We start from the raw sequence: 57,671 nt of genomic DNA on the forward strand, positions 1-57,671 counted from the left end.
CTGCTTTATTAGGAGGATTAATAATCACTTCTAGCTTAGATATGTTAACACTTTTTATCGGGCTTGAGTTACTTTCCATCAGTTCCTACATTTTAGTTGCTTTAAGAAAAAAATCGCTTGCATCAAGTGAGTCCGGTATGAAATATGTATTAAATGGGGGAATTGCCTCTGCGATTACATTATTCGGGTTCAGCTATTTATACGGGGTAACGGGAACGAGTAATTTGCGTGAAATGGGAGTTCAAATAGCGAAGGGTTTAGATGCAAGTTTGTTATATCTCGTTCTAATAGCATGTATTTTTGTCTTAGTTGGGTTAAGTTTTAAAATGGCCACTATCCCGTATCATATGTGGGCACCAGACGTTTATGAAGGAGCCCCAACAATCGTAACAGGGTTTTTAAGTGTCGTATCAAAAGCAGCCGGCTTCGTTTTATTTATTCGGTTAGTGTTAGTTGTTTTTCCTAGTATAGAAATAGTTGTCGGGAAACGAACATGGTCTGGGATTGAATTTTTCCAAGACATCTTCATCTTGGTAGCGATAATAACGATGTTCGTCGGAAATATAATGGCCATTCGCCAAAGAAATGTAAAGCGAATGCTCGCTTACTCGAGCATTGGTCATGCTGGCTTTCTTTTAGCTGGCTTTGCAACATTGTCAGTTACTTCTATGGAAGCGGTTTGGTTTTATTTACTAGCTTACACGTTCATGACAGTCGGTGTGTTTGCAATAATTTATGTAGTTACAGAAAAAAACTGCGATAGACAGGAGCAGGTCGGTAGTTCACCACATGTGAAAGGATCCGCCGATATTAGCCATTTTGCTGGACTTTATCGGACATCTCCATGGATGGCAGTAATGATGACGGTGTTCCTTTTGTCACTAGCGGGCATTCCCGGCACGGCTGGTTTTATTGCGAAACTGCAAATTATTATGAGTGCGCTCAATGGGGAAACGATGCAATTTTATTTAGTTGTAAGCATTATTATTGCCACCATTCTGTCATACGTCTATTATTTTAGTATAATAATTCAACTGTTTTTCCGTCCAGCGGCAACGGAGGTAAAACCAGGACCGACTACACCGTTTTCAGTAATTATCGGTTTTTGCGTATTTGCCACCATTTGGCTCGGTATTCTTCCCAATACAGCACTCGACTTTTTTACGAATACATTCCAAAGTTTGTCGTTTTTCTTGGAATAGTTTTTAGTTTAGCAGTAGTTCTATTGGGGAAAAAACAATGGACATATAAAGAATCGCCTTTGGGATAACGCTTTTCACAAAAGGACGTAAAGTCACTGGCAACATGAGCGGTACGGCAGGAAAGAACAATCACTATACGTAAGAAGTGCAGCAAAAAATTATAACAATTAAGGCAGCTCCTCGAAATAGGTTGGACGTTTAATCGGGGAGTTTATTTTTTCTGACTATCTTGTTAAAAAAGTTAGAGCACATACTGAAGGAAATATTGATTACATAGAATGGCGCAAAATTTCTGTTATCGCTATCCATTTGTAGGAGGGACATGATGCGGATGGGAATAAAGGCGAATGCGAATAATAACGCCGCGAACTTAAACACTAATGGAATGCTAAAGGGAAAACTAGTGTAAGGGAAGGATGTATTAAATAGATCGAAAGTGGTAAGTGGCGCAAAATTCTGATTCATTACAAGTATTTTCTTGTTTTTTTATAACTTTGTAAAGAATGGAAACATAATAGTTAATAAAACCACATATATTTTATGTTACAATAAAATGGTTAAAGTCCCTGTCTATTCATGTAACAATGAAAGGGACTCCATCACCTTCGACAGCCCAAAAGAAAAGGAATATCTGTGCGGAAATGGAAGTGATGGTGTAAATGTCTAGCTAGAAATGAGTCACTTTATCACTGTATCGCTGGCTTCAGACTGAATAGCTTTTTAGGTGACTAAACAAATTTCGATATCGGTTTCACACAAATTAATAGGTAAAACAATAAAACAAACTTATTATTGAAGGGGAAGGTGAAGGATAATGCTGAACGATTTCGGTATTAGCAGCCTTTTTAGTATTATTTCCCATTTAATTTTTATCGGCTTGGCATGGTGGGCATTGCAATCATTAGATTTTGAAAAATTTTTACGAAAAAACCATGTCGCCCAAGCTAGACTACTTTACATATTTATGGCGGTAGCGCTCGGTACCCTAGTAAGCAACTTTTTCCTTGACTACTTAAGGTGGGCCGACCAACTAATTTACATTTTTCAATAAACCGCATCCATGTGCACTTTCACACTTTAGCAGAGTGGGGGACTGTCCCCAAAATAGGTCAATACAATTAAACTTGTTGCATCCTCATTTTTTGTCAGACTATGACGAGTTTTACCATGTATTGAATCCTTTTATTTAACCAACAATGGTTAGTAAAGGGAGAGATGTAAAATGGGGAAAAGGAATAAAATTTTTATCCAAATAACAGTGTGTGCTGCAATATTTATTTTTATTCTTACAATTCATGGAAAAACTGTCCAAGTCACAAATCAAACAGATTTGAATAAAATGATGGCAGCAGTTGAAAAAATGAATGGGCAATTGACACAGTGGTCAATTTTTTCTAGAGAAGAATTAGAAAAAAATATGACGACGAACGAATTAGTGAATAAAGAAAAAGAGTGGAAAGAAAAATTTCCACAATTTCAATGGGAGAAACAACATATTAACAACCAATGGCAGTTAATCGGCACATACTACAATTCAAAACATCAGTATGAAGAAAACCTCAAACTAACTGCTAACCTCTATGAAAATGGTATTCAAGGCTTTGTTTTATACGAAATAAAAGGTGAAAAATGGGATTCCCACATTGCAAACTTTTTAAACGACCATCAACAAAAAATGGTGGCATCTATATCCCAAAAACATCCAATAATTTTCTCTTGTATAAGTGGAGAATTCAGTGATATGATTAGTCTCGTTGAATCAAATAAAATGGATGAAATGATCGAAACTTTTAATGGAAAAATAATTGAAAAATTGACCGAAGAAAAGTTTGTTTCCATAACAATGAATTCAAATCTTTTTGCATATGAATTACCATCTGAAAATGGTTCCTTTAATATGCAATTTTCATTACGTGAAGGCCAAATGGGTGAGAAGACAAGTTTTGTCATTGGCACACCTATTATAACTGTTGAATATTAATATAAAAGATACTGGACGCGGAGGGGAATACTCTTGGAAAAAATCATCGTCCGCGGCGGAAGAAAATTGAACGGCACTGTAAAAATTGAGGGAGCCAAAAATGCCGTTTTACCTGTAATCGCCGCATCGCTACTTGCAAGTGATGGAAGAAGCATCATTCATGAAGTACCGGCTCTTTCTGATGTTTATACAATAAATGAAGTGTTAAGATATTTAAATGCTGATGTTACTTTTGAAAACAATACGGTGGAAATTAATGCATCAAAAGAGTTAAAGAAAGAAGCACCATTTGAATATGTAAGAAAAATGCGTGCCTCTGTATTAGTGATGGGTTCATTACTGGCTCGTCTCGGAAAAGCACGTGTAGCATTGCCAGGTGGTTGTGCAATTGGCACTAGACCAATTGATCAGCACTTAAAAGGTTTTGAAGCAATGGGAGCGGTTGTTAAAGTCGGAAATGGCTTTATTGAAGCAGAAGTAGAAGGTCGCCTCCAAGGTGCGAAAATTTATCTCGATATTCCAAGTGTAGGTGCAACTGAAAACATCATGATGGCTGCAACACTTGCAGAAGGTACGACAATTATTGAAAACTGTGCAAAAGAACCAGAAATTGTTGATTTAGCAAACTACTTAACAAAAATGGGAGCGATTGTTAAAGGAGCGGGAACAGAAACTATTCGTATCGAAGGTGTGGAAAAACTCCATGGCGCTGAACATACGATTATCCCTGACCGAATTGAAGCAGGAACATTTATTACTGCAGCTGCCATTACAAAGGGCAATGTATTAATTAAAGGAATCGTTCCAGAACATATTTCTTCCCTAATTGCAAAGTTGGAAGAAATGGGTGTTATTTTTATCGAAGAAAGTGAAGGAATTCGTGTTATCGGCCCTGAACGCATTAAAGCAGTTGACATAAAAACAATGCCACATCCAGGCTTCCCAACAGATATGCAAGCGCAAATGATGGCATTACTTCTTCGTGCACACGGAACAAGTATCATTACTGAAACTGTGTTTGAAAATCGTTTCATGCACGTCGAAGAATTCCGTCGCATGAATGCAGATATTAAAATCGAAGGTCGCTCTGTAATCATTAACGGTCCATCGAAATTGCAAGGTGCCGAAGTTGGTGCTACTGATTTACGCGCAGGTGCTGCCCTCGTAATCGCTGGTCTTGCATCAGAAGGCATTACGCAAGTCACCGAACTCAAACATATCGATCGCGGCTACGTTAACTTCCACGGCAAACTCGCTGCTCTCGGAGCAAACATCGAACGCATCACCGTCGAAGAAGAAAACGACCTAACCGACCACATCATCACACCACTCGCCGCTAACATGAAATAAGGGGGACTGTCCCCATTAGTATAAAAAGCTAAGGATAATATAGTCAGCTCAAGGCTTATATTTTCTTTAGCTTTTTATTATACATATGAAGATAAGACAAAAATATTAAATATTTTACAAAAAATTTGTTGTTGTTTCCAGCACACAACCTCAATCAATCAAAAATCAGAACCCTCAAATTCATCCACCCACCCAATTAAAACAAGTCACACAGCGTCATACCCACAAATCCCAAATCCCAATCCCAATCCCAAACCACACCCAAAACCACCCCAAATCCACCAATTAAAAACTCCCACCCCCAAACCATTCAATAAAAGGACAAACTCTATTATTTATAAAATATTTTCTTAGTTTTTTAGGTATAAAAGCCTGTCTATTTCCATATGTATTTAATATAAAACATATTTTATCTTAAAAGATAAAGGTAAAAAGAGTTGCTACTCCTCTGCAACAAATACCAGAAACATTGCATGCTTTAAAAAAACTGAATAAAGAGCTTATTACACTATGGGAGGCGTTATCTTGAAAAACATCAAGCCAATTGCAGTCGTTGTCATTTTACTATCTATCGCCGTGTTATTAATTCCAACTATATTAGTTCTCCCGTTTTCACTAGAGAAGGCGAGTGGAAAATTAGTAGAGACAACCAAAAGGGAAAAAGACCTTGAAGTACTACTCGCAGAAGCTTCCCCCCTTGAAGTTACCGTTTATCGGACTGAAAAGGGCGAAGTAGAAACATTACCACTCGAACAATACGTTGCTGGTGTAGTAGCTTCCGAAATGCCCGCAGTCTTTGAAGAAGAGGCATTAAAAGCACAAAGCTTAGCAGCAAGAACGTATATTGTACGTCAACTACTCGCAAATGAAAAAACAAAATTGCCAAAAGGAGCGATCGTTGGAGATACGCAACAATACCAAGTATATAAAGATGAAGAACAACTAAAGGAACAATGGGAATCCGAAGCTAATTACAAAAAAAACATGAACAAAATTCGCCAAGCAGTATATGAAACGCGCGGTCAAATAATCATTTATCAAAACGAACCGATCACACCATCTTATTTTTCAACAAGCAATGGATTTACCGAAAACTCTGAAGCATATTGGACAAACGCATTTCCATACTTAAAAACCGTTGAAAGTCCTTGGGATCTACACTCCCCGAAGTATTTAGACAAAAAAATAATCCCAGTGAAAGAATTTGAAAAAGCATTAGGTGTAAAACTCGGTCAATCTAATAACATTGGTCAAATTACCGCTAGAACACCTGGAAATCGTGTTGCCGAAGTAAAAATAAATAACAAAACTTTCACTGGTCGGGAAATTAGGGAGAAACTAGAACTAAAATCAGCAGACTTCACATGGGAGCGAAAAGGAGAACAAATCATTATCACGACAAAAGGATACGGACACGGTGTCGGAATGAGCCAATATGGGGCAAACGGAATGGCAACAGAGGGAAAATCATACGATGAAATTATCAAATACTATTACAAAAATGTAGAAATTTCCGAAGCCAACCATTTTCTCGAAAAACAAATTGCGAAAAAATAACAAAAAGGTTTTGCGTCACAAAACAAATGTGGCTGCAAAACCTTTTTTTACGAACTCACCGCAAAATCTAGCTCCAAGTTAGAAAGTACAACAATCTCTTACTTTCCACAACACCCTACTCGGGTCGGAACCATCTTTCTACTTTAGTAAACAATCCCGATAGCTTCCCTTTTTTCAAAAAATAAGAGCGCCAAACAATCCAATAACCAACCGCCACACCTATCGCGTCTTTAACAAAATCAATAACGGTAGCCGACCGGTAAGGTACAAATGCCTGATGTATCTCATCTATTAAACCCCATAAACAAGAAAGGATTGCAACTATTAAATTGGCTCGCCTCGTTAACTTCCCATCTACTAATAAAAATAACACAAATAATAAATAAAGAATTCCAAACTCTACTAAATGGAGCGACTCCTTTATAAATGAATCGTGAACATGAAAATTCACAATCGCATCAGCCGGTCTGCTAGACAAAAACCAAATAAATCCCATATAAGTAAATGGTAATACGCGCACGATCCACCGCAAAGTAATCAAATTCAAAAACCTCCTATTCCCATAAAAAATAACTGAAAATGGAACTAAAGAAAATTTTATCATGAAAAAACCTACGTTCAACAGAATTATCCTCTTATTAAACCTCATCTTTGCAAATAACATAATTTTCCTGTCCATCACAAAGTTTTAATTACAATCGGACTCACACAACGGTACTGTAAAACAAGCGTCCCATCAACAATTTACAGCAAAATACACAAAAACTCGACAAATTTTTAATAAAATTTCATTAAAAAATGCATAAAACGAAAAAAATTACAAAAAATAAACAAAAAAGTGTTTTAAAGAGTATATAATTCTCGTTTTCTGTTCAAAATATGCTTGAGGTGATGAAAATGAGAGAGGAAGAAAAGAAACAATCTTCTCGCAAAATTGGCATTCAACGCTTTTTCAAAAAACAGTGGGTATATCCTGCCATCTATATTGGGGCGGCAGCAATTTTAATCGCATCTGTACTTTGGTTCCAAGGCAGAGGTAATGAAGGTGCAAATCCAGACAACTTCGGTTACGGAGAAAATCCAAATAGACAAATTGCAGAAAATGACTCCGTAGAAGTTGGCAAACCAGTAGAAAACTTCAAATGGCCGGTGGCAAATCCAGATCAAGTCGAAATTAAAACACCATTCTATGATGCAAATGCATCAGAAGAGGAACAAGAAGCGGCACTAATCTCCTATAACGACAACAGCTTCCAACCTAATACAGGGATTGCTATTGCTGCGAAAAATGGTGAAGAATTCGACGTAGTTGCTAGTATGAGCGGTACTGTTAAAGCGGTGGAAGATGATAGCTTCTTAGGAAATAAAATTGTAATTGAGCACGCTGACGGTGTCGTTACACATTACCAAGCAGTAAAAGATATTCAAGTAAAAGTTGGCGACAAAGTAAAACAAGGTCAAAAACTTGCTACTGCTAGTAAAAGCATGTTCAACGAAGAAGCAGGAGTACATGTCCATTTTGAAATTCGTAAAAATAACAAACCGTTAAACCCACTGGAGTACTTTGAAAAATCACTAGCTTCCGTCATGGCTGAAGATTCTAGTGATGCAAACAAAGAAGACGAAAAAGCAGACGAATCGGAAGAAAAAGCAGATGAATCTAACGAAAACAGTGAAGAAGATTCAAACAAGGAACAAGAAGATAAAGAAGACTCCGATGCCAATGACAATGCAAACAACGAGTCTTAAAAATTAAAATTTCCCCCTTTAGAAATAGATTTGCATGGGGCTGCCTATTTGGTGGCTCCTATTTTTTTGTAAAAATCTTAAATGTGGGCATCAATCAGTGAAATAGCAGTCATCCTCGTGGGACAAAATTTTCAAGTTTAAACCAGGAAGAAAGAAAAAACTCTAAATTTTTCTAGCATTTTTACTAACTTCAAAAATAAAATGATAGAACACCAGTCATTATATATAGTCCATTCCGTTCCTTAAAAAACACCCTTCGACAATTAAGATTAATTTCAGAAAAGAAACTACCAAATTCGACTTATTTCTCAGGAAATATGGAGAATTTTGTTGCTCCTAAAAGAAATAAAGCGAAACTAGTCAAACATTGTCAGCCACTTTAGTGTCCCTATCTTACAACAATTTTTCCAAATATAGGCTTGTCCTTATTATTCTTTTCGTGCATATTCCCTTCTTTAAGCTAATACAATGTTACAAACTCAATTTTGAGCGACTTTAAACGGTGGAATAAATGTAACTTAGAGTTAAAAAAATTTTATCAAAAAAAGGGAAAAGCGTTCCTACCTGTCCCACCAAATGAAAAAGTCAAACAATGAAAGACAGCGTAAGTACTTCCCATTCAAAAAGTCGCTAAAAAATTTTTCTAAACAGCAAGAGAATAAACAAAAGAGAGTGTTTGAGGTGAGGAATCGTATAATTTCAGCTTAGATGTACTTAAAAAACATAAGCAAATAACAGAGCTTCAGAAAGTACACGCTTTCTGCCGCATAAAGTTTTTTCAAAAAAACCTATACATAATCCGACTAAAAGGGACAAAAGGAAGTACAGAAATAAACAGAACCGTTCTTTATGCGGGAAGGAAATAGTATTTCGACAAGTGAAAGCGAGTCTCATTTCACACTTCTCACATCCAAAATACAGGAGGCGAGTGGTGTGCACGATTACATCAAAGAAAGAACGATCAAGATTGGAAAGTATATCGTGGAGACGAGAAAAACGGTTCGCGTCATAGCGAAAGAGTTTGGCGTATCCAAAAGTACTGTCCACAAAGATTTAACGGAACGACTGCCGGAAATCAACCCAGAACTTGCAACAGAAGTAAAAGAAATCCTAGACTATCACAAATCAATCCGGCATATCCGAGGAGGTGAAGCAACAAAACAAAAGTATAAGCGGGAAGAGGAGAAGGTGCTGAAATAGAACAAAATTCATTCAAATCAATTTCAAATCTTAAGTATGCGATACTTTTATTTAAAATGGCCATACCCAAGGTGAACAGTTAATTACTGTTTGCCTTGGGTTTTATTTATTTACAAAGATTATCCCATCATCGATAGAAATGAAGGAAAACGTATGAAAAGCTTTGTTTAATCCAAAATCAAAAATACTTTTTTCCAGTAGAACTATATAAAAAATGGAATGACAGAGAAAACCTATTCACATCGTTACTTAAACTTTAAAAAATACAAGAGAAATAAATCGAGCACTTACCCTAAAATTACCTTACATTTAACCTACAAATCAAATTTCAATAACACTTGTAAGAAAAAAACAAGAAATCTAGAAACAGACCATACCCTATAACAATAAAACTTGATGCATAACGAAGGAAAGCAACACTGTCTAAAAAGAAAATAATTTTTATATATATTTATTTTATGAAATTTATTTTTAATATCGCTTGATTCTAACTAGGTAAAAGATTAGAATAACAGTAAGCGCTACCACAATAGATTGGTAGTGTAAAATTTTTAAGGGAGGAGAATAATGAGAAAAAGTTGGGTAGTATTGGTGATTATTGCATTAGTGTCAAGCTTAGTACCAATTAGTAGTAATAATAACCATGCATTCGCGCAAAAGCCGTCCATTGACCAATTAACATTAGTAGATCAGTCTGGGGATACAATCAAAGTGGATGGTATTAATCAACTACAAAATAATAACAAATTAATCATGTTTAATGATCAATTTAGTTATTATACGGAGACTGCAAATGGAAGTAGTGAAGTAGTACTTGAAAAAACAGGGATAAATAAATTTAAAGTAACCAGAAAAACGAATGGCGATAGCCCGATTCCTGAAAATGGTCTGGTTCTGTCAACAGGTGTACAATCGACAACAGATATTATGGAATTCATCAATCAGCTTAAAATAGGGGAAGTTGTTACACTTCTTGAACCGCTCGTAAAAGAAGTACAAAAGAAAGCTAATGCAATTAATCCGACAAGGGAGTCGAACCCAGAAGGAGCCGTTTTCGATGGGTTTCGAGGACCAGATCAATTAATCGTTTATACTCCAGCTTTTGGGGAAACAACAAAAACAAATCCATATGGGTATGAAATTACAGTAGAAAACGGTTTTGTTACTAAATTAGGTGGAGGGAACTCAACAATTCCAGAAAATGGGTTTGTTGTAAGTGGACATGGAGTAGCATCGAACTGGATTTCTTCTAACTCTATTATTGGCGCAAAAGTAATTGTTGAAAACGAAGGAATCGTAAAAATAATTCAGGATGTGGATAGTTATCAATATCAAAGTCAACAAGCGATTAACCAAGCAAAATTATCCATTGAAAAGGCTAGCGACGAATTCCTCGACGTTGCTTTTAATAAAGCAAATGAATCATTAAGATTGGCTGAAAAGACTCTAGAAGATGCTAGAAATGCAAGTGACGTCGATTCCTTAAAATCTTTAGATTTAACTCGTCAGGCTACACAATATGCATATGACGCTTATTATTATTCACTTCCATCTAACAAAGCAGAACAAAGAGGCATATGGTATCGTCCGGAAGAAGTTTCTTTAGACGGCATTATTCAAGTGCTAGACCGTATGGAAAAGGCGGGATTTAATGCTATTTATTTAGAAACAACTTTTTGGGGATATACGATTTATCCTAGCGAAGTAATGAAAGATTATGGGCTTCCAGAACAACATCCAAGATTTGTTAATGCACACTATGGGAAATATGGAAAAGACATCCTAAAAGCCTACATTAAAGAAGGAGAAAAAAGGGGCATTACCGTTCATGCTTGGACAGATGGCTTTATGATTGGACATAGTTCACTCGGATTACCATCTCAGTTCCAAAAATACCCCGAGTGGGCAGCTATTCAAAGGTTAAATACAACTGGAACTCCACAGCCAGATACCGCTAGTCAATATTATTGGTTAGATATAGCACAACCAGAAGTACAAAACTTTATGTTGAAAATATATGAAGAAATGCAACGGAACTACCATATAAAAGGTTTAAATATTGATTATATGCGCTATCCACATCATAACTTTCATCAAAGTTATGGATTTAGCGAAACGATTAGAAATGAATATAAAAAAGAAACAGGAATTGATCCATACGAAATCAATCCAGAAGAAAGCCCAACGGAATGGGAAGAATGGCAGCTGTGGATAAGACAGCAGGAAAATTTATTTGTGGATAAATTACATGAACAATCCAAAAAAATGAACAAAAAGTTTATGCTTACTGCAACACCAGAGCCAGGACCGGAAGCGGTGTTAATAAACGATTGGAAAGATGACCTTGATGGAGTAATACCACAAGCATATGGCCATGACTTTAATAGTATCCAAAAAACTGTTCAAGATAGTAAAAAGCTAATGCCAGAAGGGACAATGTACTATACAGGTATATATTCATTTTACCATCACCTAAATGAAATGGCTGCTGTAAGTGATGTCATTTCAGCAAGATATGGTACTTCTGGAGTAAATATGTTTGCGTTCGGTCAAGCAAGTGCACCTTCTGTTGACGCACTTGGAAAAGGACCATGGAGGGAGACGGCTGTCAACCCAGGCGAAGAACCAATTTTAGCAACGCAAACGGTCTTGAAAGAAATAGAAAAGCAATTCAATAAAATATATCTTAAACAAGGCGCAGTCGAAAAGAATGAAGGGAAAATTTTAAGAAAAGCAATAAAAGACTTGCAAAAAGAAGTGAGAAAAAATCCAAGGAACAGTATAGAAATGGTAGAGGACGTAATTATGAAAGTAGAAAAATATAAACTCGCAGAAAAGTTGAATGAAAAAGTAGCGGAGCGTTTAAAGGTCCAACTAACAGAATGTAAAACTTGGGTTCAATATAGTTTAAATAGACAATAGAAAATAAACTATTAGATTTGTAAGTTAACAAATAGCAGAGGGTAAATTTATATAAATATAGACGAATTGCGCCTAAAAATGAAAATTATTTTCAAAGAGATAAAGTTATATAAAAATAATTTACAAAAACTATTGATTAGTTGTTTGACAGGCATTATAATGAAATTAGGAAAGCGCTTTACAATAATTTTTTAGGAGGAAACAACATGAAAAAGTATATGAAAAAAGTAATTGCTGGTTCAATTATTACAGCGCTATCTTTCAGTCTAGTAGCTTGCGGAAACGATAAGGCAAAAGATGATGGTGAAAAAAAATCGGGAGAACTTTCTGGCAAAGTAACCCTTTGGACAGCATCACTAGCAGGCGAACCGTTTGATTCCTATTTTAAAGATTTAGAAAAAGAGTTTGAAGATCTACATCCTGGTGTAGATGTTGTAATTCAAGATATACCTCAAAATGAAATGGAACAAAAAGTTTTAACATCCTTAACAGGTAGTGATGTTCCAGATGTAGTAAACCTTAATCCTCACTATATGTCTAACATAGCAGCACAAGGTGGTTTACTTGACCTATCTAGTGTTATTAGTGATGAAGTAAAAGCATCCTATGTAGAAGGACCACTGAAATCAGGTGAATATGATGGAAAACTGTATGCGTTACCATGGTATTTAACAACAACAGTTGGTTGGTTTAATAACGATCATTTCTCTGCAGCAGGTGTTACAGAACTTCCAACTACAACCCAAGGACTTTATGAAACTGCTAAAAAAGTAACAGACGCAACAGGAAAACCATCCTATTATCCAGTTATTAATGACGGTAACGTAATCATGGAAAAAATGGTTTCCTTAGCAAACGGAGAGCCGATTGTCAAAGAAGGGAAAGCTAACTTTGTTGATAATAGTGCGATTTTAGAGTACTTTGAGCTAACACAAAAAATGTACAGTGAAGGAATAATTCCTCAAGAAGCTGCAGAAGGTTCTATTAAAACTGGTCAAGAATTATACATGGCAGGTGGCATTTCAATCCTTGAAGGTGGAGTAACATTCCTAGGTCCAGTTGAGTCTGGAGCTCCTGACGTTTATAAAGCGTCCAAAGCAGGTCAACCATTAAATGATCCTAATGCACCTGTAAATGTAGCAGTTATGAACTTTGCAATACCTGCAAAAACGAAAAACAAAGAAGCAGCTGTAGAGCTTATCAAATTCGTTACAAATGCAGAAAATCAACTTGAATTTGCGAAAGTAGCAGGAACTGTATTACCTTCTACAAATGAGTCTCTAAAAGATGATTACTTTGCTAATCCTGGTGACTCACCTAAAGCACTTGGAATGATGGAAGCGTCCAAATCATTGGAACGTGCAAAAGTATTAATTCCACCAACAGAAAATAGTGCTGATTTACGTCTTGCTACAAAAGATATTTTCATTAAGAATTTACAAGGTAAAGTAACTCCAAAAGAAGCATTAGAAGAATTGGCAGCAGAGTGGAATAAAGCATTTGAAAAATCGGGAGAGAAAGTTACGTTTTAAGCATGAAGATGTTTCAATTTAGTATCTGTTAACTGATTCAGATACTAGTAAAAAAGAGGCTAGCTTTTTAGCATAAAGGCTAGTCTCCGTTTTTTAAGAAGGAGGAGTACGCAATGGTCCGGGAGCCCAGAGTTGAAAAGAACATAGAAATAAAAGTAAAACAGAAAAAACGAATAAAGTTTAATAAAAAATTTATTACTCCATGGCTTTTTTTACTACCATCAATAATAATTTTAGGGACCTTCTTAATTTATCCTATTTTAGAGGCGTTTAGGTGGAGTTTTCTAGATTATAAAATTATAGCTGGAACTGGAGAATTTGTCGGTCTAGCGAATTTTAAAGAAATATTTACAGATAAGCACTTTTGGAATGCTTTAGTAAATACGCTGCTATTCTTAGTAATTGTTCTACCGCTAAATGTATTTTTACCTTTGTTGTTAGCAGTACTCGTTAATCAAAAAATAAAAGGTGTCGGTTTATTCAGGGTTTTATATTATTTACCTGTTATCACACCTATGGTTGTTGCAGCCCTTATGTGGAAAATGCTCTATTCTCAAAGTGGAGTTATTTCTGAAATCCTCATGAAAATAGGAATCTTTGATTCACCAACAAACCTATTAGTACAATCCTCAACAGCCTTAGTTGCTGTCTCTGCGATTACAGTTTGGAAAGGGCTAGGATACTATATGATTATCTATTTGGCAGGGTTACAGTCCCTACCAGGAGATGTATATGAATCTGCGAGTATAGATGGTGCTTCCTTCTTTCAAAAATTCACAAAAATAACGGTTCCGATGTTAATTCCTTCTATTACTCTCGTATCGGTAATGACTATTATTGCAGGTATGAAAGTATTTGAAGAGATTGCATTAACTACAGGTGGAGGTCCATCAGGAGCAACAACTACACTAGTTATGTACATTTATTCTAAATTTAATCAACTTGACGTAAGTATTGCTTCTGCGGCTGGTCTAGTCTTACTACTGTTAGCAATTGGAGCTTCTTTATTACAAATGAAGCTAACTAGCAAAAAGGAAGAAGATTTAAGAGCGTAATGGAGGTAGAATAAAATGAATGTTAGAAAATTTAATAAGAAATTATGGCTCTATGTGCTCATGGTCTTTGTCACACTAATTACAGTTGGGCCATTTTTAATAACGCTCTTTATGGCACTCAAGTCGGCAAATGAAGGGATTTATGGGAATTTGTTACCTGAAAATCCGACGTTAACAAACTTTATCTCAGCGTTTGATAAAGCTAACTTTGGAAAGTACTTCATCAACACAGCAATCGTAACCGGTCTAGCTATACCTCTAAACTTACTTTTCTGCAGTCTTGCAGCATATCCGCTAGCAAGAATGGACTTTAGAGGTAGAAGTATCGTACTCGCCCTTATTATTTCAACTATGATGGTTCCTTTTCAACTTTATATGGCTCCATTATATCAACTTTCAGGCAAATTAGGATTGCAAAATACTCATGTTGGACTAATAGTAATTCAAGTGTCTACCGCTTTTGGGATTTACTTAATGCGTCAAGCATATTTACGAATACCAAAAGAACTCGAAGAATCTGCTTATCTAGATGGAGCAAACAAATTTAAAGTATGGTATATGGTTGTTTTACCACTTGTCAAACCGACATTAGTAACACTTGCTATCTTTACCTTTATGAACACTTGGGGAGATTATTTGTGGCCGTTAATCAATACAACTGATAGCACATTATACACCCTATCAATCGGGCTTGCTCAGCTATCCCAAAATTTTGATGGATCGAACTTAAAATTAATTAGTGCTGCCTCGATATTAACAACTATTCCGACTTTATTAATATTCATTTGGCTCCAAAAATACTTTATATCAGGTGCTACAGATGGTGCTGTTAAGGGCTAATACAGGATGTTTTACAGAAGGGGTGTTAGAAATGAAGAAAGTTTCATTTTTTGGCAAAGACATACCAGTAATTTATGAAATGGACTGTGTTGTTGTAGGGGGTGGAACAGGAGGCGTTGCAGCTGCCTTATCTGCCCTTGAAAATAATATAAAAACAGTCATAGTAGAAAAGACAATTTCTCTTGGGGGAACACAAACAAATTCCCTTGTTTCACCGATGATGCCGACAAATGTACCAAGACAATATATTAATCGGTTAATCACAGAACGATTACAACAAGAACGGATAAAAACCGATGACGGAACGACCTCGTGTAATTGGTTCAACGTTGAAGCTTTAAGTTATGTAATGGAACAATTGATTGTGGAAAGAGGCGGAGAAATCCTTTACGATGCCAATTATATTGACTGTTTAAAGGAAAATAATAAAATTACACATATTATAGTTAACACTTGTGAAGGTCTAGGAGCTATACACGGAAGAACCTTTATTGATGCTACAGCAGATGCTCTATTATCAAGAACTGCTGGAGTGAAAACGAATAGCGGGAACAATGAAGGTCATAATCAGCAAGTTACCTTTCGTTTTGAAATGGGTGGAATTGATATTGCTACCTTGAGAAAATATTTACTTTCAAAAAATGACACATATTGTAAAATAAAAGATTCTGATTTCTTTGAGATCGCCATGGTACAAGGAAAGGGCCACACTCTAGAGCCACTCTTCCAAAAAGCATTTAACAATGGAGATTTACAACAAGAAGATTTGCGATATTTTCAAGGGTTCACCCAACCAGGAAAACCAAATGTGATGTCATTTAATTGTCCACACATTCCAAATATACTCCAAACAACAAATCCTATTGCAAGATCGAAAGCGGTAGTAAAAGGTAGAGAAATGATTCGGAGGCTTGTAAATTTCTTAGTAAATTATGTTCCTGGATTTCAACATGCTTTTTTACTACGCGAAGCATCGCAACTTGGAATAAGGGAATCATGGAGAATAGTTGGACAGTATGTGTTAACAGAAGAGGACTATATAAAACGTGCAAGATTTACAGATGGAATAGCTCGTGGAGATTGGTATATTGATATTCATAGTGTGAAAAATGAAGAGATACCAAAAGTACAATTCTCTCCAGGGGAATACTATGAGATTCCTTATCGTTCTTTAATCACATTTGAGGTTGATAATCTAATAGTAGCAGGTCGTCATATTTCCAGTACCTTTTTAATGCAAGCTTCTCTACGAATTCAACCTACCATTCGGGATATCGGACAGGCTGCTGGACTAGCATGTGCACTATCCGTAAAAGAAAATATACCACTAAACCAATTGGATGGGGTTGCATTGAGAAGACAACTTCAACTAATGGAGGAGTTATAAATGGATAATATTAAAGAAGTTAGTATTTTAAACCATACTCACTGGGATCGCGAATGGTATGAAACTTTTGAAGAGTTTCGCTACAAACTTCGCAACGGAATTAGTTTTGTAATGGACTTACTGGACGAAGGTAAACTTGATAACTTTTTCCTAGATGGGCAAACGATTGTCCTCGATGATTTTAAAGAAGTGGTGGATGAAACCGAATACGAGAAGTTACTGAGTTATATAAAGCAGGGGAAAATTGAAGTAGGCCCATGGTATTTATTAGCAGATGAATTTCTCATTTCTGGTGAATCTGTAATAAAAAACCTTGAAATTGGAATGAAAGAGGCAAAGAAATTAAATGCAGTTTGTAATACCGGATATTTGCCAGACACTTTCGGACATATCAGTCAAATGCCTCAAATATTAAAAGGATTTCAAATAGATAATGCACTAATTTTCCGGGGGGCAATCTCAGATCGGTTGGAAAATGAGTGGGAGGGAGCAGACGGTACTTCTATCTTTACTATTGTTCTGCCGCTTTTTGAAGGATATTATCAAACTTTCCTTAAACATAGTGATTATGTGGAAAAAACAAAAAATTATTTAGAAGCAAATGCTCCTTATCTTACTTTCGGAAAAGCGCTAATAATGAATGGAGCAGACCATACTTTTCCAAGTGCCGATTTAGCTGAACGGATACATGAATTAAAAAAGGCATTTCCATCTATCGAATTTAAGCAACATGTCTTATCAACCTATTTCGATTTATTAAAAAATCAACAACCAGTTAGGAAAATTAAAGGGGAACAAAGAGATCCATCCAAAATATTTATCCTTCCTGGTGTGTATTCATCCCGGTCCTATTTAAAGAATCAAAATCAACTATGTGAAGACCAAGCACTTGGTGTAATGGAAGCTTTGAATGTTTGGAATAATGGAGAGAATAAAGCGGACAAATTCATTGAGTATGTATGGAAACAAATATTACAAAACCAACCTCATGATAGCATATGTGGCTGTAGTGTGGATGAAGTTCATGATGAAATGGAGACACGTACACAAAAGATTCTAAGTGCCATTCGTCAATTTTCTAAGGATACGCTAAATGAATTATATCCATTTGAATTCTTGAATAAAGAAACAGATAACAACTATCTATATTTAATCAATAATACACCAATAGCAGATATTTATCCGGTGTCAGCGGCCATTCGTATCCCAATAGAACTAGATACAGGAAATATAAAGCTATTATACAATCAAGAAGAAGTTCCCTTTGATATAGTAAATAGGGTACAACGAGAAGAATTTCTCCATAATATATTCGCAGAGCCACATTATGGAGAATATGTTACGTACAATGTGACATTTAATCTAAAATTTGATGGTGTAGAAATCAAAAAAATTCGGATAGTAAGGGATAAAGCAGAGGCAAATATAACGACAAATACAATCTGTCCATCCATTGAAAATGAGTTCTATCGAATTAATTGGGATGAAAAAGGCTTAATAATTACCGATCTTGAAACAAATATAGTATATAGAAATCAACACCAATTAATCTCTTCATTAGATGCTGGGGATACGTATAATTATTCTCCGCCTAAAAATGATTTCATTAGCACAGCAGAATTAGTAAGTGTGAGCAATATAAAAAAAGGTAACACCTTTGAATCAGTGGAACTACACTATGTCTTGAAACAGCCGGCTTCATTAAACGAAGATCGAACTGGACCTAGTGAACAGTACGTAGAGAATAGAATAAAAACAACCGTTACTCTCCATAACGGGAAAAGATTTATTTACTTTAAAACGGGGATAGATAATAAAGCCCGCGACCAAAAATTGCGAGTAGGATTTGCAGTACATGAGGCTAACGATAGCTTTGCAGATACCGCCTTTGATGTTTTACGGAGGAAGGTTATAAGGGAAAAACAGTACGATGTTCCAAGAAACAAAGAGGCAGTGATGAATCAATACCCAACTTATTCATCCGTATTTGTAAACGAACACCAACTAATTCATCGAGGTCTGCAAGAGTATGAAGTCGATAGCTTTAATAGGCAAGATTATGTATTTTTAACTATGATTAGAAGTGTTGGTTGGCTATCAAGAAGGGATTTACGGACAAGAGGAAATGGTGCTGGCCCTGGTTTTGAAACTCCAGGTGCCCAATGTCTAGGCAGTTATGAATTTGAGTACGGTTTAACATTAGGAAAAAGAAATATGTCGTTGAACAATGCCAAAATGATGAGGCAACCAATATTATACCAACAATCTTATCAAGATAAAGCAGAACGAAAATTGTTTAAGCAAACATCAACAATAATTACATTTTCTTCTTTTCGTTTAATAGAAAATGATACTTTTGAAATTAGGATGTTTAATCCTAGTGAGGAACAACAAAATACAAAAATTAATTTTGGATTTATTCCAGAGAAAATAGTAGAAGTAGATTTCACTGGAAATATCATAACACAATGTAAGGCGGATCAAGAAGTAAGCATTCATTTCGGACCAAAACAAATCAAAACCATTCGCGTAGTTAGAAAATCGTCGAATTAACGATCCGTCTCCATCCTTAGAAAATGAAGGTGATTGACAATGAGAAAATTTATTGCGTTTGATATTGGCGGAACGTTAATTAAGTATGGAGTTCTTGCCGAGGATGGAACGATAATTGAGAAATTTGAAACTCCAACGGAAGCTCAATTAGGTGGCCCTGTAATTGTCGACAAAGTCAAAAAGTTTGGGAGTGAACTGACAAAAAAATATGATATCAGCGGTATTTGTATTAGTACTGCTGGTCAAGTTGACTCCAAAAGAGGAATAATTCTTTACGCTTCCTCGTTAATCCCAGCATATACAGGAACAAACTTAAAAGAGGAATTAGAAGATTTTTTTGGCTTACCAGTAGAAGTGGAGAATGATGTTAACTGTGCGGGACTAGCTGAATCATGGATTGGAACCGGAAAAGATGCAAAGAGCCTTTTCTGTCTAACTGTAGGGACAGGAATTGGCGGAAGTTTTATTCTTGATAATAAGCTGCATACTGGTCATAGCTTTAGCGCAGGGGAAATTGGCTATATTCATATCGAAGGGGATCAATTTCAAGAGTTAGCCTCAACGAGAACGTTAGTGAGAAATGTAGCAAAACGAAAAGGAATATTAGAAGAAATTATAGATGGGAAGCAAATCTTTGAACTTGCTCAAAATGGTGATGAAATTTGTAAGGAAGAAATAAATAAGCTTCTTTGTTATTTATCGAAAGGAATAGCAACAATAGCCTACATGATGAATCCAGAAATCATTATTATCGGTGGCGGAATTACTGCTCAAAAAGATTACATTTATCCAATCATCATGAAACAACTTGAAAAGGATTTAATTCCAGCGATATTAGCGAAAACAAAAATAAAAATTGCCAAAAACTTAAACAACGCAGGTATGATTGGGGCACTTCGACATTTTTTGTTGCAAGAGTCACTACAACCTTTAAAGAGCATTACTACCATCATTGAGTCAAATAGACATAGACTAACAAAACAAGAAAAAGTTATCGCAAAATATATTATTGCCAATCTCGAATCTGTCCCAAATAAAACAATTTCAGAATTAGCAAAGCAAATTAATGTTTCAGAAGCAACTATTACTAGATTTTGTCAAAAGCTCCAATTTGGTTCATATAATAAACTACGGTTATTAGCAAAAGAAGCGATTGTTAGTACACGGATATTTGAACATCCAGAGGCAACTAGCTTAGTAGAAGTGAAAGAATCTTATTTAAATGTAATAAAAAAATTTGAAAGTCTGCATCAACTACCTGAGATTGAAAAATTGAATCAAATAATTGCTACGAAAGATCAAATCTATGTGTATGCGGAAAACCGGATGGCTAATATAGCTAAAGAAGTGAAGCTAAAGTTATTAAAACTAGGAATTCGTGCAGATGCTTTTACAGAAGCATACGAGATGGAGTTGTCTGCGAATTCCTTCTCAAGTAATTTTGCTGCTATCGGGATAAGTACCTCTGGTTATGATACAGCAGTAGTCGAGATGATGAAAAGAGTGAAAAATGCTGGTGGAGTAACAATAGGTATCACTAGTCAGACGGATTCGCCATTATCGTATGCATCTGATATTCGCTTGTTAATTCCAGCCAAGCAAGAAATAGAAGGTTCAAGTTGTTCAGTGGAGGAATTTGCGACATACTACCTGCTTGATATTATTTTAAAAGAACTTCACAATTCCGAAAAGAAGTTAAAAAAAGAAGAGAAGAGTAGCTAAAAAAGAATTTCCAAGGTGTAGTACTTATCGAAAGGACTCCCTACCCAGTACTACACCTTCTACCATTTATTTTTTTATTGGCTGGAGCTGATTTTTCATGAATCTATATGATTTTCCGTTAGACGAATTATATCAATACAAGCCGAAACTAACGAAACAACCAGATTTCCAAACATTTTGGAACAGTAAAATTAGTGAAAATAGAAAGTATCCTTTAAACTTACATGTTCAAGAATTGACCTATCCTGTTCCAGGAGTACAAGTTTTTGATGTTTACTTTGATGGTTTTCGGAACTCGAGAATCCATGGCATTTATATAAGACCAAACGATATCCGTCCGAATGTTCCTGCTGCCGTTATTTTTCATGGGTATAATTGGAATACTCTCCAACCTCATTATACATTTAAGTATATAATTCAAGGCATCCCAGTCTTGTTAGTGGAAGTAAGAGGACAAAATGTAAAGTCTTCCGATTGTAATCTATATGATAATGGTGGATCAGCTGGTTGGCTGACGAAAGGAATTTTGAATCCAGATAATTACTATTATAGTTTAGTATATATGGATTGCTACCGCAGTATTGATGTGGTTAAAGAACTTACGGAAAAAGAGAAAGTATTTGTCGAAGGAAGCAGTCAAGGAGGGGCACTTTCCATAGCTGCAACAGCTTTACATGATTCTGTTGTATTCTCTCTTTGTGATATTCCTTTTCTATCCAATTTCAATCGTTCCATAACTTTAGCATCAGATGGACCGTATAGTGAAATCTATCATTACTACAAAGTCCATGACCCTCTTCACAAGACGGAACAAATTGTCAATAATACGTTAAGTTATATTGATTGTATCAATTTGGCTAGTCTGATAACTTCACCTGTACTCGTTACAGTTGGGTTAGAAGATCCTGTTTGCCCTCCTTCAAGTAGTTTTGCTTTATATAATCATCTTCTTGGGGAAAAAGAAATAAATGTATATCCGGAATATGGACATGAAACACATCCAATGAATGAGGAAGTAAAATTAACATTTGTTGCTAAGCATTTGTAGAGTCCCCCTCTATAAGTAAAGATTGTGAAAGCGAGGGAAAATAATGAAAATTGTCTATGTGCCAATTGACGAACGGCCTTGCAATGTTACTTATGTAGAAAAAATAGCAGCATCATCTAATGAAATAGAATTACTAGTACCTTCATTAGATTTACTAGGAAAGAAGCGCAACCCTGCAAACACAGAGCGTTTATGGAAATGGATAAGTGAGGTTGCACCAAAAGCCGATGCCCTAATTCTTAGTATAGATATGATCGTCTATGGAGGGTTATTGCCTTCAAGATTACACCACTTACAAGAAGAAACACGAGAATTATGGACTAATAGATTGAGAACTTTACGTTCGAATCAACCACAATTGCCAATATATGCATCTAATTTAATCATGCGCACTCCAAGATATAGTTCTGGCGATGAAGAACCAGATTACTATGAATATTGGGGTAGAGAATTATTTTTACGTGCATACTTAATGGATAAAAAAAATCGTGAAACCCTTTCTGTCGAAGAAGATCAGCAACTTAACGATATTTGTTCCAAGTTGCCTTTAGAATATATAAACGATTATGAAACAAGAAGAAACTTTAATTTAACAATTAATTTGCGTATGCTTGAACTTGTATCGGAAGGAGTATTGGATTTTCTTTCAATCCCTCAAGATGATAGTGCAGAATACGGATATACCGCCATTGATCAAACAGCAGTAATAAAAAAGCGTGATCAACTTCTATTAGGTAGAAAGGTAATGATGTATCCAGGTGCTGATGAAGTCGGTGCTACTTTGCTTTCGAGAATATACAACCATTTGAAAAATGAACGGCCAAAAATATATCCGATTTGGAGTAGTACAATGGGGCCGCAAATTATTCCTATGTATGAGGACAGACCATTTGCTGAAAGTATGAAGGCACATATTTTGGCAGCAGGGTGTCAGTTAACCGATAATAAGGAAGAAGCGGATTTAATACTTGCATATAACACTCCTGGTCGAGTGATGCAAGAATCTTGGGATCAGCAAAAAAAAGATGTTACTTATACTAGTTTTCGAAATTTGCTAGTGTTTGTTGATGAAATAAAGGAAAATATTCAAAAAGGCAAAAAAGTAATTATTGCAGACTCCGCCTATGCAAATGGTGGGGACAGAGATTTAATTACACTACTTGATGAGGAAAAGATTCTTGATAAGCTAACTTCTTATAAAGGATGGAATACGAATTGTAATACACTTGGTACGACAATAGCTCAAGGAGTTATAGGGCTAAATGGCTGTGCAGAAAAAATTAAAGAAAATATTGTCTACCACTTATTAGATGATTATTTTTATCAAGCAGAAGTTCGGATGGAAATGGTGAATGATTTTTTACCAAAATATGATTTGAATTATTTTGATCTCAAGGATTTTGCTGACAAAGTAAATAAAGAAAGAGATGCACGACTAAGAACGAAATTTAATGCGTTAATTTGTAATAGTTTTACCGAATATGAAGTGGAATCTATTCACTCCTTTGCCTCTTGGAACCGGATGTTTGAGTGTGGTCTATCTTTTAATTTAGTAAGAAAAGAGGAATGCAAATGTTAGATCAAATAAAAAAAGGTTTAGTCGTTTCATGCCAAGCATTAGAAGATGAACCATTATATGGATCGGAAATAATGAAAAGAATGGCTGATGCGGCAAAAAGAGGTGGCGCTGTAGGAATTCGTGCAAACGGAGTAGAGGATATAAAAGCAATTAAAGAATATGTCAAATTACCTATCATTGGCATAGTCAAAAAGGAATATGAGGGTTCTGACGTCTATATTACACCAACATTAAATGAAGTGGAGGCATTAGTTAACTTAGGTGTAGACATAATTGCTTTAGATGCTACTAATCGCCTTCGCCCAAATGGTATTGATCTTGCTGCTTTTTTTAAGGAAATAAAAACGAAGTTCCCTCATCAGAAATGGATGGCCGACTGTGCCACTTTAGAAGAATGTCGCTTTGCGGAGGAATTAGGATTTGACTGTGTTGGTACAACGATGCATGGATATACAGAGGAAACTCGTGGGAAAAAATTATATGATAATGATTTTGAGTTTCTCAAACAAGTAATCAAAACCGTTTCAATTCCAGTCATTGCTGAGGGGAACATAGTTACACCTAATATGGCTGCTAAAGCTTTAAAAATCGGGGCACATGCGGTCGTTGTCGGTGGGGCAATCACACGTCCACAGCAAATAACTGAACGCTTTGTAAGTGAAATGAAATTCTAGCTTTTATGGAAACATCATCGATATATTAAAATTAAGCAATTAAGTTAAAACTTATATAAGGGGTGTCCTTTAAGTCTTTTTTCGACTTTATGGATGCCCTATTCCTACTTTAAATCATTGATCTATCAACACCCTGTTATCATAAATATTGGAGATTTCCACTGATTGGACCAGCCTTTGTTATTTTTTTATAGGATGAAAAAAGATTTCGGTTTCATAAAATAAATTATTCATCTGGAAAGGGAAATGGTTTCTCTCCAAAAATTCCACACAAAAACAAATAATTTGACAAAATTTCTCCATCTTTGAAACGATTTGTGGTACAATCTAAAATTAGGAATAAACTGCATTCGGATATGGCTAAGGAGGATAAATAAAGTATGTTTGCCAGAGATATTGGGATTGATTTAGGGACAGCGAATGTGTTAATTCACGTAAAAGGTAGAGGAATCGTATTAAATGAACCAGCTGTCGTTGCCATTGATAAAACGACAAATCGAGTACTTGCTGTTGGTGAAAATGCACGGAAAATGGTTGGCCGTACACCGGGAAACATTGTAGCGATCAGACCTTTAAAAGACGGGGTCATTGCTGATTTTGATGTGACCGAAGCAATGTTAAAATACTTTATCAACAAATTAAACGTAAAAGGATTATTTACGAAACCGAGAATTTTAATTTGCTGTCCAACTAATATTACAAGTGTGGAACAAAAAGCAATTCGTGAAGCTGCGGAAAAAAGTGGCGGGAAAAAAGTCTATTTAGAAGAAGAACCGAAAGTTGCTGCTATCGGTGCCGGAATGGATATTTTCCAACCGAGCGGGAATATGGTCGTTGATATCGGTGGCGGAACAACAGATATCGCTGTTCTCTCGATGGGCGACATCGTGACATCAGCATCGATAAAAATGGCTGGCGACAACTTCGATAGTGAAATTTTGCACTACATTAAACGTCAGTATAAATTATTAATTGGTGAACGAACGGCAGAAGATATTAAAATCAATATTGGTACCGTCTTTCCAAATGCTCGCAAAGAAGAAATGGACATTCGTGGTCGTGATATGGTTTCAGGATTACCAAGAACAATTACGATTAATTCAGATGAAATTGAAAAAGCTTTACGTGAGCCTATTTCTGTCGTTGTCCAAGCGGCAAAAAGTGTGTTAGAAAGAACACCACCAGAACTTTCAGCCGATATTATCGATCGTGGCGTTATTTTAACAGGCGGCGGCGCTCTACTCCACGGCATCGACACATTATTAGCCGAAGAATTGAAAGTTCCCGTCCTCATTGCGGAAAACCCAATGGATTGTGTAGCAATCGGTACAGGTATCATGCTGGACAACATGGACAAAATTTCCCACAGAAAATTAGGATAATTATATTCGTTTTCAATGGGAAAATTTAGTGTAATGCTTAGCTATGGGAAAAACGGCAATTACTTAGTTACTAATGGATATAATATATGATATTTTTAAAGGCTCACACGGCATGTGGGCTTTTTTGTATTTCGTGTGCCAGTAAGCAAGTATTTGCTAGATGAGCAAATTTAAAAATCAATCTAAAACTATTTACCCAAATTTTCATACAATCAAACATAATTTACGACAAAATTATTCGCATTTAGTCGGGGGAGATTACGTGTCAATGACATATGGTTATTCCAAGCAAGCACAAAATCTCTTAGGTAAATATAGGAAACAGTCAGAATGATAGAAAAAACTATGTCGAATTATGACAAAATCCTTTATAATAAGGGAAGGTATCGTTATAATACAGGAAGTACCTATCATAAAAAAACGAACGATTTTCTAAACTTCATAGAAAAAGATATTAATATAAAAGTGAGGTGACCAAGATGTTTCGAGGATTTTATACAGCTGCATCGGGAATGCTTGCTCAGCAAAGACGAACAGAAATGTTAACGAACAACTTGGCAAATATGAATACGCCTGGATTTAAAGCCGATGAGTCATCTCTTAGGGCTTTTCCAGAATTGCTACTAAGCAGATTGGATGGACAACAGCCAATAGCCAATCGAAAACTACCTCAGCCAATGGCTAGTTTAGTCGGTGGATTGAATACAGGTGTCTATGTTCAAGATATTGCGCCACTATTTCATCAAGGTGATTTACAACAAACAGAACTTTCAACAGACATTGCGCTAGTTGATTTGAATATCCCGACAACTAATGAAGGTTCACCAAGTACCGTGCTTTTTACTGTAGAAGGACCGAATGGCGGGGTTCAATATACTAGAAATGGGAACTTCACGTTGGACGGGGCAGGATATTTAACGATGGCGAACGGACAATACGTATTATCGGCCGACGGAAATCGAATCCAGCTGACGAATGATGAATTTATCGTCGACAATGACGGCTGGATTAACCAAAATGGTGCGACAGTAGCAAGATTAGGTGTTGCCTATGCTGAAAATCCATTATTACTCGCAAAAAGAGATAATGGTACATATGAACTAGATAATGGCACACTACCGTCTGCTTACGACAATGAAAATATCGCTTTTCAAACGAAACAAGGCTATATCGAGCGCTCGAATGTCGACCCGCAAAAAGCAATGACCGAACTATTAACCGCCTATCGCAGTTTTGAAGCAAACCAAAAAGTGTTACAAGCATATGATCGGAGTATGGATAAAGCGGTGAACGAAGTAGGGAGACTGTAGTAGCTTGACTGGAGTATGAACAAGTACATTTCAGGACAATGCGCATGATAAAAAGTCCTTAAAGTAACGGATTGGAAAAGTTGAAACATACCCCATAGGACAGCGCCTATGGATAAAAAAGTACAGAAAAGCAATGTGAAGATTCGAGGTGAAAAAAATGAACCGTACAATGATTACAGCCGCAAATACAATGGGTCAGTTGCAAAAGCAATTAGATGTTATAAGCAATAATATTGCAAATTCACAAACAACTGGCTACAAAAAACGTACGGCCCAGTTTTCGGAACTTATGTATCAACAATTTAACAATCAGCCTGTTCGCGGCGATGCAGTTGGCCGTTTAACACCAGCAGGAATTCGCCAAGGTGTCGGGGCGCAACTTTCTCAAATTCAAATGATCATGAATTTAGGAAGTATCGTACAAACGAACCGAATGTTGGATTTTGCCATTCGAGACGAAAAACAGTTTTTTAAAGTGCTTGTTGAACGCGATGGAGAATCAACTATTCAATATACGCGCAATGGTGCCTTTTACTTATCGCCATTAAATGACGAGGAAACAATGCTAGTTAATGGTGATGGACATCCTATTTTAGATGAAAATAACAATTCCATTATTTTTTCTGGCAATATGAAAACAGTCGGACTAGCCGATCAAGGAACACTTGTTTTTACGAATGATGCAAACGAAGAACAAACATTTCAACTTGGTATCGTCCAAATTGAAAAACCACAATTATTAGAACTAGCTGGGGACAGTATGCTAAAGCTACCGAACCATTTTGACGAACTTACATTACCAGTAGAAGAAATAGTAATGGAATTAAACGGTGCAGAACGCGGGGAAATTAACATCGCACACCAAGCATTAGAACAATCTAATGTGGATGTTGCGGAAGAAATGACGAACTTAATCCAAACACAACGCTCGTACCAATTCCAAGCGCGTTCCATTACATTAGCAGACCAAATGCAAGGTTTAATTAACGGCATTAGGTAAAAAATTCAATCAAAGAAAAATATCTTTTTAAAAATAGTTTTCTCAACTTTGATTGAAACTTAAAAAAATGTTACTGGAAATAAAAAAATGAGTGATAAGATTTTTTTCACATACAATAACTAATAATTTATTGTTAAAAATAATATAGTTCAAATAACACATAATCATGGAACTTTTTGCAATAAAGAACTTGTATAAAATGGCATATTTATCTCGAAAAAGATCCGTAGTTATAAAGGAGTTTGTAGCGGATGGAAGAAAAAATGAAAAAAATAGAAGGTCAATCACGCGAAGAACGAAGAAAGATTAAATTAGACAAACAGAAAGAGGAAGTAGCTCGGAAACCGAGAAGAATTCGTATCCGGCTTATTCCCATTTGGCTGCGGGTAATTATCGTATTAATCTTAGTTGTCACTTTCTTCATGATTGGCACCATGATCGGTTACGGGATTATCGGTGATGGCAATCCAACCGATGTGTTTAAAAAATCAACTTGGACACATATAACCGATATTGTTAATAAAAAATAACGAAGCGATGGAAGAATGCTCTTCCATTTTTTTATTTACCCACGTAAAACAAATACACTTGCAAACTTATGGAAGTATGGTACAAAATTTGCACTTGGACATAGTCTTCATTTTTTTGTAAAGTAGATGGTAAAGATAATTACTCCCATTCAGTGGTTGTATTAGAACGGGAAGCTCATAAACCCGCTTAGTTAATAACCAATCAGTTTGAAAGGGAGCACTGCTTCAGATTTTTTCCATTTATACATAAAAACGCGAGAGGAGTATTGTCATGTTAGATATTCATGAGATTAAAAAAATTATCCCGCATCGCTATCCATTTTTGTTAGTGGATAAAGTGTTGGAAGTGGAGGAAGGAAAGCGTGCGGTAGGTGTGAAAAACGTATCTGCCAATGAAGAGTTTTTTAACGGTCACTTTCCTGATTATCCAGTGATGCCTGGTGTATTAATTGTCGAAGCACTTGCACAAGTCGGTGCAGTTGCACTTTTAAAAAAGGAAGAAAATCGTGGTCGGCTCGCATTTTTTGCTGGAATTGACAATTGTCGCTTTAAACGTCAAGTCAAACCTGGTGACGTGCTCAAATTAGAAGTGGAAATTACCCGTCTGCGCGGCCCAGTAGGTAAGGGGAAAGCCGTAGCAACGGTCGATGGTGAGCTCGCTTGTGAAGCAGAAATCATGTTTGCCCTTGGAGAAAAGGCAGAGTAATTTTTAGAAATCAAATGGTAGATAGGATGACTATTCAACAATTGGACAACGAGAATGAATCTCCAGAAAATGCCATTACTATCTTTTGAGGAAATGTTCCAAGAACGTTTTTCAAGGACCGTTTCCTTTCTTTTTCACATAATGTTTGTTCCAACCTCTTTAGTGACAACTTTTAGAAGTTATTTCCAAATAAAACCACATACAATCAGAAAACCTTCATGAATGATTTTTCTCCCTCATTATGTAATAAATACCCATTTTTTAATGCAAGTTCTTTTTATTTTTGGGCAATATAACATCAGACCGCACTTAGGTCAAATTTTAACCGACAGAAAGGAGTACCAATAATGAATAAACTTTTTAAAATTATTGGGGGAACCGCATTAGCCGCTATGTTGATGACAGGTTGTGCCAACAACGATACAGACCAAAACCCACCGCCACCACAAGTGGATGATAATAACGACAATGGTGTTCTTGACGGTAATAACAATAATGGTACAAACAATGGCATTAATGGTGGCACAAATGGCAACAACGGCACGAATGGAACAAATGGAACGAACGGTACGAACAACGGTACGATGAATGACGGTAATGGAAACACGAACGATAACAACCGTATAAATGATACGAACATCCCTGGAGATGGGGACCCAGCGTTAGACAGAAACACACCAGCAGAAGATTTAATTGAAGACAGAAAAGATATGAGAGACGATGACAATAAAGACAGTTAAATAATAACTACTTAAAAACAAACCCATTTCTCCAAAACGAGAGTGGGTTTGTTATATTGCACGCAGTACGTTAAGAGCGGTTTTTTGCCTTAAAGGCCGCTAACAAATCATCACCTGATAGCCCTTTCTCGATTAAATCTGCTAAAAGTTTTTCAGAATGATGCCCACGGGAATAGGACATGTTTCCTTCCATTAAAATAGAGGCAAAGTCATCCATTTCCTCTGCAGCGACCACCTTCATACGAAAATATGCTGGCTCATTATCACGCTTCGTAATCGTTGCTCGTACAGAAAACTCATTTCCCCCAAAACTTAAGAAATGTGGCAGGAACTCCCTTTTAACAAAACATTCCATTAACCATGTGTTCGATTCATTTTCTTGATTAATAACAAGAGCATCGATAATATCAATCGTAACTTCCTCGCCCGACTGCTTTTTTAACTCCAGCCCGACTAATTTAAATGTTTTCATAAACTCACCTCATCCCGAACAATATGTAGTATTCAAATTTGATTTATATAGCAAAATATTGTGTCGAAATATTCTTTAAAAAAAATGATAAAAAGTTTAAAGGTAAAGTTTGCCCTTTTTTTAAGAATAAAAAAGACAAAATTGTATTTCAATTAGTAAAATCGGTTCTGTAAGTTATCAGATTTTTAAAATTGATTGATTTTACATAAATGTTTGTACGTATTATCATACAGATAACAACAAGGAAATACTACAAAAACGCTATGAAATTTTTGTTGATTGGAGGTAATTAATTGTTAAATCAAGTAACATTAGTTGGCAGATTAACTCGTGACCCAGAAATAAAATTTACGAATGACGGTATTCCAGTAACTCAAGTGATAATAGCAGTTAGTCGTGGATTCCGCGATAACAATGGTATCGTCCAAGCCGATTTTGTCCAATGTACACTTTGGCGCAAGGTGGCTGAAAATACGGCTCAATATTGTAAAAAAGGCTCGATCATCGGCATTACCGGTCGAATTCAGACACGCAATTATGAAAACCAAGAAGGTAGAAAAATTTATGTAACGGAAGTAGTTGCCGACAGAGTCCGCTTCCTCGGTGGCAGACCTCAAGAAGACCGCGAATTTGCTACAACCTCTGCAGATTAATTCCCACTTACGTTTCATTTTACAAATTTTCGAAAAAGGGGGTGAATGAATGGGAACATCCATTGATCATTCTCGTTTAGAACAACTTGTCCAATTGTTAATAACGATAACAGGTAAGTCCAATGCAAAAATAATCGAATTAGAACAGCGGATAGCTGAACTAGAAAAAGCAACATGAGAATAAGCCAATCGGATGATGTTCATGATAGAACAGGCAAATAAACCATTAAAGGGGGTGATGGAGAAAAAAGTAGTCTTTGTAAAAAAGGAGAAGAGTTTCCGTTCTTTCATTTAACTTACTGATTAAAAAGGAGGGATGTGAGTCATTTTTAGTCTTTTGAATTTAGGTCTTTCTACCTATTAACGAAACATGATACAACTAGGTAGTTAGTAATATCGCATATTTATGTAAAAGTTAATTCGAGTAATAAAAAGCTTTAATGTATTTATTGAATCGTGGCGGAAAACACACCGATTGGAAAATTTACAAACTATATTGGCGTAGCTGAACTTGAAAAGATCATACCCCTAGTAATGTAAAAATGGTTGAATGGAATTTTTTGGCAAGTACATTAGTGGAGTAATCAAAGTGGGAATAAAATTAAACGGATATTAACGAAAGGTAAGAGCAATTTAGTCTGAAGCTATTTGGTTTATTATCGGGGTATTCATCCCAATAAAAAGTAATGCATAGAATTCAAATGTAAGTTGGGCAATATAACATAATTAACCAGTAAATTATCAATATTTTCATAATATTCCTCTAAATACAATAGTCCTACAAACAATACGAGGGTGTTTGTAGGGCACGGTAACAAACGTTAGTATTTCTCCAACAATTTAAATCAACCAAAATACGATACAAATCCAATAATTAAACATTCCTCTAGAGAGAAAACACACCTGAATTACAAATCCCCAAAAGGCCTTTCAAAAAAAATCCCCTAACTATCCCACCAAATAACCAGTAGTAAAAAACTACTGGCTTTTTTAACGCAAAAAAGGGGACTGTCCCCAACAATTGCAAATGTTGCGAATTGTTGGGGACAGTCCCCCACCACGTTAGTCGAGTTTGAGGATATCGTATAGGTCGTTGTCGGACATGTCAGCGAGCCATTGATCGCTTTGGATAATTTCGTTGTTCAGCGATTGTTTTCGCTCCAACATCGCATCAATTTTCTCTTCCAATGTCCCTGTCGTAATAAATTTATGGACATGGACAAATTTCGTCTGGCCAATTCGATATGCCCGATCAGTTGCCTGATTTTCCACAGCAGGATTCCACCAGCGGTCATAGTGCACAACATGATTAGCCGCTGTTAAATTCAACCCAGTTCCGCCCGCCTTCAAGGACAATAACAATATCGGATACTCCCCATTTTGGAACCGATCAATCATCTCGTCTCGCTGTTGTTTCGTTGATCCCCCATTTAAGAACGGTATTTTAATTTTATACCGCTTCTCCAGAGTGAACCGAATCATTTCCCCCATTCCGAGATACTGGGTAAAAATTAACCCGTGCTCTTCTTGATCTAAAATCGAATCAAACAACTCCGCCAATTTTTCTAACTTCGTCGAACGCTCTAACAAATATTGATGTCCCGTCTCTTTCAAATATAACGCAGGGTGATTGCACAATTGTTTTAGCTTACCGAGCAGTTTTAACACTAACCCTTTCCGTTCAAACCCAGAAAGCTTCGTTATTTGCTCAAATGTAGTTTGGACTAGCTCATCATAAAGTGCCGCCTGCTCCGGTGTCAGCGGACAATACTCTTTTTGCTCTAATTTTTCCGGCAAATTGAGAGCAACTTCTTCATCCAATTTCGTCCGTCTTAATAAAAACGGGCGAATTAATTTGCGCAGCTCGTCAATTTTCACCGTATCACGCTCCCGTTCAATCGGCAACACGAATCGTTGTTGAAAATGTGTCAAGCTGCCTAAATATCCTTTATTAATAAAATCAAAAATTGACCATAATTCCGTCAAACGATTTTCCATCGGAGTACCTGTCAAAGCAATATGATGCTGACCCTTCAACTTCCGAATCGCTCGTGACTGTTTTGTAGCCGCATTTTTAATATTTTGCGCCTCATCAAGGACAATCGTTCCCCAACTTACACTCGCTAGTTCATCAAAATCAATATGGGCAAGACCGTACGTAGTAAGAACAACGTCGGCTTGATCTAAACTTGCACGCTCCTTTTCAAAAAGAACTTCACTACCACTACCACTCGCATTAACTAAGTGACCGGCATTTTCTTCCATCCCATCCTCACTAACGTCACTAGACACAACATTCGATTTAACCGCGGCCTTCTCGCTCAAAACGGGACTGCTGTCAACACTATCACGATAAACTTTCATCCTCGGATTACCCGAACTACCACGATAATCTCCACCATCTAACCAGCCTACACCGTCACCGTAATCTGCGTCATCCAAATCGCCCGAGCCATCACGATAATCCTCAACTCCAGCACTTTCCGAACTACCACGATAATCTCCACCATCCAACCTGCCTACACCGTCACCGTAATCTGCACCATCCAAACCGCCAACACCGTCATAATAATCTGCGCCATCCATTCCGCCCACGCCATCATTATAATCTCCACCATCCAAACGACCCATACGATTTCCATCATCCTGAAAACCGACCACACGGCGAAACTCATCCGCCTTTTTCCTGCTCGGGCCATAATGTAAATGCACCCGCAAATCTGGGGCAAACTTCTCCATTTCCCGCTGCCAATTCCCTAACACAGAAGTCGGGCAAATGATAAGCGCTGGTCCCCCCATAGGCTCGCGTTCTTTTACTAACAACAAATACGCAATCAGCTGGATTGTTTTTCCAAGGCCCATATCATCGGCGAGACACGCCCCAAAGCGATATTTTCGTAAAAAATATAACCAGTTCATTCCTTTCACTTGGTAAGGTCGCAGCTCCCCGTGCAAAGCTTGCGGTACTGGCTCATTCGGCAACTCTGTCAACTCAGTTAATGATTGAACAAAGGAACGCAATTTCGGGTGTAACTCAATTTGTATCCGTGAAAAAACTTCGGCATTATGATCATCATTTTCAAAAGCTTCCCGTTCATCGGCCCCATACAACAATTCTTGCTCGATAAAATCTTGAACCCGCATCCCTTTTTTCTCTGCTTTTTCCATCATCGACTTAATTTGCCTAATAAAGTCCGGATCCAATTTTACCCATTGGCCATTCACATAAATTAACCGCCGATTTTGCTCCACCAATTTTTGAAACTCTGCCTCAGAAAAATCCACGTCATTAATCGACAGCCGCCACTCGAAATCCATAATGGCATCTAAACCGACAAAGGATGGTCCAGAAGAACCGGAAGATACTTGTGCCTTCAAACGCAAATTTGCTTCCTTTATCGACTCCCACCATGCAGGTAAAAGTATCTCAAACCCGAGCATTAACAGCGCTTCACTAGTATTTGTCAAAAAACCCCACGCCTCATCCTCGGTTAGCTCGTACTTCCACTCTCCATCGAAAAATAATTCCTTCACCCGTTGCAACCGTTCCTCCACTGTATCCAAAAAAGGCTCCCATCGCTTCGGAATTTTTGCCCCACGAGTACGCCCCTTCCTGCTACCAGCATTATCATCGAAACGACTTGTATAAGGAATAACCACTTCCTGTTTCTTTTTATCCCGCAAAATCGTCTCTAACGTCCACCAATCGCCATCCTCTTCTGGCTCCTCCAACCGATATCCGACAGAAAACGGCAGCTCATCTTCTTTCAAACCGATCCACTCCATAAACATCTCATCGGAAAAAAGCTTTTCCACCGGGATGTGCCGATCGACTAAACTTTGTAAAAATGCTTGCTGTTCTGTCCAATTTTTCCCACCAACTGAATGATTTTTCAAAAATTCATGAACACCGTTATCAAATAGTTGCTGAACAAACTCCTGCTTAGTCGCAAAAACATTCTCCTGCAAAAAAGCCTCATCTGCCAATTTTTCTTCCCAAAAATTCGGTAAAAACTCATCCCACACATCTTCCGGAACTTCCCACGTCATTCTGTTGGCGGAACGGGTAAAATTTGGGCGCCACTTCAAATCAACGATGCTTTCATACATAACGGGAGCAACAGCTAACATTATTTGGGAAAAATCATCAAACTCCCAATGAACAAGTCCGTTAAACGGTTCCGTACCAAAAAGTTCTAATGCGGAAAAAGCATCCACCCGAACACCGTCCATAAGAAATTGGCTCCGTCCAATCGTCACCAATTCCGTTTGGTTGTCCAATTTCACACCGTAAAAACTTTGCTTATGCCATTGAAAAAGGAGATGACTCCAATTCCCGACAGGCACACCAAACCCGTTATCGTCGACTGCAAATATAAAAAACGACCCGTCCGTATTTAATTTTGTTCGTATCGTTAACTGCATTATTTTTAACATAAAAAAACCCTCTCTAACCTATCGTAACGACCATTTAAAAGGAGCAATACTCCATAAAAGGAAAACATGTGAATCGTTCAAACGTCGATGAAGATGTAAGCTACGTCAGAAACACGAACACGTTAATGAAGACGAAAAAACTACGTCTAAAACCCGAAACGTCACTAGTCATCCTCAATCAACTTCCCTCGGCGACACTCTTCTTGAAATGCCTTCAACCGTCTTGTCTCTCCTAACAGCCATTGGAAAAAGCGGTCCCACTCTTCTTGTTGTTTCAGCTTTTTATAAATCGTCCGCAATCGTTTTAAAAAGCGCACCGCGACCCGGTAACTTTGCCGATTTTTCCGCTCGACAAAATACTTTACCGTCTGATGATAAAAGGGCAGCAACAGTTCTGGTTGTTGTTTTTGGATCATCGTTAAAATCGGTGTTGCAATATCCACTGCCGTAATACCCGCATAAATTAAATAATTCACTAACTTATCATATTGCTCGGTATTTATATAAAAATCAATCAATTCCTCTTTACTATAGGGCAACATCGACATTATCGCCTTTTCATATAAATCTAAGTTATTTATTTTCGCCGTATAGTCAAATAAGTAGTCTTGAATATAACGGAAGTTGCGCATCCGCTCGTATGGACTTAATTGTTCCATATCTCCATCTAAATCAAAGTAATAATGGGCTAGCTTGCCGAACTCATTCCATTTCCTTTGCCTACCGTACATCTGTAGCCAATGGTATAGAAACGTCATATTTTTATCGCCAGCAAGTTTCAAAACTTCAATTGCCGAATCGACTTGATTTACTAAAAATAGTTGAATCGCATAACCAACCTTCCACGCCGAATCATGCTCACTTCTGGCAGCCATCTTTTCAGCAAAAGCAAGCTCCTCCGCCCGTAACAAGTTATTTATAAACAAATGATTCCAAAGCGACCAATAAATTGCTAAAACTTCCTGTTGCAACACACCATCAAAATATAACAACTCACGAACATCTTTTGCTAATGTTTGAATAACAGAATCGTAGTTGAACGAAACCGGCTTAGCAATCGATTGAACTGAATCATCAATTTTTCGTTGAAAATATGAAAACAACGATTGAAGTTGACTAGCGTACCCATCGCTACTATAATCAGTCTGTTTGTAAATATACTCCAATAGTAATGTCGAAAAACGCACCGTCGTTACGATCGTAAAAAACTGCTTCATAACCGGATGATTCGGAGCAACAAAGGATAACCGAGTCACCGCTTGCTCACTGTAAAAACTCGCCAAGCCTGGCATAACGGTATTTCTCCCTTTGAATATTTCAGCAAATAGCGAATCAGTAATCGCTACCCACTGCTCATAAGGTTGTTCATTCCCTTTTTTATTATCATGCTTCCTTTGAAAGTTCATCTCCATCGGAACGACTCCTTCATTTGAATAAAATAATCTCCTATAAAACTAAGCCAAAAACCTATTTTTCAAAAATAATATAATTCGCCTCAAAAAAGCCTATTCTTTTATTATATCAATATTGCCTAATAATTTTTAGTGGAAACACCTATTCCAAAAAATTCACAAAGGAAGAGAAATAATCCGCAAAGAAACATATATTTCTCCAAACGCACCCGAAAAATAAAAAATATCCCTTAACGGCTATAAAAACTATTAACCCATCTGACAAAAAAATTCTCTTTAGTTATTCCATGAAGTCATATATAATACAATTGTTATGTAGAATTATGCCGAAAGCTGTTGATAATTTACGCTGTAAAAACGTGGTAAAAAGCGGTATAATTTTATATTAAAGAATATTCTTATAATATTTTTTCCATCAATGAGATAAAAAAATTGTCTAATACTTAGGAGGACCTCATGCGCGAATATAGTTTTGTTCTATTATCTGGCGGAATTGGTAAAAGAATGCAATTAAACATTCCAAAACAATTTTTACAATTAGCAGGAAGGCCTTTATTCATTCACGTGTTGGAAAAAGTGGATACAATCCCGGAAGTGAAGGAAATCATCATCCCATGTCCAGAAGAGTTTTTACAAAAAACGGAAGACATTATTGAAGACTACGGTTTTACAACACAAATCCGCTGTATCGTTGGTGGTAGTTCTAGACAAGAATCTGTCTATAAAGCCCTACTTCAAGCAAACTATGATTATTGCATTATTCATGAAGCGGTAAGACCGTTCGTATCACGCGACATGTTCCAAGCACTCATCGATGAGGTAAATGAAAATGCTATTTACGGTTTGGATATTCCTTTCACTGTTTTACAAGGGGAAGAGTTTGTCGAAGGAATTTTACAACGGGACAAACTAGTCAATGTCCAACTGCCACATAAATACAACACGAAAAAACTATTGTATGCCCATGAATGTGCCCGCGAAGAAAAGATAGAATTTACGGAAGACGCAGGGTTATATTACTACTATTACAAATCGCAAATCAAAATTTTACAAGGATCTGAGAATAATATTAAAATAACGAAACCGATTGACCGCGTTATCGCGGAAGCAATTTATAAAGAAACGGTTTTAATGGGGGATTAATCGATGAAAACATGTATCGTTACTGGAGCAAGCCGAGGAATTGGTCGGGCGATTTCCGTCGCATTAAGTCAACAAGAAGATATTCAAAACTTTATTATATTAGCAAGAACAGAAGAAGGTCTTGTCGAAACAAAAGGCCTCATGGCAGCTGGGAAAAATATCGAACACTACCATATCGATTTAACGAATTATGAAGAAGTGCAGACATTAGTCCAAGCAATTGGGCAAAAATATGGCACGATTGACTTGCTCATTAATGTTGCTGGCTATGCCGATCCGAAATCACTTTTGGAAACGACGATCGAAAACTGGGAAACGACGTATCGAATTAACGTACATTCCATTTTCAACATTACGAAGGAAGTCGTAAAATTTATGAAACGAACAGGCGGCAAAATTTTGAATGTGGCCTCAACATCTGGTATCACACCACGTCCAGGCTGGCTTGCTTACGCATCATCCAAAGCAGCTATCATTAGTATGTCGCAAACATTATCAGAAGAACTTTCCGATTACGGAATTTTAGTCTATTGTATTTCACCGGGACGCTGTGCAACAGAACTAAGAAAAATTTTAGCACCGGATGAAGACCCAACAACGATTATGCAACCCGAAGAAGTAGGCGATGTCGTACGTCACCTATTATCCGATAGCGGCGTCTGCCTAGACGGACAAAACATCATCGTTCGCAAACAAGTAAAAAAACAAACCGCTAGTGTGAAAGTGGAAGTGGCGCCAGCGGGTGTAGTGAAGTAAAACGGTAGCAAATTGGCGCGGCGATTTAGGAAAAATAATGATAGATCACGCGCCAAACCTGCTTCGTAAAAGTATCGCAGAAAATCGCTGATGACGGAAACGTATAAACGGTGTCAATAATACGAAAAATCAATTTACTAGTTTTCAACAACTTAATATTTTCACATGAGGGAGTAAAAAATGTCGAGTTATCAATTAGAAATTTTACAGCTAGTCATCTTACTCATAATTTTATATTTAGTAATACAACCGAAATTCAAACGTATCGCCCTCCTTACCCGGCGAGCATTCAGTATTACCGTCTATAACTTTTCCAAACTCATTCCAAAACAAAAGAACTTGATAGTTTTTGGCGGGGAGAATGGGCAAGGTTTCCGCGGCAACACGAAATATATTTTCCTAGAAATGGCAAAAGATGAAAACCTTCGCTGTGTTTGGATCGCAAAAAACTCTGCAGTCGTGAAACAAATTCGGGAACTCGGATTTGAATCCTATCATTGTAGTTCTAGAAAAGGGCAATGGCTCCAATTACGGGCGAAAATCGTTATCCATTCCCACTCCATCAATGACGACTTTAACAAATCCCTTCTTGGCGGTGCGATTTCTTACTTAACATGGCACGGCGTCGGTTTGAAAAAAGTGTGGGGTGCGAACAAAAGCACATTCTCCTATAAAATTTTAAACGAAGCAACCGGGCTTAATAAATTTTTCGGAAAAATGGTCGTAAAAACGAACCAAGCAAAATTGAATTACGTCGTTTCCACGAGTGAACGAGTTTCTTCCTACTACCCAGAAACCTTTCTCGTCCCGAAAGAAAACGTCATCGAAATGGGCCAAGTGCGTAATGACGTATTTTTTAAAACGACAGAAGAAGACTTGGAAATACCTGAATGGATCCGCAACGATAAAATTATTTTATACATGCCAACCCATCGCAAATTCGGCAAGCTAGAAACAGATATTAATCTCATTATTAACTTCCCGAAACTCGATGAATTTTGTGAAAGACACGGGTACAAATTTGTCGTCAAGCGGCATATGTACAGCAACGGTGAAGTCCCATCGATTTATAAAAACATCATCGATATAAGTGGAGAGACGTATGATCCGCAGCTTTTGTTAAAATACACGGACATTCTTTTAACCGATTATTCTAGCTGCTACACAGATTACTTGCTGCTCAACCGACCAGTGCTATTTTTCTGTTACGACTTAGAGTTATATTTGCAAAAATCGAACGAAATGTATTTCAACTACTTCGACGTCACACCTGGTCCGAAATCATTCAACTTTGAAGACCTATTAAAACGACTAGAAATAACGATGGAAAACCCGCAAGAATATGAAAAAGAGCGGGAACGAGTGCTAAATATCTTTTACTCTAAAGATAACCAAAGAGAAGTACTACCGAAACAATTGAATTTTATTTATCGGGAACTGCTCGGTGAAAAAAACATTCACATCAATCAAAATAATAGTGTCAGTATGTAGGGTAGTGGGTGAGAGCGGGAGTAATATCCCCTTCGACCCTGCCTACAAAATTCAGATTACATCACCTGAATGGAAGTGTTACTCGTGAGCTCGTTAAGACTTTTGCCTACAATCATAGTGAAATACATCATCCGTATCGTATATGCGGTTTGCTCCTTCCTTTTTCCTGTAAATTCACAAAAAATTACTTTCGCTTCCTACCGTTCGGAGCAGTTGAAAGATAATTTGCAGTTCATCTATGACGAAATGACAGAAAATTACCCGCAATACGACTGTCATATTTTAATTAAAAAGTTTGATAGAAGACTGCTAGCGAAAGTATATTATGTGTTTCATATGATTAAGACATGCTACCATTTAGCAACTTCCAAACATTTCATTATCGATGATTACTGCTTTCCGCTTTATTGTATTAAGGAACTGCGCCCAGGAACAGAAACAATCCAACTATGGCACAGTGCCGGCGCGTTGAAAAAGTTCGGCTTAAGTACGGTCGGCAAACCGTTCGGACCGAGTGAAACCTATATTCAACATATTCAAATTCATGGCAACTACTCGAAAGTGTATGTGAGTGCGAAAGAGGTCATCCCATATTTTGCCGAGGCCTTCCAAATGAACCCGAAGCAAATTTATCCGCTTGGCATTCCGAGAACCGACTATTTTTTTGACAAAAACCGAATCGGAAAGATGCAAGAACAATTCAATATAGACCATCCCGAGTTTGCCGGTAAAAAAATTATCCTATATGCTCCAACCTTTCGCGGTAAAAGTCATGATCAAGCATGTTTCACTTTACCATTCGATTTACAAAAGATGGAAAGGGCTCTCGCCGATGAATACGTCCTGCTCATCCATCTCCATCCGTACATGCGGAAAAACTTACAGTTGGAGAATAACCGTTTCGCCTACCAAATGGATAGCAAATACAAAATTGAGGAACTACTTGCAGTTACAGACTTACTCATTACCGACTATTCAACGGTGTTCTTCGATTACAGTTTACTCGAGCGGCCGATGGTGTTTTACGCCTATGATCTCGATAAGTATATAGAGGAACGCGACTTTTATTATGATTATGAAAAAATGATCCCAGGACCACTTGCGACTGATACGGATAGCCTTATCGAAGTGATCAAACTAAATCGGTTCTCTAAAGAACAAATAACCGCCTTTAAAAACCGGTTCTTCGACTACCAAGACGGCAACGCGACGAAACGAATCGTTGCCCATATTTTAGAGGGCGAAATGGTCAAAGTAACCCGACAAGCGGTATAAGCATTGCAGAACCACCTCCAATTTGAGATGTTTTCCGTGAGGTTTCTAAAGCAACACGAAAAGCGGTGCGGACGTTGCAGGGACGCATCTAATGAGAGATTGTTTTTATGGAAAATGTCCAAGGTAACATCAGAAGTTCTGTGTGGGACGGTGTACTAAAGTATTACCAAAATCTAATTAATATTTTTTAAGAAGAGGGAGTAGGCTAACGAGCTTGTTCTCTCTTTTTTGTAAAAAATTCTTTGTATGGATATCATAATTGTGTGTGAAACGATACACTAAGGTTTTTCAAATGAAATTGTTATAAAAAGACACATAACACCTCAGTAAGAAAACCGCAATTTTATTACATATATAACAATTATTTTAAACTTTTGATAATATCAATGAAATAAACTATAAAATTTTATATTATGGATATAGAATATTGGAATGTTCAGTTATTCCCGTCTATCAACGAATGGAAATGAAAAAAACAATACATGGAAATAGTTGGCTATAAGTATATCTTTTACATATGTTCACTACGTTAATTTGATGTTATAATGTTTTTTGAATGTAAATAGGACTATTATACTATTTCAGAAATTAAGTAAATACAATATTTTCAGTTCTTTGCTGGAGTTAAATTGCACAAACGTTTTTTTTTTCATATGATGATTGAGGATGGAAATTACGAAATACTATCTGCTCTCTTATTCCTACAAGGATGAATAGGTTCTTTGGCTGACGTCTTTATTTAAAGGTTTGAAATATATCACAAAATCATCAAAAAAACATCAAAAATTGAAAGACAGGCAATAAATACTAAAAGGCAATAAGGAAAGAGGTGGAACGCATGAGTCAATTCTCAATTGTAATGCCTGTATTCAATAAAGCGAAATATGTAAAAGATGCGATTGAATCAGTCATTAATCAAACGATTGGTTTCAAGGATAATGTAGAGCTAATCATTGTGAATGATGGTAGTACGGATAACAGTGCTAAAGTCTGCCTCGAATATAAAAGCCAATACCCAAATAATATTAAATATATCGAAATAGCGAACAGTGGTCCTTCTAAAGCGCGGAATAAAGGTTTATCGATGGTTTCAGACTATTCTAGAATAATAGTCTTATTGGATGCAGATGACAAACTTGATACAAATTTATTAAATAAAGCAGATCAATTTTTTCAAACATATGATGTTGATATGGCAGTGACGCCAATTAAGTATTTTAACAATGCAATTAGTGAAAAAGAGCACGGACTTAATTATCGATTTGCGGATGGAAATCGGATTATCAATATTTTTAATGAATATGACGCCATTCACTTTTATGCCGGTGGATTATTTTTCAAAGGAAAGGTAATCGCTGAAAAACAATTTCAGTTTGATGAATCGCTAGAATTTTGGGAAGATGCCCTTTCCATCAATAAATATTTACTACAGCATTCACCTCAATATGGTGTTATAGCTGGTGCTTTTTACTATTATCGGAGAGAAGTAGGTAACTCATTAGTTGATAATTCTTGGAATCGGAAAGACCGTTTCACGCCATTCTTAAAAAATGGATATTTAAAACTTATTCAGTTATCAATGGAAAAATACGGACAAATCATTCCGTATATACAATATTTAATTATTTACCATATGAAACTATTCCTTTATAAAAAAGGTTCCAACGCTCTCATCGCTACATTAGATGAACGAGAGAAAAAGGAATTTATTTCGGAATATGTGAAAATACTCGAGTTGCTAGATGAAAAATATATTTTGGAACAAAAAAACTTGCAATCATTTTACAAAGAGTTTTTAATTGCACTAAAACAATACGGTTGGCCAATCAAAATGAATGGTAATCTATTACCAACCAAAATAACTCAAATAGATGAAGAGATATTAACTTGTGACTCACTAATTTTTAAAAAGAAAAAATTTTATGGACTTGCTGTTAAAATTACAGGCTATATAAGAACAGATATTAATAACTTTAATCGAGAAGACTATTTTGCTATTAAATCTCGTAAAAAAGTGAAAGTACTTCAACAAAAGCAAATAAAGAATGAGATTAAGATTTGGGGCAAAACTATTCGAGAAGCGAAATATGCCGGCTTTGAATTTATTTTACCGATTACAAGAATGCACTTTTCGTTTTTAGTTAAGAAACAAGGAAAAACAATCGAGTTAAATACATTTAATTATTATGCAAAGTTTCGCGACAAACTATCACTAATAATCGAAAAAATAAAATCGAAAATTACCCATGCAGGAACCATTCATTCATAAAAATTGTTTGAAGTTTATCTTTCTTTGGATGTGGTAAGGGGGTTAAAGAAACAATGGCGGATATAACAGTTATTATACCAGCCTATAATGCAAGTAACTTAATTATAGACACGTTAGATTCTGTGAAAAACCAAACGTTTAAAGGTAATATCGAGATTATTTGTATCGATGATGCATCGGATGATGACACCGTACAAACGATAAAAGAATATCAAAAACAAACAAAGTTAAATTTGCAAGTACTCCTTCAAGAGGAGAATCAACGGCAAGGTGCTGCAAGGAATCGCGGATTGAAAGAAGCAACAGGCAAATATATTTTCTTCTTAGACAGTGATGATTTTTTAGACGAAAACACTCTACAAGCACTGTATGATAAAGCCGAACAAAAAGGTGCGGACTTTGTTCTATGCGATTGGACATACTACTATACAGACAGGGGAGAGGTCTACGTTAATAACGATCTCTTCCTTTTTGATGAATGGTTAGAAGGGGAAGATTGCGAACGGCTTCTTCAAGCTGAATCATACTTTACCGTTAATAAACTGTATAACCGATCCTTTTTAATAGATAACAACATCAGCTATGGTGAAGGATATATTTATGAGGACCTCGAATTTTATGTAGCAGTGGCCCAACATGCAAACTTAATCGGTATTGTTAGTAATCCGTATTATAAAGTCCGTGTAAATCCGAACTCAACAACAAAAACGCAATTTACGACCACATTGCATATGGATGATTATTTACAAGCTTTGGAAGCAACGCTACGAACTTTTAAACCGAGACGTGAAGATTCGACATATATGTTGTACAAATACTTATTTTATCGTGCCTTACTTTACTCAGAGAAAAGAATCCCGCGTCCTTATCGGAAAGAAATGATTGCAAAGACCGTAAAATTATTAAACGAATACAATCAAAATTTTTATGTGCCGAAAAATATCGTGCTATTCAATAGATTGTATTTTAGAAAAGGATTAATTCGAGACAATAAAATCAATTTAATCATGTTCATTCGTTACTTACACAGAAAAGGGAAATTGAATCGTTATTTTAATTTGTATAGTAAAACTAAACGGTTATTATCGATTCGTTCATATATAGAAAAATTTAAAAAGAGTAAATGGAATCAAAAGCGGAGAAGACTGCAAATTAGAGCACTAAAACAAAAATACATGAAACAACCGGTACAGCATAATGCAATATTATTTTTAGGATTTGATTATCGTTACAGCGGCAACTCTAAATATTTATTTGATTATCTTATCAACAATCATCCATCCACCTTTCAAATTAAATTCGTTACAAATAACGAAGCTGTTCCGCAAGAGTACCGAGTCAAACCAAGAACGCAGGAATTTTGGAAAGCCTTAAATGATGCCAAATTTGTTATTACGGAAAGCTGGACACCGCTAGATTTCTTTAAGAAAGAGGATGCAATATGGATCCAGTTATGGCATGGAACTCCGTATAAACGACTCTTTTTTGACAGTCATGAAAAAATGATATCTCAATTTAATCGGAACCATAAACGAAATAAAAAGCGAGATATTTCCAGGTGGGACTATTTATTAGCCGATTCTAATGGTGGTAAAGAAAAACTAAAAAGTGCCTTTTCCTATCCAGCAGAGCAAATATTAGCTTACGGATACCCACGAGTTCAGTGGTTAAAAGATAATTTCAAAAACGAAGAACTAAAACAGACGTTTAAACGAAAACTAAATATAGACGAAAATAAAAAGATCGTATTTTACGCTCCAACTTGGCGTGATTACAACTATAAAACGAATCTTCCAGACCTCAGCTATTTAATTGATTTAAAAAAGTTAGTAGAAAAACTAGGTGACGATTACGTTGTTATTGCGAAAATGCATTCAATGGAAAGGGAAAAACTATCTTTAAATAAAGTGATCATTCCCCCAGATGAGATGGAAACACAGGAATTGTTATTAATAACAGATATTTTATTAAGTGACTATTCTTCTATCTTTTTTGATGTGTTACCGTTAAATATGGATTTTTATTTATATGTAAATGACAGAGATAGGTATGAAGAAGTTCGTGGAGTTTATCGAGATATGGAAAAATTACTGGAGCCTTTCACTTTTAACGATGAGGAAGAACTAATTAAACATATTAAAGAAGGGACTTCACTCGTTCACCATCCGAATTATGTAAAGCTAAATGAGGAATTTGGAAATAGCTATCATTGGAATAGCAATGAACAGTTAGTGAAACTTTTCGTAAACATTTCTCAATCTTAACCGATATAACAAGGTGAGGACAACTTTTTGTCTTCACCTTTATTTTTTTGCCATTACTACACTACAGTTTTCTCCAATCTATTATCCTATCTTATCCTCCTAACGGAAAAATCAATATATTAATCTATGATAAACTAAGATAGGAGGTAGTATTTTTTTGCATTTCATAAGAAAAGGAGTGATAAACAGATTGCCGAAATATGTAAAATTCATATGGGTGTTTGTGAGCATCTTGTTTGTAAGCCTTGCACTTACTAATCAAACGGAAGCTAGTTCTAGTAAATGGGAAGCAACATATTATCCGTCCGTTAATTTTACAGGAACCTCTGTGAAACAGACATATGATGATGTTAATTTCAAGTGGTATGATGGATCACCAGTACAAGGAATCCCGAATGATTACTTTTCAGCGATATTCAAACGAGAATTTTCTTTGGAAGAAGGGATTTATGATTTAAAAGTATGGGCTAACGACGGTGTCCAAGTATTTGTCGATGGCAACTTGGAAATTGATGGTTGGAATAATAAAAGCATCAACTATATGGAAAAACCTGTTTATGTGACTAGTGGCAAACATGAAATAATGATTAAGTATAAAGAAATAACGGGTTGGGCTGAGTTGCGCTTTCAAATGGAGGAACTAGTGAGTGATAGTCGCTGGTACGGAATGGCATTTTCCAAATCAAATTTCACAGGCAGCACTGCTCTATTAGGTGCGAAGAGTCCAGTGAATAATATTACCCATGATTGGGGTTGGGGTTCACCAGCAAAAAATATTCCAGGTGATCACTTTTCTGTATTTTATAAACGGAAGCTAAATGTTGCTGAGGATAGTCCCTACCAATTCCAAATTTGGGCTAATGATGGAGTGCAAGTGTATGTGGATGGCAAGCTCGAGATCGACGGCTGGAATAATAAGAGTTTAAATTACATGGAAAAACTTATCGATTTAACAGCTGGTAGCCATACGGTCATCGTAAAGTACAAAGAAATATCCGGTGTCAGCGAGTTACGCACAGAGATTGAAAAATACGAAGTCAATACGAAAAGATGGAAGGCGAGTTATTATCCGAATGTCCATTTAAAAGGTTCGCCTGTCGACAAAACGTATGACAATATCCATTTTGAATGGCAAGATAAAAGTCCTGCAAGTGGCGTCCCAAGAGACTATTTTTCGGCATTATACCGAAAGGACGTTACGGTTGAAGATGGTAACTACCTTTTACGTGTTTGGGCCAATGATGGGGTTCAAGTATTTGTCGATAACGAACTAGAGATTGATGGTTGGAATAATGCGAGCCTCAATTATATGGAAAAGCCAATCCATTTAACAGCTGGAACCCATCATATTGCCATCAAGTATAAAGAAATGACAGGCTGGGCAGAGTTGCAATTTGATCTAGAAAAGTCGCAAGTTACAACAAACAACTGGGAAGCAATCTATTATCCATCTATTCATTTTAAAGGTGATCCAGTTGCAAGAACGTACAACTCGATTGACTTTAATTGGTATGGTAACGCACCAACTGCTAGTATTCCGAGTGATTACTTTTCAGGAATTTTTAGAAAAGAAGTGGATGTAGAAGATGGACTATTTAATTTAAAAGTAAAAGCCAATGATGGAGTCCAGGTATATATTGATGGAAAACTTGAAATCGACGGTTGGAAAAATAAAAGTGTGAATTCTATGGAAAAGCCCGTCTATTTATCAAAGGGGAAACACCAGGTCACCATTTTCTATAAGGAAATAACCGGCTGGGCAGAATTAAGTTTTCAAATGGATCCACTCATTAGTGACAGTCGTTGGTACGGAATGGCCTTTGCTAACGATAATCTAACAGGGGAAACAGCCCGTCTTGGACTCGATAAACCAATAAAAGAGTTACATTTTGATTGGAGTTGGGGATCGCCAGCGAAAAATATTCCGACAGATTACTTCTCAACCTTTTTCCAACGAGAAGTAAAAGTATCAGAAGGAATCTATAAAGTAAAAGTAGCAGCGAATGATGGTGTTCAAGTATTTGTCGATGATAAGCTAGTAGTCGATAAATGGAACAATCAAGCACTAAAATCTTTTGAAGAAGCCATTTATTTAACAGAAGGAAAACATACGATTAAAGTAAAATATCGTGAATTAATTGGTGTTGCCGAGCTACGTTTGGAACTCGAAGATATAATGCAAAATGGTAGCTGGTACGGAATGGCCTTTTCTAATGCCAATTTAACAGGAGAAACAGCTTTCTTAGGGGAGTATAATCAAATTGATTTTAATTGGGGCTGGGGTTCACCAGCAAGTAATATTCCTGGAGACTACTTCTCCACCCTGTTTCAAGGAAAAGTAACAGTGAAGGAAGGGGTTTATAACCTCCAAGTCAACTCCAATGATGGCGCCCAAGTGTATGTTAATGGGAAGTTAGTACTAGATGAATGGGACAACGATCAAGGTCTAAAGTATTTTGAAAAACCAATTTACTTAACAGCTGGAACCCACACGATTATGGTTAAGCATAAAGAACTAGTCGGTGTATCTGAACTAAAATTTCAATTAAATGAACTAATGGCAGATGATCGCTGGTACGGATTAGCGTTTCCATCACGGAATTTAACTGGTGATCCAGTATTACTTGGTGTCGATGAGAAGATAGAACAATTAGCGATGGATTGGGGAGCGGGTTCACCTGCAACTGGAATACCTGTCGATAACTTCTCTACCATATTCCAAAAATATTATTATACTGGAAAAGGAGATTATCGTCTGCAAGTAGAGGCAAACGACGGTGTCCAAATCTATATTGATGATCAATTAGTATTAGATAAATGGAATAATAAAAGCCAAGGTAGCTGGGATCAATTAATCTCTTTTACTGAAGGAAAGCATCGTGTCGTTGTTAAAAACTATGAAGCGACAGGCATCGCTAACGTAAAAGTGACCCTACAGCCGAAAAAAGATATTCGGTACGTTTATTCGAAATACTCACTAACTTTGAATAAAATGACCGATATTCAAATGAAAGTGAACCCACAAACAGATAAACGATATAAATTGTGGATTCGAGAAGATGGTATCCAAGTAGACGAAAAAGATTCCAGTAAAGGGAAGATTGTTGGCGGAACGTGGAATTTACGTAGAGGCCCTGGAACAAATTATCTTGTTGGTGGTAAAGTAGCAGAAGGAAACACTGTAACCTTACATTCATCAATGAAAGGAACAGACGGCTATGTATGGTATCATATCCGTAATACAAGTGGTTGGGTAACGGCAGATTATGCGGATGTAAAATATTATATTAACCCGAACAACTTTAATCATTCATTTGAAAATCGTCTGCAGTTCCTAAAACTATCACAAACTTCGAATTTAAACCCCTATGAAGTGAATAATAAAATTCTTGTAAATAAAGGAATTTTAACAGGAATGGCAGAAACATTTATTAAAGCAGCAAAAAAATATGGAGTAAATGAAATTTATTTAATTTCACACGCATTGCTAGAAACTGGGAATGGTAATTCAGCTCTAGCGACAGGGATAGAAGTGGATGGTGTGAAAGGAAAGAAAGTAGTTTATAATATGTTTGGTATCGGGGCGAAAGATTCCTGTCCGAACACATGCGGAGCACAATATGCCTATGATGCAGGTTGGTTCACGCCAGAGGCAGCGATAGAAGGCGGTGCAGCCTTTATCGGAAAAGGCTATGTAGACAGAGGACAAGATACACTTTATAAAATGCGCTGGAATCCAGAATTTGCTGCGAAAAATAATTATGCAAGTCATCAATATGCATCCGACATTGGTTGGGCTTATAAGCAAACCTCAAAAATGAACGAGCTATTTAATCTATTAGATTTGTATTCTATTACATTTGATATACCAGTCTATAAATAAAATTGGGTAAAAATGCTGTTCCAAAGAGAAAACTTCCATTCTCTCGGAACAGCATTTTTCGTCTAATCGCGATATTTTTGGAAATGAATAAACGTAATTCTCAAAAGGTAAAACTAGTGTTATGAATATTTAGATTTCTCTACCTACACGAATTAAGCCCATACCCCTCTATTACTCCACTTGCGATATTAGTTAAATTCGCGGTTATTTTCATGAAATAACTTTGCGAGTCTTTCTATCGCTTGTCGTTTCCACAATTTACTTGTGGCATAGCTAATATTTAATAGTTTAGCAATTTCTTTGAGCGGTAGCCCTTCAAAGTAATATAAAATAATAATGTATTGGAATTTTTTTGGCAAGTAGCTGATAAGTTCTTCGATGTGGAGTAACTCAAAATGGTTTGTAGGATCTAAGATGTTTTCCAGTGGATTATTTTCTGAAAAGTATTCCACTCGTTCTTGTTGGGCGTTTTTGCGGAGCTCAACGAGGATGGAGCCTCGGATGTAGTGATACGCATATGTAGAGAATTTACCTTTCTCTTTTTTGAAACGTTTATACGCTTTCCAAAGTGCGATTAGACCGATTTGAAAGTAATCATCTTTGTTCTTGTAAATATTCAGCTTCTGGATGATTGAATGGATCATTGGCTCAAATGCATCCACCACCTCCCCAAAGCGCTCTTGACCAGTGAATTGGTCAATTTGTTTCATAATTACATACCCCCTAATAAAATTTTACTAGGTCATCAGACCCAAATCTATAATACTATATTAATAGAAAAAAGGCAATACCTTGAATATAAAAAAAATTACACTTATAACTTGCTTTTTTTCACCGATAAAAACCGTATAAACCGCGCCAATACTGGAAAATCTCGATGTTCACGAAAATAAAACGAATATTCATAAAATAAAAACTTTAAGAGATTCATAAAAAGATAGGCAAGTATAATCTTTCACATGCAAGCTAAGTGATAAGAAAATGAATCACAAAAAATTTCACTAAGTGACTGGCTACTGATAAAAAAAGAGGTATCGCGATTATTATCACGAACCTCCTTTAAATCATCATTTCCCCACAAAAAACTCGATAATGGCATCTGCCCAAAGTTGATGACCTTTTTTCGTCGGAAAACCGTCTTCCACATACTCAAGTAATTGATCATCTTTCGAATCTGGCCATTTATCCCAATGATCAAAGTAGTTGTAGCCTTGTTCTGCGGCAAACGCTTTTAACGCTGCCACTTGCCGCGGATAGTTCACCGCATTATACAGTGGCTGTGGCGGTTGAATGTACAAAATCGTACCGGCACTTTCTTTTGTGACACTCTCGATAAATGACGTTAAGTTATCATGCGATTGCTCCACAGGAATGATGGAAAGATTATCTTCCAATGTAAAGCCCTCTAGAAATAGTAGATCTGGCTTTCCTGTAATGACTTCTTTAGAGACCTCGCTATTCACTAAATCAGTAGAATTGCCATCAAATTCAACAGTAGACACAGCAACTAAATCTTCTCCATATGTATCGGTCAATTGTTTAGCAACTAATTTGCCCCAGCCATTGTCTGCACCGAGAGAAGTAGAACCGACGAACATTATTTTCACTTGCGTTTTGTCGTTGTAACTTTGGCGAAACAGATTGGCGACGTTCTCTGGTAAATGGCTAACGAGATCGCGTAACTCTTCCCATGTTAAAGTTGGCTCTATTACCGATTCCGTTTTATCCTCGTTGTCTGGTTTCTCCCCTTGCTCTTCCTCAGTTGCACTATCCGCATAAACAGATTCTCCTAACACTTTACTTCGTTTTGCATCCCAATAGTTGGAGCCGACAATAATTACAGCTATACATAGAATGACAGAAAGACTCGCTAAAATTCTTTGTATCATAAATAACCTCCTAAATACTATTTACCCAACATGTTTTATAGATAGTTGTAACATGTTGCTTATAATCAAAACATGAATTCATTATTATTGTAAACATTCAAACGAAAAATAGGAAGAGGCGTCAAACATAAAGTGAGGAAACCAATTCGGGAAAAAATTGTTGAAAAATATCAAAAAATATATATAATATCTTTTAGGGTGAAGAGCTAAATAGGAATTTAACCATATTTTGTCTGGCTGAAAAAATAGACTGATAATTTCCGTTTTACAAGAAAGATTGATAGTATAAATTACCAAGGTGCTGAAAAAGACGGCTTTCAGCAATTTTATGAATGGATTACCTCCTTAATGTAATTTTATAGCTGAAAAAACTGTCGAATAATGATATAATCTATCTCGTATGTAAAAGAAACGTAAAAATGATGGTATAAGAAACAGAACTGTTTTGGTAGAATTGAAGGAGGACTCCATGGAAGAAACGATAAGTTTAAAAGAAATATTTGCCATACTAAGAAAAAGATTGAGTTTAATAGTGATTATCGCATTTCTAACAACTACGATCGCAGCGGTTGTTAGTTATTTTGTGATTACACCAGTTTATCAAGTGTCAACACAAATACTTGTAAATAGATCACAAACAGATGAAGCAATCAATTATAGTGATGTACAAACAAACTTACAATTAATCAATACGTATAATGTTATTATTACTAGCCCGCGAATATTAGATATCGTTATTGATGACTTGAATTTAGATATGACGACTAGTCAATTGAAAAATAAGCTAACCGTTCAAAGTGAAAAAAATTCACAAGTCGTGAATATTTCTGTACAAGATCCAGAACCGCAAAAGGCGGTCCTCATCGCGAATAAAATTGCCGATGTGTTTCAAAGAGAAGTAGTCAGTCTAATGAAAGTAGACAACGTAAGCATTTTAGCGAAAGCTTCAGCAAGTGATAATATTTCTCCAGTAAAACCAAAGCCGACATTAAATATGGCAATTGCTTTAGTCGTTGGTTTAATGGTCGGTGTTGGATTAGCATTTTTACTAGAATACTTAGACAATACAATAAAGACGGAGCAAGATATTGAAAAAATATTGAATTTACCAGTGCTCGGGGTTATTAATCAGTTTGAGTTAGAAGGTCCGAATTTTTCTTCCAGCCGAGCTGCTAATCGAGGGGGGAGATAAACATGAAAAAAAGGAAAAAAACGACGAATAAAAATCGTGGCTTAATAACAATACTGAATCCAAAGTCCCCCATTTCCGAACAATACCGGACAGTAAGAACGAATATTCAATTTTCCGCCGTTGATGATAGTGTCCATACACTTATAGTCACATCAACAGGACCAGGAGAAGGGAAATCGACCACTGTAGCAAATTTAGCGGTTGTTATGGCACAACAAGGCAAGAAAGTGTTGTTAATTGACTCTGATATGAGGAAACCGACTGTTCACTACACATTCCAACTACCGAATACGATCGGTTTAACGAATGTGTTAACGAAACAAATTAGTTTCGTGGATGCGATTCGAGAAACGGAAATATTAGATTTATTTGTGTTAACGAGCGGACCAATCCCGCCAAATCCAGCAGAATTATTGGCATCCAAGTCAATGGCAGACTTAATTGAAATGGCGAAAGAGCAGTTTGATTTAATATTATTTGATGCCCCACCTATTCTAGCTGTTACCGATGCACAAATATTAGCAAACCTTTGTGATGCTTCATTATTTGTCCTATCAAGTGGAAAAACAGACCGGGAAGAGGCAATGAAAGCAGTAGAAATGTTGAAAGCCGCTAAAGGAAAACTTCTTGGTACCGTATTAAACGGACGGAAAGAAGTGAAATCGAGCTATTACTACTATTATGGTCATAATTAAATTTTCTAAAAAGCAGCCTTCTTAAGTATGAACGTGATTCCTACTTTGTAACGGAAAGGAGTCTGCTTTTTGATACGATAAATCAGGACTTTATGTCTAGAAAAAATTAACTAAATTTACCGCTAAGTAAAAAGATGAAAAATTATTCCTAGTTCCAAAGACCTATGGTACAATAGAAAAAGCGGGGTGAATTCCAATGATTGACATTCATTGTCATATATTACCTGGCATAGATGACGGTGCACAATCAGAGGCAGATAGTATTGCATTGGCAAAAGAAGCAGTGAAACAAGGAATTAAGAAAATTGTTGCTTCACCTCATCACCGTACGTCGAAGTATGATAACCCGAAGCATGAGATTAAAGACTTAGTTACATCAGTGAACGGTATCTTTCAACGAGAAGGTATTCCGCTAGAAGTGTTACTAGGCCAAGAAGTTCGGGTTTTCGGCGAATTAATTTCCGAATTTACCGACGACTATATTGCCACGATTAATGAAAAAAATTATTTATTAGTGGAATTTCCGTCCAATCATGTACCGAGCTACTCAGAACGATTATTTTACGATTTACAAATGCACGGAATAACGCCAGTCATCGTTCACCCAGAGCGGAATAGCCAAATCATAGAACAGCCAGATAAGCTGTATCAGTTAATTGAAAAAGGTGCAATCTCCCAAGTAACGGCTGCAAGTGTCGCAGGTGCCTTTGGGAAAAAAATCCAAAAGTTTTCGCTGCAATTAATCGAGGCGAACCTTTGTCACATCGTTGCAAGTGATGCACATAATGTGACGAACCGTTCTTTTAAAATGGATGAAGCATTTGAAAAAATAGAAAAAGAGTTCAGTATCGATCATAGCTACATGTATCGTGAAAATGCAGAATTAATTGTAGCAGGTAAAATGATATATAAAGAGAACCCAGAAAAGATAAAGAGAAAAAAACTACTGGGAATATTTTAGTAGATTTACAGAGGGTAAAATCGCAAGAACGAAACTAGAGAGAGAAGAGGAGAATTGTTCTGTTTGCAACTAAATACCGGTAATGTCTCCTCACCGGTATCAATGGAGGCACTCGACCATGCTGTGGGTGAAAGACCTTAGACGCTTGTTGTCAATGGTATGGTGTGAGGATGGGTTAGATGCCCAAATATAAATGCAATAGGGGAATAATTAATTCATAAATTAAATAATTCACATATATATGCAGAAATTGAATAAAAACGAAAATACCTAATGAAAAGACATTTGTTTGAAAAGTGTTTTGTCATTAGGTATTTTTATGAAAATGAATTGATAAGCTAAAAATAAATGACAGGAATTTAAGCTGAAAGGGGTAAAAAACCTTGAAAAAAGTGAGAAAAGCCATTATACCTGCTGCTGGGTTAGGGACGAGATTTTTGCCAGCTACAAAGGCGATGCCGAAAGAAATGCTGCCAATTGTTGACAAGCCGACGATTCAATATATTGTAGAAGAAGCGGTCGCATCTGGAATTGAAGATATTATTATCGTTACTGGAAAAACGAAACGGGCGATTGAAGATCATTTCGATAACATGCCTGAGCTAGAACAAAATTTAAAAGAAAAAGGGAAATTAGACTTACTAGAAAAAGTGCAATACTCCTCTAATTTAGCGAATATTCACTACATTCGTCAAAAAGAACCAAAAGGACTAGGACATGCCGTTTGGTGTGCACGCAACTTCATCGGTGATGAACCATTTGCTGTACTATTAGGTGATGATATCGTTCAAAGTGAAACACCTTGCCTAAAACAATTAATCGAGCAATATGAACAAACGTTTTCTTCCATTATTGGTGTTCAACATGTCCCAGAAGATGAAACCCATCGATATGGAATTGTCGATCCGCTCACACAAGAAGGTCGTCGTTATCAAGTGAATAATTTTGTCGAAAAACCAGCAAAAGGTACAGCCCCATCGAACTTAGCAATTATGGGTCGCTATATCTTAACACCAGAAATCTTCCACTTCCTAGACAAGCAAGAAGTTGGTGCTGGTGGCGAAATTCAATTAACCGATGCGATCCAGCAATTAAATCAAATTCAACGAGTGTTCGCTTATGACTTTGAAGGTCAGCGCTATGACGTCGGTGAAAAGATCGGTTTTGTCAAAACAACAGTTGAATTTGCTTTAAAGGATGAAGAATTAAAACAACAAGTGCTAGAGTTTCTGGAGGACTTATTGAAGTCAGAGCGACTTTAAAAACGACTTTGTTACTCTTCTGTGTTGATTCTTAAGTTCAATCAACACGAAAGGTTAGCACAGGTTAAAGATATTTTAATAAGGTATCTAACAGTTATTTACCCGCTTTTAGATACCTTAAACATGGAAAAAAGAGGAGTAGATTTACGTGACTTATCAAAGGAGATTATCGCTGTTAGTTGTCATCGACTCCATTATTGTAATGACAGCCATTTATGCAAGCTTATTTTTACTAAGTGTCAACCCGAGCGTATTTACATCAAAAACGGTCTTATTAACTTCTATTACTTTATTATTAAGTCATCATTTATTTGCTTTTATGTATCGTTTATATCATCGGGCATGGGAGTATGCTAGTATTGGTGAGCTAACAGCTATCGTTAAAGGAGTCACATTCTCTATATTGCTAACTGCCTTAGCACAAATTGTCCTGTTTCAAACGGTGTATCTCCGTGCATTAGGTATTACTTGGATGATTCATGTTATGCTAATCGGCGGCTCAAGATTTGCGTGGCGCATGCTTCGCGATACGTATATTAAACCAGAATTAAAGAAAAAGACAACATTAATAGTCGGCGCTGGTGCAGCTGGAACAATGGTTGCAAGACAGTTATTAAAAAATCATGATACCGACTTAAAACCAATTGGCTTTGTCGACGATGATCCACATAAACAAAGATTAGATTATTTCGGCATTCCCGTTTTAGGACTAGTAGATGATATTCAAACGGTGGTAGAAAAGTATGAAGTAGAACAAATACTGATTGCCATTCCTTCCCTTTGCCGCAAAGAATTGAATAAAATTGTCGAAGAATGTGCGAAGACAAAAATTAAACCACAAATTATGCCGAAAATTGAAGATGTCATTACTGGGAAAGTATCAGTTAATAGTTTCCGAGATGTCGAAGTAGAAGACTTACTTGGCCGCGACCCAGTGGAACTTGATATGAAAAGTATTTCTGACAACTTGCATGGAAAAACAATTCTTGTAACTGGTGCTGGTGGTTCAATCGGCTCCGAAATTTGTCGGCAAATCAGCAAGTTCAAACCGAAGAAAATTGTATTATTAGGGCATGGCGAAAACAGTATTTACCAAATTGATATGGAACTGCGGAGTAAGTATAAAAATCAGTTCGAGATTGTTCCAGTTATTGGTGATATTCAAGACCGGGAGCGAATGTTTGAAGTAATGGAAAGGCACCGCCCACATGTTATCTATCATGCAGCTGCCCATAAACATGTCCCGTTAATGGAATATAATCCGAAAGAGGCAGTGAAAAACAATATATTCGGTACGAAAAACGTTGCTGAGGCAGCTGGTACATTTGGTGTAAAAACATTCGTACTAATTTCATCAGATAAAGCAGTGAACCCGACGAATGTAATGGGGGCAACGAAACGCTGTGCCGAGTTAATCATTCAAGAAATGGACGAGAAATACGACACGAAATTTGTCGCCGTTCGTTTCGGTAACGTACTCGGTAGCCGTGGCAGTGTTATTCCATTATTTAAGAAACAAATTCAAGCAGGCGGACCAGTAACTGTTACCCATCCAGAGATGACACGCTACTTCATGACCATTCCAGAAGCATCACGAC

Annotated in this window: 43 protein-coding genes (2 of these 43 running past the window's edge); 37 read left to right on the forward strand and 6 right to left on the reverse strand. The window is 36.6% G+C overall.

What is annotated here, in order from left to right:
* From BN1242_RS03990 to spoIID, 5 genes are all read left to right on the forward strand, one after another.
* On the forward strand, positions 1 to 1,202 hold the 3' portion of the coding sequence (locus BN1242_RS03990) for an NADH-quinone oxidoreductase subunit N (protein WP_062351604.1). Its footprint begins 358 nt before the window's first position; the window shows 1,202 of its 1,560 coding nt (coding positions 359-1,560); its start codon lies off the left edge, out of view; the stop codon is at positions 1,200 to 1,202.
* An 814-nt stretch (positions 1,203 to 2,016) separates the two neighbouring features.
* Positions 2,017 to 2,253: a DUF1146 family protein gene (locus tag BN1242_RS03995; protein ID WP_062351607.1), complete on the forward strand. Its 237-nt coding sequence runs from the start codon at positions 2,017 to 2,019 to the stop codon at positions 2,251 to 2,253.
* A 171-nt stretch (positions 2,254 to 2,424) separates the two neighbouring features.
* Complete coding sequence (locus BN1242_RS04000) at positions 2,425 to 3,183, forward strand: YwmB family TATA-box binding protein (protein WP_062351609.1); 759 nt, start codon at positions 2,425 to 2,427, stop codon at positions 3,181 to 3,183.
* 33 nt (positions 3,184 to 3,216) lie between these two features.
* Positions 3,217 to 4,533 (forward strand): UDP-N-acetylglucosamine 1-carboxyvinyltransferase, encoded by a 1,317-nt coding sequence (gene murA / locus BN1242_RS04005; RefSeq protein ID WP_062351610.1) that lies wholly within the window; start codon positions 3,217 to 3,219, stop codon positions 4,531 to 4,533.
* Between the two features lie 534 nt (positions 4,534 to 5,067).
* Complete coding sequence (gene spoIID, locus BN1242_RS04010; protein WP_275259442.1) at positions 5,068 to 6,090, forward strand: stage II sporulation protein D; 1,023 nt, start codon at positions 5,068 to 5,070, stop codon at positions 6,088 to 6,090.
* A gap of 115 nt (positions 6,091 to 6,205) precedes the next feature.
* Here spoIID and BN1242_RS04015 read toward each other — a convergent pair whose 3' ends face one another.
* Complete coding sequence (locus BN1242_RS04015; RefSeq protein WP_338022873.1) at positions 6,206 to 6,769, reverse strand: VanZ family protein; 564 nt, start codon at positions 6,767 to 6,769, stop codon at positions 6,206 to 6,208.
* A gap of 218 nt (positions 6,770 to 6,987) precedes the next feature.
* Between BN1242_RS04015 and BN1242_RS04020 the strand changes: the two genes are divergently transcribed.
* The 18 genes from BN1242_RS04020 to BN1242_RS04105 all read left to right on the forward strand — a co-directional run bounded on the left by BN1242_RS04020 (position 6,988) and on the right by BN1242_RS04105 (position 30,019).
* Positions 6,988 to 7,839, forward strand: coding sequence for a stage II sporulation protein SpoIIQ (locus BN1242_RS04020; protein ID WP_071435430.1), 852 nt, complete (start codon positions 6,988 to 6,990; stop codon positions 7,837 to 7,839).
* Between the two features lie 933 nt (positions 7,840 to 8,772).
* The gene (gene spoIIID, locus BN1242_RS04025; RefSeq protein WP_062351612.1) at positions 8,773 to 9,039 is read left to right on the forward strand and encodes a sporulation transcriptional regulator SpoIIID; all 267 of its coding nucleotides are present in this window, start codon (positions 8,773 to 8,775) and stop codon (positions 9,037 to 9,039) included.
* A gap of 567 nt (positions 9,040 to 9,606) precedes the next feature.
* Positions 9,607 to 11,961 carry a glycoside hydrolase family 10-like protein gene (locus BN1242_RS04030; protein WP_062351614.1) on the forward strand — a complete coding sequence of 785 codons (2,355 nt, stop codon included), beginning with the start codon at positions 9,607 to 9,609 and terminating at the stop codon, positions 11,959 to 11,961.
* Positions 11,962 to 12,167: 206 nt separating this feature from the next.
* Positions 12,168 to 13,493, forward strand: coding sequence for an ABC transporter substrate-binding protein (locus tag BN1242_RS04035; RefSeq protein ID WP_062351616.1), 1,326 nt, complete (start codon positions 12,168 to 12,170; stop codon positions 13,491 to 13,493).
* 113 nt (positions 13,494 to 13,606) lie between these two features.
* Positions 13,607 to 14,548, forward strand: a complete 942-nt coding sequence (locus tag BN1242_RS04040; RefSeq protein ID WP_062351618.1) for a carbohydrate ABC transporter permease — start codon at positions 13,607 to 13,609, stop codon at positions 14,546 to 14,548.
* A 15-nt stretch (positions 14,549 to 14,563) separates the two neighbouring features.
* The gene (locus BN1242_RS04045) at positions 14,564 to 15,388 is read left to right on the forward strand and encodes a carbohydrate ABC transporter permease (protein ID WP_062351620.1); all 825 of its coding nucleotides are present in this window, start codon (positions 14,564 to 14,566) and stop codon (positions 15,386 to 15,388) included.
* A gap of 31 nt (positions 15,389 to 15,419) precedes the next feature.
* Positions 15,420 to 16,775, forward strand: coding sequence for an FAD-dependent oxidoreductase (locus BN1242_RS04050; RefSeq protein ID WP_062351625.1), 1,356 nt, complete (start codon positions 15,420 to 15,422; stop codon positions 16,773 to 16,775).
* Positions 16,776 to 19,328 (forward strand): glycoside hydrolase family 38 N-terminal domain-containing protein, encoded by a 2,553-nt coding sequence (locus BN1242_RS04055; RefSeq protein ID WP_062351628.1) that lies wholly within the window; start codon positions 16,776 to 16,778, stop codon positions 19,326 to 19,328.
* Positions 19,329 to 19,367: 39 nt separating this feature from the next.
* A complete protein-coding gene (locus tag BN1242_RS12980; protein WP_071435432.1) occupies positions 19,368 to 21,050 on the forward strand; it encodes an ROK family protein in 1,683 nt (560 codons plus the stop codon).
* A gap of 97 nt (positions 21,051 to 21,147) precedes the next feature.
* Entirely contained in the window at positions 21,148 to 22,098 is a 951-nt protein-coding gene (locus tag BN1242_RS04065) for an acetylxylan esterase (RefSeq protein ID WP_062351632.1), read from the forward strand.
* A gap of 43 nt (positions 22,099 to 22,141) precedes the next feature.
* On the forward strand, positions 22,142 to 23,677 hold the full coding sequence (locus BN1242_RS04070; protein WP_062351635.1) for a DUF4127 family protein: 1,536 nt from the start codon (positions 22,142 to 22,144) through the stop codon (positions 23,675 to 23,677).
* Complete coding sequence (locus BN1242_RS04075; protein WP_203226035.1) at positions 23,671 to 24,351, forward strand: N-acetylmannosamine-6-phosphate 2-epimerase; 681 nt, start codon at positions 23,671 to 23,673, stop codon at positions 24,349 to 24,351. Before BN1242_RS04070 ends, BN1242_RS04075 begins: the two co-directional genes overlap by 7 nt.
* A 380-nt stretch (positions 24,352 to 24,731) precedes the next feature.
* Positions 24,732 to 25,733, forward strand: a complete 1,002-nt coding sequence (gene mreB, locus BN1242_RS04080) for a rod shape-determining protein (protein ID WP_062351641.1) — start codon at positions 24,732 to 24,734, stop codon at positions 25,731 to 25,733.
* Between the two features lie 479 nt (positions 25,734 to 26,212).
* A complete protein-coding gene (locus BN1242_RS04085) occupies positions 26,213 to 27,043 on the forward strand; it encodes a flagellar hook-basal body protein (RefSeq protein ID WP_062351645.1) in 831 nt (276 codons plus the stop codon).
* A 157-nt stretch (positions 27,044 to 27,200) separates the two neighbouring features.
* Complete coding sequence (locus tag BN1242_RS04090) at positions 27,201 to 28,043, forward strand: flagellar hook-basal body protein (protein ID WP_062351648.1); 843 nt, start codon at positions 27,201 to 27,203, stop codon at positions 28,041 to 28,043.
* A gap of 251 nt (positions 28,044 to 28,294) precedes the next feature.
* The gene (locus tag BN1242_RS04095) at positions 28,295 to 28,573 is read left to right on the forward strand and encodes a DNA-directed RNA polymerase subunit beta (RefSeq protein ID WP_071435434.1); all 279 of its coding nucleotides are present in this window, start codon (positions 28,295 to 28,297) and stop codon (positions 28,571 to 28,573) included.
* Positions 28,574 to 28,844: 271 nt separating this feature from the next.
* Entirely contained in the window at positions 28,845 to 29,279 is a 435-nt protein-coding gene (gene fabZ, locus BN1242_RS04100) for a 3-hydroxyacyl-ACP dehydratase FabZ (protein ID WP_062351651.1), read from the forward strand.
* A gap of 347 nt (positions 29,280 to 29,626) precedes the next feature.
* Entirely contained in the window at positions 29,627 to 30,019 is a 393-nt protein-coding gene (locus tag BN1242_RS04105; protein ID WP_062351654.1) for a hypothetical protein, read from the forward strand.
* 70 nt (positions 30,020 to 30,089) lie between these two features.
* Here the strand turns inward: BN1242_RS04105 and BN1242_RS04110 are convergent, their stop codons facing one another.
* On the reverse strand, positions 30,090 to 30,491 hold the full coding sequence (locus tag BN1242_RS04110) for a YwpF family protein (protein ID WP_062351657.1): 402 nt from the start codon (positions 30,489 to 30,491) through the stop codon (positions 30,090 to 30,092).
* Positions 30,492 to 30,784: 293 nt separating this feature from the next.
* Between BN1242_RS04110 and BN1242_RS04115 the strand changes: the two genes are divergently transcribed.
* Together BN1242_RS04115 and BN1242_RS13810 are read left to right on the forward strand one after the other, a co-directional pair.
* Positions 30,785 to 31,144 (forward strand): single-stranded DNA-binding protein, encoded by a 360-nt coding sequence (locus BN1242_RS04115; RefSeq protein WP_062351660.1) that lies wholly within the window; start codon positions 30,785 to 30,787, stop codon positions 31,142 to 31,144.
* A gap of 49 nt (positions 31,145 to 31,193) precedes the next feature.
* The gene (locus BN1242_RS13810) at positions 31,194 to 31,322 is read left to right on the forward strand and encodes a hypothetical protein (protein WP_275259440.1); all 129 of its coding nucleotides are present in this window, start codon (positions 31,194 to 31,196) and stop codon (positions 31,320 to 31,322) included.
* 884 nt (positions 31,323 to 32,206) lie between these two features.
* Here BN1242_RS13810 and BN1242_RS13620 read toward each other — a convergent pair.
* Both BN1242_RS13620 and BN1242_RS04125 read right to left on the reverse strand, forming a co-directional pair.
* A complete protein-coding gene (locus BN1242_RS13620; RefSeq protein WP_158661044.1) occupies positions 32,207 to 35,581 on the reverse strand; it encodes an SNF2-related protein in 3,375 nt (1,124 codons plus the stop codon).
* Positions 35,582 to 35,745: 164 nt separating this feature from the next.
* Entirely contained in the window at positions 35,746 to 36,993 is a 1,248-nt protein-coding gene (locus tag BN1242_RS04125) for a hypothetical protein (RefSeq protein ID WP_062351663.1), read from the reverse strand.
* A gap of 456 nt (positions 36,994 to 37,449) precedes the next feature.
* Here BN1242_RS04125 and BN1242_RS04130 point away from each other — a divergent pair, with 456 nt between their 5' ends.
* The 7 genes from BN1242_RS04130 (at position 37,450) to BN1242_RS04160 (ending at position 50,074) form a co-directional block, all read left to right on the forward strand.
* Positions 37,450 to 38,136 (forward strand): IspD/TarI family cytidylyltransferase, encoded by a 687-nt coding sequence (locus BN1242_RS04130; protein ID WP_062351666.1) that lies wholly within the window; start codon positions 37,450 to 37,452, stop codon positions 38,134 to 38,136.
* 3 nt (positions 38,137 to 38,139) lie between these two features.
* Positions 38,140 to 38,892 carry an SDR family oxidoreductase gene (locus BN1242_RS04135; RefSeq protein ID WP_062351669.1) on the forward strand — a complete coding sequence of 251 codons (753 nt, stop codon included), beginning with the start codon at positions 38,140 to 38,142 and terminating at the stop codon, positions 38,890 to 38,892.
* A 180-nt stretch (positions 38,893 to 39,072) separates the two neighbouring features.
* The gene (locus tag BN1242_RS04140; protein WP_062351672.1) at positions 39,073 to 40,383 is read left to right on the forward strand and encodes a CDP-glycerol glycerophosphotransferase family protein; all 1,311 of its coding nucleotides are present in this window, start codon (positions 39,073 to 39,075) and stop codon (positions 40,381 to 40,383) included.
* A gap of 84 nt (positions 40,384 to 40,467) precedes the next feature.
* Positions 40,468 to 41,658, forward strand: a complete 1,191-nt coding sequence (locus BN1242_RS04145; RefSeq protein WP_062351675.1) for a CDP-glycerol glycerophosphotransferase family protein — start codon at positions 40,468 to 40,470, stop codon at positions 41,656 to 41,658.
* An 838-nt stretch (positions 41,659 to 42,496) separates the two neighbouring features.
* Positions 42,497 to 43,927, forward strand: coding sequence for a glycosyltransferase family 2 protein (locus tag BN1242_RS04150; protein ID WP_062351678.1), 1,431 nt, complete (start codon positions 42,497 to 42,499; stop codon positions 43,925 to 43,927).
* A 53-nt stretch (positions 43,928 to 43,980) separates the two neighbouring features.
* Positions 43,981 to 46,191: a bifunctional glycosyltransferase/CDP-glycerol:glycerophosphate glycerophosphotransferase gene (locus BN1242_RS04155; RefSeq protein WP_062351680.1), complete on the forward strand. Its 2,211-nt coding sequence runs from the start codon at positions 43,981 to 43,983 to the stop codon at positions 46,189 to 46,191.
* A gap of 190 nt (positions 46,192 to 46,381) precedes the next feature.
* Positions 46,382 to 50,074 (forward strand): PA14 domain-containing protein, encoded by a 3,693-nt coding sequence (locus BN1242_RS04160; RefSeq protein ID WP_062351684.1) that lies wholly within the window; start codon positions 46,382 to 46,384, stop codon positions 50,072 to 50,074.
* Between the two features lie 188 nt (positions 50,075 to 50,262).
* On the opposite strand, the gene BN1242_RS04165 is transcribed toward BN1242_RS04160, so the two are convergent.
* Both BN1242_RS04165 and BN1242_RS04170 read right to left on the reverse strand, forming a co-directional pair.
* The gene (locus BN1242_RS04165) at positions 50,263 to 50,784 is read right to left on the reverse strand and encodes a sigma-70 family RNA polymerase sigma factor (RefSeq protein WP_062351687.1); all 522 of its coding nucleotides are present in this window, start codon (positions 50,782 to 50,784) and stop codon (positions 50,263 to 50,265) included.
* Between the two features lie 357 nt (positions 50,785 to 51,141).
* Entirely contained in the window at positions 51,142 to 51,963 is an 822-nt protein-coding gene (locus tag BN1242_RS04170) for an SGNH/GDSL hydrolase family protein (protein WP_062351690.1), read from the reverse strand.
* Between the two features lie 469 nt (positions 51,964 to 52,432).
* On the opposite strand from BN1242_RS04170, the gene BN1242_RS04175 reads away from it, so the two are divergent.
* The 5 genes from BN1242_RS04175 to BN1242_RS04195 form a co-directional block, all read left to right on the forward strand.
* Positions 52,433 to 53,155, forward strand: a complete 723-nt coding sequence (locus tag BN1242_RS04175; RefSeq protein WP_062351693.1) for a YveK family protein — start codon at positions 52,433 to 52,435, stop codon at positions 53,153 to 53,155.
* Between the two features lie 2 nt (positions 53,156 to 53,157).
* Positions 53,158 to 53,850: a CpsD/CapB family tyrosine-protein kinase gene (locus BN1242_RS04180; protein WP_062351696.1), complete on the forward strand. Its 693-nt coding sequence runs from the start codon at positions 53,158 to 53,160 to the stop codon at positions 53,848 to 53,850.
* Positions 53,851 to 54,046: 196 nt separating this feature from the next.
* A complete protein-coding gene (locus BN1242_RS04185; RefSeq protein ID WP_062351699.1) occupies positions 54,047 to 54,811 on the forward strand; it encodes a tyrosine-protein phosphatase in 765 nt (254 codons plus the stop codon).
* Positions 54,812 to 55,194: 383 nt separating this feature from the next.
* Positions 55,195 to 56,073, forward strand: a complete 879-nt coding sequence (gene galU, locus BN1242_RS04190) for a UTP--glucose-1-phosphate uridylyltransferase GalU (protein WP_062351701.1) — start codon at positions 55,195 to 55,197, stop codon at positions 56,071 to 56,073.
* A 148-nt stretch (positions 56,074 to 56,221) separates the two neighbouring features.
* Positions 56,222 to 57,671, forward strand: the 5' portion of a protein-coding gene (locus BN1242_RS04195; protein ID WP_062351704.1) for a polysaccharide biosynthesis protein. It continues 380 nt past the right edge of the window; 1,450 of the gene's 1,830 nt are visible here — the first part of the coding sequence; the start codon lies at positions 56,222 to 56,224; its stop codon lies off the right edge, out of view.

Origin of the sequence: Bacillus kwashiorkori (assembly GCF_001375515.1) — a bacterium.
Classification (GTDB): domain Bacteria; phylum Bacillota; class Bacilli; order Bacillales; family Caldibacillaceae; genus Bacillus_BK; species Bacillus_BK kwashiorkori.

Bases quoted from the DNA above. Each gene is read 5' to 3' on its own strand.
- BN1242_RS13810 (WP_275259440.1), top strand. From the start codon at position 31,194: ATGGGAACATCCATTGATCATTCTCGTTTAGAACAACTTGTCCAATTG.
- BN1242_RS04155 (WP_062351680.1), top strand. From the start codon at position 43,981: ATGGCGGATATAACAGTTATTATACCAGCCTATAATGCAAGTAACTTA.
- BN1242_RS12980 (WP_071435432.1), top strand. From the start codon at position 19,368: ATGAGAAAATTTATTGCGTTTGATATTGGCGGAACGTTAATTAAGTAT.
- BN1242_RS04055 (WP_062351628.1), top strand. From the start codon at position 16,776: ATGGATAATATTAAAGAAGTTAGTATTTTAAACCATACTCACTGGGAT.
- BN1242_RS04000 (WP_062351609.1), top strand. From the start codon at position 2,425: ATGGGGAAAAGGAATAAAATTTTTATCCAAATAACAGTGTGTGCTGCA.
- BN1242_RS04085 (WP_062351645.1), top strand. From the start codon at position 26,213: ATGTTTCGAGGATTTTATACAGCTGCATCGGGAATGCTTGCTCAGCAA.
- BN1242_RS04070 (WP_062351635.1), top strand. From the start codon at position 22,142: ATGAAAATTGTCTATGTGCCAATTGACGAACGGCCTTGCAATGTTACT.
- BN1242_RS04040 (WP_062351618.1), top strand. From the start codon at position 13,607: ATGGTCCGGGAGCCCAGAGTTGAAAAGAACATAGAAATAAAAGTAAAA.
- BN1242_RS04095 (WP_071435434.1), top strand. From the start codon at position 28,295: ATGGAAGAAAAAATGAAAAAAATAGAAGGTCAATCACGCGAAGAACGA.
- BN1242_RS04125 (WP_062351663.1), bottom strand. From the start codon at position 36,993: ATGGAGATGAACTTTCAAAGGAAGCATGATAATAAAAAAGGGAATGAA.
- BN1242_RS04110 (WP_062351657.1), bottom strand. From the start codon at position 30,491: ATGAAAACATTTAAATTAGTCGGGCTGGAGTTAAAAAAGCAGTCGGGC.
- BN1242_RS04170 (WP_062351690.1), bottom strand. From the start codon at position 51,963: ATGATACAAAGAATTTTAGCGAGTCTTTCTGTCATTCTATGTATAGCT.
- BN1242_RS04030 (WP_062351614.1), top strand. From the start codon at position 9,607: ATGAGAAAAAGTTGGGTAGTATTGGTGATTATTGCATTAGTGTCAAGC.
- BN1242_RS04035 (WP_062351616.1), top strand. From the start codon at position 12,168: ATGAAAAAGTATATGAAAAAAGTAATTGCTGGTTCAATTATTACAGCG.
- BN1242_RS04130 (WP_062351666.1), top strand. From the start codon at position 37,450: ATGCGCGAATATAGTTTTGTTCTATTATCTGGCGGAATTGGTAAAAGA.
- BN1242_RS04180 (WP_062351696.1), top strand. From the start codon at position 53,158: ATGAAAAAAAGGAAAAAAACGACGAATAAAAATCGTGGCTTAATAACA.
- BN1242_RS04140 (WP_062351672.1), top strand. From the start codon at position 39,073: ATGTCGAGTTATCAATTAGAAATTTTACAGCTAGTCATCTTACTCATA.
- mreB (WP_062351641.1), top strand. From the start codon at position 24,732: ATGTTTGCCAGAGATATTGGGATTGATTTAGGGACAGCGAATGTGTTA.
- BN1242_RS04075 (WP_203226035.1), top strand. From the start codon at position 23,671: ATGTTAGATCAAATAAAAAAAGGTTTAGTCGTTTCATGCCAAGCATTA.
- BN1242_RS04090 (WP_062351648.1), top strand. From the start codon at position 27,201: ATGAACCGTACAATGATTACAGCCGCAAATACAATGGGTCAGTTGCAA.
- fabZ (WP_062351651.1), top strand. From the start codon at position 28,845: ATGTTAGATATTCATGAGATTAAAAAAATTATCCCGCATCGCTATCCA.
- BN1242_RS04135 (WP_062351669.1), top strand. From the start codon at position 38,140: ATGAAAACATGTATCGTTACTGGAGCAAGCCGAGGAATTGGTCGGGCG.
- BN1242_RS04185 (WP_062351699.1), top strand. From the start codon at position 54,047: ATGATTGACATTCATTGTCATATATTACCTGGCATAGATGACGGTGCA.
- BN1242_RS04045 (WP_062351620.1), top strand. From the start codon at position 14,564: ATGAATGTTAGAAAATTTAATAAGAAATTATGGCTCTATGTGCTCATG.
- BN1242_RS03995 (WP_062351607.1), top strand. From the start codon at position 2,017: ATGCTGAACGATTTCGGTATTAGCAGCCTTTTTAGTATTATTTCCCAT.
- BN1242_RS04165 (WP_062351687.1), bottom strand. From the start codon at position 50,784: ATGAAACAAATTGACCAATTCACTGGTCAAGAGCGCTTTGGGGAGGTG.
- BN1242_RS04050 (WP_062351625.1), top strand. From the start codon at position 15,420: ATGAAGAAAGTTTCATTTTTTGGCAAAGACATACCAGTAATTTATGAA.
- BN1242_RS04020 (WP_071435430.1), top strand. From the start codon at position 6,988: ATGAGAGAGGAAGAAAAGAAACAATCTTCTCGCAAAATTGGCATTCAA.
- BN1242_RS13620 (WP_158661044.1), bottom strand. From the start codon at position 35,581: ATGTTAAAAATAATGCAGTTAACGATACGAACAAAATTAAATACGGAC.
- BN1242_RS04175 (WP_062351693.1), top strand. From the start codon at position 52,433: ATGGAAGAAACGATAAGTTTAAAAGAAATATTTGCCATACTAAGAAAA.
- BN1242_RS04015 (WP_338022873.1), bottom strand. From the start codon at position 6,769: ATGGACAGGAAAATTATGTTATTTGCAAAGATGAGGTTTAATAAGAGG.
- BN1242_RS04065 (WP_062351632.1), top strand. From the start codon at position 21,148: ATGAATCTATATGATTTTCCGTTAGACGAATTATATCAATACAAGCCG.
- BN1242_RS04150 (WP_062351678.1), top strand. From the start codon at position 42,497: ATGAGTCAATTCTCAATTGTAATGCCTGTATTCAATAAAGCGAAATAT.
- BN1242_RS04105 (WP_062351654.1), top strand. From the start codon at position 29,627: ATGAATAAACTTTTTAAAATTATTGGGGGAACCGCATTAGCCGCTATG.